Origin of the sequence: Mycobacterium sp. ACS4331, assembly GCF_001667265.1 — a bacterium.
In the GTDB taxonomy this organism is placed as follows: domain Bacteria; phylum Actinomycetota; class Actinomycetes; order Mycobacteriales; family Mycobacteriaceae; genus Mycobacterium.
Map to the genome: position 1 here is coordinate 1 of NZ_LZHW01000001.1, position 57,671 is coordinate 57,671.

Below are 57,671 nucleotides of genomic sequence, written 5' to 3' on the forward strand. Positions count from 1 at the left end.
GCTGTGAATCGCCCCGATCCGCCCCGGCCCGCCCGCATCGCAACCCTCCTCTCGCCCAGTTGTCGGGATTGGTCGTTGTCGCGGGCGATTCACAGCCCTCAGCGACATCTCGGCGACCAGCAGCAGGAGCCCGCTTCGACGCCGGATTCGACCGCCGGTTCGCGACAGCTAGGCTGTTCAGGTTGTTATCCCCGCAGACAGGAGAGCCTTTCCCGTGGCGTCCATCATCGACACCGTCGCGAACCTGGCGAAGCGCCGTGGCCTGGTGTACCAGTCCGGCGAGATCTACGGCGGTACCAAGTCGGCGTGGGACTACGGGCCACTGGGTGTTGAGCTCAAGGAGAACATCAAGCGCCAGTGGTGGAAGTCGGTGGTCACGGGTCGTGACGATGTGGTCGGCCTCGACAGCGCGATCATCCTGCCGCGCCAGGTGTGGGTCGCCTCCGGGCACGTCGACGTCTTCAACGATCCGCTGGTGGAGTGCCTGAACTGCCACAAGCGGCATCGGCAGGACCACATGCAGGAGGCATTCTTCGAGAAGGGCGGCGAGAAGAAGGGCTACGCCAACCCCGACTCGGTGCCGATGGAGGAGATCGTCTGCCCCGACTGCGGCACCAAGGGGCAGTGGACCGAGCCGCGCGATTTCAACATGATGCTCAAGACTTACCTCGGCCCGATCGAGACCGAGGAGGGGCTGCATTACCTGCGGCCCGAGACCGCGCAGGGCATCTTCGTCAACTTCGCCAACGTGGTCACCACGTCGCGCAAGAAGCCGCCGTTCGGCATCGGTCAGATCGGCAAGAGCTTCCGCAACGAGATCACGCCGGGCAACTTCATCTTTCGCACCCGTGAGTTCGAGCAGATGGAGATGGAGTTCTTCGTCGAGCCCTCGACCGCCGCCGAGTGGCACAAGTACTGGATCGACACGCGCCTGCAGTGGTACGTCGACCTCGGCATCAACCGCGACAACCTGCGGCTCTACGACCATCCCAAGGAGAAGCTGTCGCATTACTCCGACGGCACGGTCGACATCGAGTACAAGTTCGGTTTCCAGGGCAACCCGTGGGGTGAGCTGGAGGGCATCGCGAACCGCACGAACTTCGACTTGACCACGCACTCAAAGCATTCCGGCGTTGACCTGTCGTTCTACGATCAGGCCAACGACACCCGCTACGTGCCGTACGTGATCGAGCCGGCAGCGGGTCTGACCCGTTCGCTGATGGCGTTTCTGGTCGATGCCTACACCGAGGACGAGGCCCCCAACGCCAAGGGCGGGGTGGACAAGCGCACGGTGCTGCGGCTGGATCCGCGACTGGCGCCGGTCAAGGCCGCGGTGCTGCCGCTGTCGCGGCACGCCGACCTGTCGCCCAAGGCGCGCGACCTGGCGGCCGAGCTGCGGCAGTCGTGGAACATCGAGTTCGACGACGCCGGCGCGATCGGCCGTCGTTATCGCCGTCAGGACGAGATCGGCACCCCGTTCTGCGTGACGCTGGACTTCGACTCGCTCGAGGATCAGGCCGTCACCATCCGTGAGCGTGACTCCATGTCACAGGAACGTGTGGCGATCTCCGAGGTGTCGAACTACCTCGCGGTGCGCCTGAAGGGCGCCTAGCTTCCCCTCCGGCAGGTCCCCGCGAGCGGCCGTGTTTGTACGGCAACACGCCGTATTTGGCGTACAAGAGCGCACGCTCGCCGAACCCAAAACGGACGTTCGCGCTTCATCCCCAGGGGTGGATACCGCCTTCGGCCAGTTCGCTGCACCATGCGGTGGTGGACGAACTCGAGTCACTCATGGCTGGGCAGGGTGTCGCGACGTCGGCGCAACTGCTTGAGTTGTTGAGCCGACGGACACTGCAGGTGTTGCTGCGCACCGGCCTCCTGGTGAAGGTTTGGCCGGGTGTCTATTGTCTTGGCGAACCCGACCTGCAGACGCGCCTTCGCGGCCTGGATCTGCGGGCCGGCGAGCCCGTCGCGATGTGCCTGAGCACCGCGGCTGTGGCGTTCGGCTTCGACTTTGAGGGTGACCCCACGGTGCATGTCCTCAACCCACTGGGGCACCATCTGCGCAACAGCAGGGGGTTAGTGGTGCATCGGCGTGAGGGTGCTCCGCTGACGACGCTCGACGGCAGGCCGACCACCACGGCCGCGTGGACGGCGGTGGAACTGGCCCGTGCGCAGAAGCGGCCACGGGCCCTGGCGTACCTGGATGCGGCGCTGCGCAGCGGCACGGTCACCGTGTTCGACCTCATCCACGCCGCAGAGGCGCAGCACGGCCGCCGCGGCATAGTCAATGTGCGAGAACTGATTCCACTTGCCCGGCCCGAAGCGGAGTCCCCGATGGAGAGCGAGGCACGGCTGGCGATGCACGACGGCGGCCTGCCCGAGCCTGAACTCCAGTACGAGGTCGTCGATGCACAGGGACGGGTGTGGCGCCTGGACTTCGCCTGGCCCGATGCCCGCGTCGGCGTCGAGTACGACGGGTTCGACTGGCACAGCACGCCCGAGCAGCTACGCAAGGATCGGGAGAAGCGAGCCGCACTACTCGACTTGGGCTGGGTGGTGCTGTCGATCACCGCCGACGACGTCCGGCGCACACCGTGGGAGATGAACAGCCGCATCGAGGAGCTGCTGATGCGCCGCGCGGCGTGAGCGTCCGGTTTGGGTCCGGTGAGCGTGCGCTCTTGTACGCGAAATACGGCGTGTCACCGTACAAACGCCCCACAAGCGGGGACCCCAGGGCGCTCAGCGAGAAACTTCAGAAGCGGCCGCCGCCTCCGCCGTAACTGCGGGTCGACGACCGCGACGATCCGCCGTATGTGGTCGGCCGCCCGGGGCTGCGGCCGCCGCCCCAACTGCCACCCCAGCTTCCGCCCCAGCCGCCGCCGTACCCGCCGCGTCCACTGAACCCGCCGCGCAGCACGTTGCCGATGATGATCCCGCCGATCACCGAGCCCAGATCCGATCCGCCGCTGCCGCCGTACTGCGACGAGTAGGCGTGCTGCGTCGACCGGACATCCTCGTTGGCCAGCGTCTGCGCCTGCGCGGCGAGCGCGGCCGCACCGTTGGCGTGCGCGATCGCCTCGGCGGGGTTGGAGTCCCGCTTGGCCTGCGCCGCCTCGAGCTGACGGGTGGCCTCGGCCAGACGGGTGCGCGCCTCGGGGCCGACGCTGCCGCGGCGGGTGTCGATGAAGTCCGACACCGAGCGCACCCGCGACTGCGCCGTGAACAGCGCCTGCTCCAGAAGCTTGGCCTGTTTCTCGGCCTCCTGGCGCTGCGCATCGACGAGGTCGAGGATCTGGTCGAGGTCCGCGTCGGCCTTGGTCAACCGGGTGAAGGTGCCCAGCGGGTCATTGGCACCGTTGGTCTTGGCGTCCTCGACGGCTTTGATGGCGGCGTCCCGGGCGCGGGCCAACTCGTCGCGTTGGGCGCCTTGGGCCAGCGGCAGTTGCGTTGCCGCGGCATCGATTCCGCGCTGAATGTCGGCGATCTCGTCGGGCAGGGCCGCGATCGCCCGGTTGATGTCGGTGGACGCCGTCTCGATCGCATCCAGCAGGGTCTGGGCCTGTCCCAGCGCGCCCTCGGCCGCGCGGATGGCGTCGACCAGGGGGTTCTGGTTGGGTGCGGGCCGGCTGATCAGGTTGCGGCCGTCGGTGATGCTGCGGTCGGCGAAGGTCAGCCGGCTGCGGGCGGCGTCGATGTTGCCGGCCACCGAGGTCAGCGCGGCCTCGGCGAACTGCTGCCGCAGCGCGGCCAGGCGCTGCGCGGCCGGTTCGACGCGTGCGCTCAGCGCCACCATCTGCTGGGTCAGCGCATCCAGCCGGGTCGGGGCGTTGATCAGCAGGTCACGCAGCTTCTGAAACGCCGCGCTCTGCTCCTCGAGCGCGCGGTCGGCCTTGGCCGCGGCGACGATCACGCGCGTCAGCAGGTCGCGGCGCTGCAGGGGCGTCTCGGGCACCTCGTCGTCGAGCGTCTGGCGGACGTTGAAGGCCTGCTGCAGCGTCGTTTTCGCGTTCGCGACGGCCTCGCTGAACGGCGCGGTGGCGGTGGTGCCGAACTCCTCGACGGCGAGTTCGAGTTCACTCTGGCTGGTGCGCACGGCGTTGTCGACGTCGACGACGATGGTCCGGCTGAGTTCGTCGAGCGCGTCCAAGGGCACCGCGGCCAGCGCATTCGGGTCGGTGGGGTCGACGCGGTGGGCGGCCGCGACCTGCGCCGCGTGCCGCTTGGACCGCTGGCGGCGCACCCACAGCCACAGGATCAGCACCAGCAGTGCCATCACGCCGAGGGCCGCCAGCACCGGAGCCCAGGAGATCTTGAAGGTGCCCCCGGTGTCGGCGTTGAGCCCGTCGGCGGCCGCGATCGCCGCGCCTGCCCAGTCGCCGTTGCGCAGCGCCGGTTCGATGTCGAGGCGACGGATGTCGTCACTGCGCGTCGAGGTGCCGCCGCTGATCGTCGAGGGCACCTGGAAGGCCAGCGCACGATCCTCGGTGGCGATCGCCAGCAGTGCGTCGTCGTCACCGAAGTCGCTGGCCTTCATGGTGTTCTGCGCCCAGTTCAACCAGCCCAGCCCGTCGAAGGACTTGACGTAGACCACCCAGAGTTGGACGTGCCGGTCGTTGTAGAGGCGATCCAGCGCGTTCTGCACCTCGGCCTCCTCCTTCGGCGACAGCACGCCGGAGCGGTCGGTGACCTGGCTGGGGAGCCGGAACGGCGGTTCGGCGACGGCGGCGGGTGCCGTGAGCAACCCGGCCAGTACGACGACCAGCAGGATGTGCAGGAGGCGGGGCAGGCGCATGGTGCCAATCTAGTGTGACCGGCGCGGGCGACGGCGGGAAAGACCCGCGGTGCTGGCAGACTGTGCCGTGGTGAGCATGAATCAGCAGGACCGGTACAGCGATTTCGACCGTGAGCGTCAGGTCGTCGAGGCGCCGAAGTCCGCCGCGCTGCCCGGCAGTGAAAGCGAGCATCGCAGCGACTTCGCCCGCGACCGCGCCCGCGTGCTGCACTGCGCCGCCCTGCGCCGGCTGGCCGACAAGACTCAGGTGGTCGGCCCGCGTGAGAGCCTGACGCCGCGCACGCGGTTGACCCATTCCCTGGAGGTCGCCCAGATCGGTCGCGGGATGGCGATCGGCCTGGGTTGTGACCCGGATCTGGTGGACCTGGCCGGCCTGGCCCACGACATCGGGCATCCGCCCTACGGGCACAACGGCGAACGCGCGCTCAACGAGCTCGCCGCCTCGGCCGGCGGGTTCGAGGGCAACGCCCAGAACTTCCGAATCCTCACTCGGCTCGAGCCCAAAGTGCTTGACGGGCAGGGTGGTTCGGCTGGCCTGAACCTGACCCGGGCTGCGCTGGACGCCGTCACCAAGTACCCGTGGGCGCGCTCGGAGAACCCGCGCAAGTTCGGCTTCTACACCGGATTCTCCGGCGACGACGCGACGGCGGCGGAGTGGATGCGGATCGGGGCGCCGGCGCACCGGCGCTGCCTGGAGGCCCAGATCATGGACTGGTCCGACGACGTCGCCTACTCGGTGCACGACGTCGAGGACGGCGTCATCTCCGGCCGCATCGACCTGAGGTCGCTCGCCGACGCCGACACCGCCGCGGCGCTGGCCGCGCTCGGCAAGGACCACTTCGGCGCCGACCCCGACGAACTGCTGGCGGCCGCCGACCGGTTGTCGCGCCTTCCGGTGGTCGAGGCCGTCGGCGAGTACGACGGGACACTCGGCGCGTCGGTGGCGCTGAAGCGGTTGACCAGCGAACTGGTCGGCCGGTTCGCCACCGCGGCCATCACCTGGACCCGGGAGTCGTTCGGCGACGCCTCGCTGGTCCGGTTCGGTGCGGACCTGGCGGTCCCCGACGCTGTCGCCGCCGAGGTCGCGGTGCTCAAGATCCTGGCGCTGCAGTTCATCATGTCCGACCCCGAGCACCTGCTGATCCAGGCCGAGCAGCGCGAGGGGATCAAGGCCGTCGCGGTGCTGCTGATGGAGGGGGCACCGGAGTCGCTGGACCCGTTGTTCGTCCCGGCCTTCAACGCGGCCGACGACGACGGTGAGCGCCTTCGGGTGATCGTGGACCAGATCGCGTCGTTCACCGAGAGCAGGCTGGAGAGCCTCTTCCCGGCGGCCAGCGTCGTGGTGCCCGGTCAGCTGACGGTCGATTTCCCCTAGACCCCTACACTGATCCGATGGCCGGGCGCATCGCAGATCGCGACATTGCGGCCATTCGTGAACGCACCCGCATCGAGGACGTCGTCGGCGACTACGTGCAGTTGCGCCGCGCCGGTGCCGACTCCCTGAAGGGGCTGTGCCCGTTCCACGACGAGAAGTCACCGTCGTTCCACGTCCGGCCCAACCACGGCCACTTCCACTGCTTCGGCTGCGGCGAGGGCGGCGACGTCTACGCCTTCATCCAGAAGATCGAGCACGTCACGTTCGTCGAGGCGGTGGAACTGCTCGCCGACCGCATCGGCCACACCATCACCTACTCCGGTGCGTCGGCCACCAACGTGCAGCGCGACCGGGGCAGTCGAAGCCGGCTGGTCGCGGCCAACGCCGCGGCTGCGGAGTTCTACGCCGCGGCGCTGGAGTCCGACGAGGCCGCCCCCGCGCGGGCCTACCTCACCGAACGCAACTTCGACGCGGCCGCGGCCCGGCACTTCGGCTGCGGGTTCGCGCCCTCGGGCTGGGACACCCTCACCAAGCACCTGCTGCGCAAGGGTTTCGAGTTCAAGGAGCTTGAGGCCGCCGGGCTGAGCCGTGAGGGCAAGCGCGGCCCGATGGACCGGTTCCACCGACGCCTGTTGTGGCCCATCCGCGGTTCCAGCGGCGAGGTCATCGGGTTCGGTGCACGCCGCATCTTCGACGACGACACCATGACGGCCAAGTACGTCAACACTCCGGAAACGCTGCTGTACAAGAAGTCTCAGGTGTTGTTCGGCATCGACCTGGCCAAGCGTGACATCGCCAAGGCGCACCAGGCCGTCGTCGTCGAGGGCTACACCGATGTCATGGCCATGCATCTGGCGGGCGTCACCACCGCGGTGGCGTCGTGCGGCACGGCCTTCGGTGACGACCACCTGTCGATGCTGCGCCGGCTCATGATGGACGACAAGTTCTTCCGCGGCGAGCTCATCTACGTCTTCGACGGTGACGCCGCGGGGCGTGCGGCTGCGCTGAAAGCCTTTGAGGGCGAACAGAATCTGGCCGGGCAGTCGTTCGTCGCGGTGGCCGCCGACGGGATGGATCCGTGCGATCTTCGGCTGCGCTCGGGCGACGCCGCGCTGCGTGATCTGGTCGCGCGTCGCACCCCGCTGTTCGAGTTCGCGATCCGCACCGCGCTCGCCGAGTTCGATCTGGACAACGCCGAGGGCCGGGTGTCGGCACTGCGCCGCTGCGTGCCCATGGTCGCCCAGATCAAGGACCCCACCCTGCGCGACGAGTACGCGCGTCAGCTCGCGGGCTGGGTCGGCTGGGACGACGTCGCCCAGGTGATCAGGAGAGTGCGCGACCACGCCAAGGGCGGCGCCCGCCCGACGGGGCGCGACACTCGCAGACAGGCCGCACCCGCGCCGCAGGCCCAGGCGCCCAGGCCCGATCCGCGCGACCCGACGCTGTGGCCGCAGCGTGAGGCCCTCAAGACGGCACTGCAGTACCCCGCGCTGGCCGGCCCGGTCTTCGACTCACTGACCGTCGAGAGCTTCACCCATCCCGGGTATGCGGCCGTGCGGGTGGCCATCGAGGCCGCCGGCGGCACCGGCCGGGGAGTCAGCGGCGCCGAGTGGCTCGATCAGGTCAGCCAGCACGCCGCGTCGCCCGCGGTGGCCGCGCTGGTCAGCGAGTTGAGTGTGGAGAGCATCCGCATCGAGGACGACGAGAAGCTGCCGCGCTACATCTCCGGCGTGCTGGCCCGCCTGCAGGAGGTGTGGATCGGCAGGCAGATCGCCGAGGTGAAGTCGAAGCTGCAGCGCATGTCGCCGGTGGAGCAGGGCGACGAGTACCACGCGCTGTTCGGAGACCTGGTGGCGATGGAGGCGTATCGGCGCAGCCTGCTCGAGCAGGCGTCAGGGGACGACATGACGGCCTGAGGCCGTTAGTCTGAGCATGCTGACGTCGAGGCGGAGGACAGGGATATGGCACGCAAGAGGCAGCTGATCGTGGGGTTGGCGGTCGCGGCAGCAGCGGTGGGGGCGCCGATCGGGATCGCGTTCAGCACACCTGATGCTTCTGTGACCCAGGCTCAGCCGGGGTGTACGGCCTGGTTCGGCAGCAAGGCCGACGGCAAGTGTATCGCGTGGTCGATGGGCAGCGGCCGCGACACGTCGCTCAACGGCATCCCTGTCACCATCAACGGGCCCACCGGTGACCCGGGCACGGACAACAGCAGCACGATCATGGGTGGCCGCGGCAGCGGGCTGAACTGATGATCGCAGCCAAGCTCTGCGCCGCGGTGGCGCTGCCGGTCGTCGCGCTGCTGGGCGCGCCCGCCGTGTCGGCGGAGCCGCCCGGCAACTGCCTGAGCTGGATCGGTGCCCGCGGCACCGGTCAGTGCATCAGCGAGGGGACCGGTGGCATTCCTTCGGTCGGCTTCAACGGCAGCGGCATCGAGACCAGTTCGCTGTTCCCGGGGCAGTCGATCAACATTCCGCTGGGCTGACTCAGCGCTGTGCCGCTGGGCTGACTCAGCGCCGCGTCTCGGGCTCGATCACCGCGGTCTGACTGTCGATCTCGGTCAGCTTCACCAACTCCGGGTCGGGGGAGACCCGTTCGGCGATCTTGCGCCGTCCCGCGTCGATGGCCGTCTTGGTCGCCGGATGCGCCGTGACGGCCTTGTAGGTCCCGACGAGCTGTTCGTAGCGTTTCCGTCCGGCCTTGGCGCCCAGGACGTAGCCGATGCCGAGCACGGCCAGGACACGAAACACAATCAACCCTCCAGAGCACGCGGATGGACGCCTCCATCCTGCCTCATATCGCGCCGCGGCGGTGATCGGGCACCGGTCCGATCCACGCCGTCCTCCGCGGGCCGCAGTGTCGCGGCACGCCTCTCACCTGCGGATTGTTGTCCACGGGGTTCGGTGCGCTAAAGTCTTGCTTCGGTTCTTCCCCTGTAGCTCAATTGGCAGAGCTCCCGACTGTTAATCGGGCGGTTGATGGTTCGAGTCCATCCGGGGGAGCTTCAATCACACGGCGTCATTCACACGACGCCAGCCTCGGCTCACGGGCATAGAAATGCCCGCCCCAGAGCGGCAAACCCCTCTCGCCGGCGAGTAGGTCGGCGCTGTCGCTCCGAGGCGGGCACATGGCTCACTGCGTCAGGTTCTCCGGGTGCAACATCTCGGCGTACCGCAACTGTTCCGGAATGCCGAATCCGTCGACCAGCAGCTCCGCGTGGGGGCGGAGTCGCTTGCAACGGTCGTTGATGGCACGAGTTACGGCCTTCGCGCGTTCAGTCGACAGGTAGCGATGTTCGATCCACCACGCCTTGTCCTCCTCGATCACGCTCAACGCGTACAGATCGCACACCATGTTGAGGACCTCACGCGCCTCGGCGTCCTCGCACGCATCGATCCCGGCCACGAAAGCCTCCAGGATCACGCGGTCGATGTGCGCGCTCGCGGCGTGCAGCACGTGGTCCTGCACTGAGTTGAACGCCTCGAACGCGCTCATCTCCTTGGCCTTGCCCTGCAGCCGGCGAGCGACGGAGGCCAGCATGTACTCTTCGCGGTCCTCGAACATCTTGACCTGGGTGCCGCGGTTGAACAGGCTGCCCTCCTCCTCGTTGTCCTGCCGGGTGTCGAGGATGGTCTGCATGATGGTCTCGGCCGCGGTGCGTTTCATGACGCGCTCGCCGGCGAAGTTGGCGGCGAACCGGACCCATTCCACGGGGCTCATGCCCTTGATGTCGTCGGCGTAGGCCGTCAGCAGTTCCTTGGCCACCAACTGCGTCAGCACATGGTTGTCGCCCTCGAACGTGGTGAACACGTCGGTGTCGGCCTTCAGGGCGATCAGCCGGTTCTCGGCGAGGTATCCCGCACCGCCGCAGGCCTCTCGGGCCTCCTGGATGGCGCGCGTCGCGTGCCAGGTGTTGGCCGCCTTGAGACCGGCCGCGCGCGACTCCAGTTCGCGCTGCTCCTCGGGATCGGGATCCTCGGCGGTCTGCAGATCATGGCAGCGGGCCACCAGTTCGTTCTGCGCGAACTGCAGCGCATAGGACTTGGCGATCAGCGGCAGCAGTCGGCGCTGATGCACCAGGTAGTCCATGATGACCACCTCGTCCTCGCCGTCCGGGGCGCTGAACTGCCTGCGCTGCAACGCATACCGGGTCGCGATGTCCAGTGCCACGCGGGCCGCCGCCGCCGCGCTGCCGCCCACGGTGACCCGCCCGCGGATCAGGGTGCCCAGCATCGTGAAGAACCGGCGGTTGGGGTTCTCGATGGGTGAGGAGTACGTGCCGTCGGGGGCGACGTCGGCGTACTTGTTGAGCAGGTTCTCCCGCGGCACGCGGACGTGGTCGAACATGATGCGGCCGTTGTCCACACCGGGCAGACCGCCCTTGTACTGACAGTCCGACGTCGTGATCCCGGGCAGGTCGTTGCCGTCCTCGTCGCGGATCGGGACGACGAAGCAGTGCACGCCGTGCTTCTCGCCGTCGGGGGTGATCAGCTGGGCGAAGACCGCGGCCACTCGGGCGGTCTCGGCCGCGCCGCCGATGTAGTCCTTGCGCGACGACGGGGTGGGGGAGTCGATGACGAACTCCTCGGTGGCCGGATCGTAGGTCGCGGTGGTCTCCAGCGACTGCACGTCGCTGCCGTGGCCCGTCTCGGTCATGGCGAAGCAGCCCAGCAGGTCGAGGTCGATGATGCGCCGCACGTACGCCCGGTGGTGACGCTCGGTGCCCAGGTTCTCGATCGCGCCGCCGAACAGGCCCCATTGCACGCCGGCCTTGACCATCAGTGACAGGTCGCTCATGGCCAGCATCTCGATCCGCGTGACGGCCGCACCGACGTCGCCGTTGCCCCCGTGCTCCTTCTTGAACCCGTCCTCGGCGGAGCCGTGGGCTGCCATGATCCGCAGCTGCTCGCCGACCTTGGTGCGGGCGATCACGGTGTTCGGCGTGTAATGCGGCTTGAAGATCTCATTGCTCAACTCGGTCCGCATGGCGTTCTTGACGTCGCGCCAACGCCCGTCGAGGGCGTTCCTCAGATGCTCCGCAGTGGTGGTCATTACTCGACGGTAGCCCTGAAGGGTCCCCCACAAACGTGACTCTGGCAACGTAGGTCAGCCTCAGCCGGGTGAGCCCACACCGATGCCGTTCAATGACACCCATGCACGCGCCTGAACTGCCGCACGACTTCGATCACTCGCATTCGGATGTCAGCGGCGGCTGGCTGCGCGCGGCGACGTTCGGGGCCATGGACGGTCTGGTCAGCAACACCGCGCTCATCGCGGGGGTGGCCGCCGGTGCCAGTTCGGAGGCCGTGGTGATCTCCGGTGTCGCCGGACTGCTGGCGGGCGCGTTCTCGATGGCGCTCGGCGAGTACACCTCGGTCACGACGGCCAACGAACAGATCGATTCCGAGGTCAGAGTCGAGCGGCGCGCCTTCCGGACGCATCCGAACGCGGAACGGGCCGAGCTGATCGGCATGTTCCAGAGGATCGGGCTGAGCGAGGACACCGCGACCCGGGCCACCGACGAACTGCACGGCGATGAGAATCGGGCCATCAATTTCCACCTCGTCCAGGAACTCGGCGTGGACCCGACCGAGAAGCCGTCGCCCCTGGTGGCCGCCGGATCGTCGTTCCTGATGTTCGCGATCGGCGCGATCATCCCGCTGATCCCGTACCTGCTCGGCTTCGAGACCTTGGCCGCGGGCCTGATCTGCGGTGGGGTGGGCCTGATGATCGCCGGCGGGCTGGCGGCCTTCATCACCAAGCAGGCGGTGTGGTTCGGCTCGCTGCGGCAGCTGGTGTTCGGGGTGATCGCGATCGGCGCCACCTATCTGGTGGGCTCACTGCTCGGGACCGCCATCTCTTAGCGGGCCTGTGCCTCCTCCGGCCTGTGTCTCAGTGGCCCGCCGACTTCCCGCGCCGAGAGTTGCCTTATTGCACGGATTTCGCGCGAAAACGCGAAATAAGTCGACTCTCGGCGACGACGCGGCGCAGCCAGACACCGCGCGGGCCGAGTCGACTCCGCGTTCGACGGGCGCGGCCTTCATCAGACGTACGGCAGGCTCTTCGCGGCGCCTACGTTGTGTCCAGCAGCCGACGCAGCACCTCAATGGACGCCGCCAGCACCTCACGGTCAGCGGGATCCAACTGCTCGAGCATGGGATTGACGACGGCGGCCCGGTCGGCGCGTACGCGCTGCAGCGTTGCCCTGCCCTTGTCGGTGATCCGGATCAGCACGGCCCTGGCGTCGGACGGGTCGGCGGTGCGAGTCACCAGGCCGGCGTCTTCGAGCCGACGCACCTGGGTGGTCATCGTGGGCTGCGAGCAGTTGTCCAATGCGGCCAGGTCCGAAATCCGGGCCTCGCCGCGGTCTTCGACCATCGACAGCAGGCGGGCCTGAGCCCATGGCAGCGGAAGTCGAGTCCGCTGCGTCGCCATGCGGTTAAATCGAGCGACGACGGAGAGCAGGTCCACCCCGAGTTCGGTCGTGGTCGAAGACATGAGACCTACATTACATAGATAGGCTATGTAGATCAAGCGACGGCGCCCGTCGACCGCCCTGGCAGAATCGTGAGATGACTTCGACCCGGCCCGACGCACCACCCGCTCGGGCCCGGTCGTTGCGTCCCGCCGAGATCGCCCAGGCCGCCGTCATGGCCGCGCTCACCGCAGCATGCGCCGTGATCGCGGTCGTGCTCCCGTTCGCCCAGGGGATTTCGCTGCTCGGCTCGGTGCCGATGGGCCTGCTCGCCTATCGCTACCGGCTGCGGGTGTTGATCGCGGCCGCCTTCGCGGGCGCTGTCATCGCGTTCCTCGTCGCCGGACTCGGCGGATTCATGACGGTGCTCAACAGCGCCTACATCGGCGGACTGACGGGCGTCGTCAAACGCCGAGGCCGAGGGGCTCCGACCGTGCTGGTCTCCTCGGCCGTCGCCGGACTGGTCTTCGGCGTCTTCGCGGTCGGAGCGCTGACCATGCTGACCCGGCTGCGCTCGCTGCTGTTCGACACCATCGAGGCCAACGCCAAGGGCACCGCACGGTTCCTCGAGGGCACCGCCGACTTCATCGGCAAGGCCAACTGGTGGCCCCTCCAGCGCGTCGCGGACGCCGTCCGCTGGCCCGCCGAACCCCTGCGTGACCTCATCGCCGGTGCACTGACTTACTGGCCGCTGCTCATCATGGCGTACTCGGTGATGATCATCATGGTCGTCTCGATGATCGGCTACTGGGTGCTCTCACGTGTGCTGGAGCGCCTGCGCGGCATCCCCGATGTGCACAAACTCGACACCCCGCCCGACGGCGGCGCCGGGCCGCTGCCGGTGCGTCTGCGTGACGTGTCGTTCCGCTATCCGAAGGCCGAGCATGACGCCCTGGCACCGCTGAGTCTCGACATCAACCTCGGCGAGCACGTCGCGGTGACGGGCGCCAACGGCTCGGGCAAGACCACGCTGATGCTCGTGCTGGCCGGCCGCGAGCCGACAGGCGGCACGGTCGTCCGGCCCGGGGCCGTGGCCCTCGGCGAGGCCGGCGGTACGTCGGTGGTGCTGCAGCACCCCGAAAGTCAGGTGCTGGGAACGCGGGTCGCCGACGACGTGGTGTGGGGGCTCCCACCGGGACGGCACGTCGACGTCGACGCGCTGCTGTCCGAAGTGGGCCTGGCCGGCATGGGCGAGCGCGACACCGGCGGGTTGTCCGGCGGCGAGCTGCAGCGCCTGGCCATCGCCGGCGCGCTGGCCCGCGACCCCGCGCTGCTGATCGCCGACGAGGTGACGTCGATGGTCGACCAGGCCGGCCGGGACGCGCTGCTCACCCTGATCTCGGGGCTGCCGAAGCGGCACCCGATGAGCGTCGTGCAGATCACCCACTACGCCGGCGAGGCTGAGGCGGCCGACCGGGTCGTGAGCCTGTCGGAGTCCTTGGACAACACCGCGATGGTCGACGTCGCCGACGGGGCGCGGCCCGCGGGCCCGGTCGCGCAGAGCGGTCCCGGCGCCCCGATCATCGAGGTCGTCGACGTCGGCCACGAGTACAGCTCCGGCACACCGTGGGCCAAGTCCGCGCTGCGCGATGTCAGCTTCACGGTGCACGAGGGCGACGGCCTGCTGATCCACGGCGGCAACGGATCGGGCAAGTCGACCCTGGCCTGGATCATGGCCGGCCTCATCACCCCGTCGGAGGGGCGCTGTCTGGTCGACGGCAGACCCGCCGCCGACCAGCGCGGTGAGGTGGCGGTCGCCTTCCAGGCCGCCCGCCTGCAGCTGCTGCGTCCCCGCGTGGATCTGGAAGTGGCGTCGGCAGCGGGCTTTTCGCCCGACGACTCGGCCCGCGTCACCGCCGCCCTGGCCGCGGTGGGTCTCGACGCGGCGATCGCCCGCCGGCGTATCGACCAGCTGTCCGGCGGACAGATGCGCCGGGTGGTGCTGGCCGGACTGCTGGCGCGCAAACCGCGCGTGCTGATCCTCGACGAACCGCTGGCCGGCGTCGACGCCGCCAATCAGCGCAACCTGCTGCGGCTGCTGGAGGACCTGCGCCGCGACACCGGGCTGACGGTCGTGGTGATCTCGCACGACTTCGTCGGCCTGGAGGGGCTGTGCCCTCGGATCCTGCATCTGCGCGACGGTGCGGTGGAACCCACGCCCGCCCCGGCGAAGGAGATGAGCTGATGACCGCGCCGACCAGACGCACACGTCGCCCGGTGGTGCTCATGCGGCCAGTGCCCGGGCCGTCGCCCGTCCACGATCTGTGGGCCGGGACGAAGCTGATCGCGGTGTTCGTGTTCTCGGTGCTGCTCACGTTCTTCCCGGGCTGGATTCCGGTCCTGCTGCTCGGCGTGCTGGTGCTGGTGGTCGCACGCCTGGCCCGCGTGACCCGCGGTGCGCTGCCGACCATCCCGTTGTGGCTGTGGGCCCTCATGGCGTTCGGCGCCTTCACCGCGGCGCTCGGCGGAGGCGGGCCCGCCGTGAGCGTGGGCTCGGTGGAATTCGGCCTCGGCGGACTTCTGAACTTCACCCGGATCAACCTGCTGGCCGTGGTTCTGCTGGGGCTGTGCATGCTGGTGTCGTGGACCACCAACGTCGCCGATGTCGCACCCGCGATCGCCACACTGGGCCGGCCGTTCAAGGTGTTCCGCGTCCCGGTCGACGACTGGGCCGTCGCAACGGCATTGGTGCTGCGCTCGTTCCCGATGCTGATCGACGAGTTCCGGGTGCTGTACGCGGCGCGCAAGCTGCGGCCCAGGCCGCAGCTGAGCACCCGCCGGATGCGGCTCCGGCGGTGGGGTTTCGAACTGGTGGACCTGCTGGCCGCCGCGATCACCACCGCACTGCGCCGCGGCGACGAGATGGGCGATGCGATCACCGCGCGCGGCGGCACCGGGCAGATCTCGGCCGCGCCGTCACGCCCGGCGCTGCGCGATTGGGTGGCGCTGGCCGTCGTATTCGGCCTCTGCGCAGTGTGCGTGCTCTCCGAACTGTTCCTGCTGCCGACCGTTCCGACGAGCTGACTCAGCGCTGCGCCGCATTCGGATCCGTGAGCACCGCGTGCCAATTGTCCAGCCCCACACGGCGTGTCTGCGCCTGGGCATCGGTCCGTGAAACCGCCGATAAGCTCGGACCGTGATCACCCTCGACCGACTCGTCAACGTGCTCGGCGGCTACGGCGTGGTGTCGCGCCTGGGTGCGGTACCCCGTTCCACCGAACTGCGCAGCGTGGTGATCCCCGAACCCGGTGTGATCGGCGACGTGCTGCTCGCGATCGGCGCCGCGACCGTCGACGAGGCTGTGTCCTGGGCGGCCGAGGCCGGTGCGTCGGCGGTGCTGGTCCGCGCCGACGACCACCCGGATCCGGCGGACGCCGGCGTCGCGGTGTTGCACGTCGATGCCGCGGTGCCGTGGAGTGAGATGGCCGGCGTGGTCTACGGCCTCGTGCTGGAGGGCCGTGAGACCGAGTCCGGGCGGGGGCCCACGGACCTGTTCGCACTGGCCGACAGCCTCGCCGACGCCATCGGCGGTCCGGTGGTGATCGAGGACCGGCGCAGCCAGGTCCTGGCGTACTCCCGCATGCAGGCCGACGCCGACCCGGCCCGCGCACAGACGATTCTGGCCCGCCAGGCGCCGCCGGGACTGCGGGCGCTGTTCGACAAACTGGGGGTCACGGCGAAGCTGACGACATCCGACGACCCGTTCTTCATCAAACCCGATCCGGCACACGGCCTGTCGGGACGCATGGTGGTCGCAGCCCGGGTCGGCCGGGAACCGCTCGGGTCGGTGTGGGTGACGTGTCCGCGGGCGCTGCGGGGCGCGGCGGCGCGGGCGCTCTCCGACGGCGCGCGCACCGTCGCGCTGCATCTGCTGCGGTCACGCGCCAGCGCGGACCTGGAACGCCAGGTCGAGTCCGAATCGGTGATCCGCCTGCTCGACGGCACCGCCGACGCGGCCATCGTCGCGAGCCGGATGGGCCTGCCGCCCGGGCCCCTGCGGGTGATCGCGGTGCGGCCCCGGGCCGACGGGGAGTCGCACACCGCGCTGCTGGTGGCCTTCGAACAGGCCACGGCTGGGTTCGGCTGGTCGCGGCCGGGGCGCAGCGCGGTCGCGGACACCACGGTGTACACCGTGCTGCCGACCGAGTCCGCCGAGCACAGCAGGGCGTGGGTGGCGGCCCTGACCGCGGCGCTGCCGGAGTCGGCGACGGTGTGGGCGGGGATCAGCGGGCCAGCCGTCGTCGACGAATTGTCCACCGCGCGAAGCGAAGCTGACGAGTGCCTGGCCCTGCACGAGGCCCGCGGGGGTGTGGTGCCGGCCTATGACGAGTCGTGGGACGACATCCTGCTGCAGAGGCTGCGGGCCGCTGCCGGGTCCGGTCGGGGACCGTCCCGGGGTCCGGTGGCCGAGCTGCAGCGCCACGACGAGGTGAACCGCACACCGTTCGTTGCGACGCTGCGGGCCTGGCTCGAGGCTCAGGGCGATTCCGTGGCCGCGGCGGCACGACTGGGCGTGCATGAGAACACCGTGCGCAACCGGCTGCGGACCATCACCCGAGTCACCCGCGTCGACCTCGGTGACCCGCAGAAACGTCTGGCGATGATGATCGAACTCGCCGCTGTGGAGAACCCACAATCTCCCACCTCTTGACTGTTGCTTTAGCACACCGGAGTGCTGTCATCGGCAGCGATGATGGTCACAAGAAGGAGGTGTGCGGTGACGAATCGCATGGACGGCGGACCACGGTCGGTGGTCGTCGTGGGTGCAGGCCTTGTCGGCCTGTCCACCGCGTGGTTCCTGCAGGAACGGGGGGTCGACGTGACCGTCGTCGACCGCGACGGCGTGGCCGCCGGTGCATCGTGGGGTAACGCGGGGTGGATCTCACCGGCGCTGACGATCCCGCTGAACCAGCCTGCGGTGCTGCGCTACGGCTTGGCTTCGTTGTTGAATCCCTCTGCACCGCTGCGCATCTCGCCGAAGCCGGATATCGGTCGGGCGCGGTTCCTGGCGCGGTTCGCCAGGAACTGCCGGCACGCGAAGGCGCGCGAGGTGGTGCGGGCCAACCTGCCGATGAACGAGGAGTGTTTCGAGGCCTTCGATGTGCTCACGGGCAACGGTGTCGACGTGCCCCGCACCGAGACCGCGATCACCGCACTGTTCCGAGACGGGCGCGACGCCGATGTGCTGCGTCATGAGATCGCCGATCTGCGCGCCGAGGGCCAGCAGGTCGACGTCACCGAACTCACCGGAGATGAACTGCGGGAACAGGTTCCGTTGGCCGGCACCGCCGCCACCGTGGGGCTGGCCGTGGAGAACCAGCGCTTCGTCGATCCGGGCCGGTTCGTCACGGCCCTGGGGGACGCGGTCATGGCCCGGGGCGCGGCCCTGCACAGGTTCAAGGTCAACGACATCATCCCGCACCAGGGCGGAGTGATGGTGCGCGGCATCGGTGGCGCTGTGCTGACCGCCGACGCGGCCGTCGTCGCGACCGGCGCATGGCTTCCCGCCCTCACGGCGCGGTGGCGCCGCACCTGGGTCGAGGCCGGCCGCGGGTACTCGTTCACGGTGCCCACCGACCGTCCCGTGCTCGGCCCGGTCTACCTGCCGACCGTGCGGGTCGCGTGCACGCCCTACCAGGGCGGACTGCGGGTCGCCGGGACCATGGAGTTCCGGGACGCCGACGATCCGGTGGTGCCCGCCCGGGTGCGTGCCATCGCGTCCTCGGCCGCGACGATGCTCGACGGCGTCCGCTGGGACGAGATGCGTGACGTCTGGGTCGGACCCCGCCCGGTGACCGCCGACGGACTGCCCTACATCGGCGAACTCGGCGACCACGTGTACGTCGCGGGCGGCCACGGCATGTGGGGGTTCGCGCACGGACCCATCACCGGCCGACTCCTCGCCGAGCAGATCACCACCGGAAAGCAACCCGAGGCGCTGGCGCCTTTCGACCCCCATCGCTCGGGACGCTGAGCGTCCATCCCAGGTCGTCAGGGGCGGAGCGGTTCCTTCGAGCCCGCCCCTGACGACGATTCTTTTTCACCGACCAGGAGATGACAATGACTGTTGCACAACGTATGTGGCTCACCCCGGTGGCTCGGCAGCGGCTCGAGGAGGAACTCGAGACACTCAAGAAGTGGACCACCGAGACCGCAGACGGCGATGACAGCAACGCCGTGGCGGTGCGTCGCGCGCAGCAGGGCCGCATCCAGGAGATCCACGAGCTGCTGGTCAACGCCGTCGTGGGGGAGGACCCGCCCAATGACGGTGTCGCCGAGCCCGGCATGGTGCTCACGGTGCACTTCGGTGACCCCGAGGACACCGAGACCTTCCTGCTGGGTGTGCGCGGGGCGGACTACGGCGACATCGAGGTGTACTCGATGAGCTCCCCGCTGGGCGCGGCGATCGACGGCGCCCGCGTCGGGGAGACCCGGCGCTACGACCTGCCCAACGGCGCCACGCAGGAGGTCACGCTGGTGCGTGCGGTGCCCTACGGCCTGCACGAGCACTGACCTCGCGCGGGGCCCCTTCCCGCGAGCCCCCTTCCCTTCCCGCGAGCCCCTTCCCTTCCCGCGAGCGTGCGTGTCTGTACGTTGACACGCCGCAATTCGCGTACAAAGTGGGGCTCTCGCGGAACAGGGGACGGGCGCTCGGGGAAGCCCGGACCGCCCGCGTGCGCCCGGGGTCGCCCGCGAGCGCCCTTCTTCCCTCTGGCGAGCGTGCGGATTGGTACAGCAGACCCCGGCGTTTTGCGTACAGACACGCCCGCTCGCGGGTGAACCCCTGCTCGCTCGCGGGTGAACCCCTGCTCGCTCGCGGGTGAACCCCAGCCCACCCGGGAGGGCACCCCACGCCGCGAGCGGGCAGGGGGTTTGCCGCTACGGTGATCCCTGTGACGCCACGCCATGAAGTCGATCCAGATTTCCTCGCCCTCCCGCGCCACGACCTGGCCGAAGCCGCATTGAGCGCAGCCCAGGCCGCCGGCGCGAGCTATGCCGACCTGCGCATCCACCGGATCTCCACCGAGGTCGTGCACATGCGCGACGGCGAGTTGGAGAACGCCGGGGTCGCGCGTGAGATCGGCGTGGCCGTGCGGGTGATCGTGGACGGCACCTGGGGTTTCGCCTCCAACGCCGAACTGTCGCCGGAGGTGGCCGCCGCCACCGCGCGCCGGGCCGTCGCGGTGGCCCGGGCCCTGGCGCCGCTGAACACCGAGCGCATCGAGTTGGCGCCCGAGCCCGCGTATACCGACGTCACCTGGGTCTCGAGCTACCGGATCGACCCCTTCGACGTGCCCACCGCGGACAAGATCGCCAAGCTGTCGGAGTACTCGGGCCGGTTGCTGGCGTCCGACGGGGTCGACCACGTCTCGGCCGCGTTGAACTGCGTCAAGGAACAGACGTTCTACGCCGACACCTTCGGCTCCCGGATCACCCAGCAGCGGGTGCGGCTGCAGCCCGTGCTGGACGCGGTCGCCGTCGACGCCGCCTCCGGCACGTTCGAGTCGATGCGCACGCTCGCACCGCCCACCGGGCGCGGCTGGGAGGTCGTGGCGTCGGACGACGTGTGGGACTGGAGCACCGAACTCGCCCAGATCCCCGACCTGCTGGCCGAGAAGGTCAAGGCCCCCAGCGTCGTCGCGGGGCCGACGGACCTCGTGATCGATCCGACCAACCTGTGGCTGACCATCCACGAATCCATCGGGCACGCCACCGAATACGACCGCGCGATCGGTTACGAGGCCGCCTACGCCGGAACGTCGTTCGCGACCCCGGACAAGTTGGGCAGCATGCGCTACGGGTCCCCGGTCATGACGGTCACGGCCGACCGCACCGTCGAACACGGCCTGGCCACCGTCGGTTACGACGACGAGGGCGTGGCCGCCCAGAGCTGGGATCTGGTGCGCGACGGCGTGTTCGTCGGCTATCAGCTGGACCGGGTGTTCGCGCCGCGGCTGGGCCTCTCTCGGTCCAACGGCTGCTCCTACGCCGACTCGCCGCACCACGTGCCGATCCAGCGGATGGCCAACGTGAGCCTGCAGCCGGCCGCTGAGGACATCTCCACCGAGGACCTGATCTCCCGCGTGGCCGACGGGATCTACATCGTCGGTGACAAGTCGTGGTCAATCGACATGCAGCGCTACAACTTCCAGTTCACCGGGCAGCGATTCTTCCGCATCAGGGACGGCCGGATCGACGGTCAGCTCCGCGACGTCGCCTATCAGGCCACCACCACCGACTTCTGGAATTCGATGGAGGCCGTGGGCGGCCCGTCGACGTGGCGGCTCGGCGGTGCCTTCAACTGCGGGAAGGCCCAGCCCGGCCAGGTCGCCGCGGTCAGCCACGGCTGCCCGTCGGCGCTGTTCCGCGGAGTCAACGTGCTCAACACGCGAGAGGAGGGCGGCCGATGATCCCGGCTCAGCAGGCCATCGACCTGGTGCTGGCCGAGGCCACGCGCGCCGGCGGCGCGGACGAGACCATCGTGATCGTGTCCGACACGGCCGAGGCCTCCCTGCGCTGGGCCAACAATTCCATGACCACCAACGGAGAGTCGGTGCAGCGCAACACCACCGTGATCTCCATCGTGCGCTCGGGCGACACCGCGCGGGTCGGATCGCTGCACTCCACCGAGGTGGATCCCGCGGCCATCCCGGCACTGGTGCGGGCCTCGCAGCAGGCGGCGCGCTCGGCGCCCGAGGCCCGCGACGTCTTCCCGCTGCTGACCGGCAGCGGTGCAGCCGCCGACTGGGACGCCGCGGCCGCGACGACGGGGGCCGAGGCGTTCGGTGGCGTGGCCACCGCGCTGAATCGGGGCTTCCAGGGCGCCGACACCCTCTACGGCTTCGCCCATCACATCGTCGACACCACCTACCTGGCGACCTCGACGGGAATCCGGCGGCGGTTCACCCAGCCCACGGGCTCGGTCGAGATCAACGCCAAGCGCGACGCCGCCAGCGCCTGGGCCGGCACGACGACACCGTGGTTCACCGACGTGCCGGTCGATGCGATGCTCGCCGAGCTGTCGATGCGACTGGACTGGTCACAGCGCACCGTGGACCTGCCCGCGGGCCGCTACGAGACGATCATGCCGCCCTCGACCGTGGCCGACATGATGATCTACCTGGGCTGGACGATGGAGGGTCGCGGCGCACAGGAGGGGCGGACGGCGTTGTCGGCGCCCGGTGGCGGCACTCGCGTCGGTGAGCGACTGGGCGAGCTGGGCCTGACGATGTACTCCGATCCGAATGCGCCGGGCCTGGAGTGTTCGCCGTTCGTGGCGGCCGGCAGTTCCTCGGAGACCGTGTCGGTGTTCGACAACGGTATGGACGTCGATCGGGTGGACTGGATTCGCGACGGCGTGATCAACGCGCTGGCCTACCCGCGCGCGGCCGCGGCCGAGTTCGGCGTGCCCGTGGCGGTGCCGAGCTCCAATCTCGTGATGACCGGCGGCACAAGCGAATTGGCGGACCTCGTGGCGTCCACCGAGCGCGGTCTGCTGTTGACCACGCTGTGGTACATCCGCGAGGTTGACCCGACAACGCTGCTGCTGACCGGGTTGACCCGTGACGGTGTGTATCTCGTCGAGGACGGCGAGGTGACCGCCGCGGTCAACAACTTCCGGTTCAACGAGTCTCCGCTGGATCTGCTCCGCCGCGCCACCGAGGCTGGCCGCAGTGAGATCACGCTGCCCCGGGAGTGGGGTGACTGGGCCAAGCGCGCGCAGATGCCGTCGTTGCGGATTCCGGACTTCCACATGTCGTCGGTGAGCCAGGCGCAGTGACTCCGCCCCTCTGCACCCCCCGCGTGCAGGGGGCCTCGGTACGGTGAACCCCGTCGCGGGCCGTCAGAAATCCAGGTCCGCGTAGACCTCCTTGAGCACGGACGGCAGCAGCGCGTTCGCGGTGGTCTGCCCGTCCGGTGACAGCGTGAGGTTGGTCCAGATCACCAGCGTCACATCGTTGTCGGGGTCGTGGCCCATGAAGGAGTTGAAGCCCGGCATCTCGCCGCCGTGGTAGTACATCGCCGCGTTCGGGCCGAAGCGTTGGTGGGAGATGCCGTAGCCGTACCGCTTCCCGTCGGGATCGTGGGGGTCCTCCGGTTGCAGGCTGTCCAGCCACTGGCGTTGATGGTCGGGGTCGAGCACGCCGCCCGTCACCAGAGCACGCATCCAGGTGGCCAGGTCGTTGGCCGTGGAGATCGCGCCACCGGCCGCGGTGGCGTACGACGGATTCTGGTGGGTGTAGTCGATCGGCTCGAGTCTCCCGGATTCCGCGGCCGCGGCCATCGCGGCCGGGTAGTCCTCATCGACCATGGCGTACAACGTCTTTCCGTACATGTACCCGTGGGAGTACGGCGTCGGAAGCGCGGTATCGTCGGCCGCCGGCAGGCTGGTGTGGGACAGCTCCACAGGTTCGAACAGACGGGATTCGAACTGCCGCGCCAGCGGACGTCGTCCCGCCCGCTCGGCCGCCAGACCCAGCAGCGCGTAGTTGGTGTTGCAGTACTCGTATTCGGTGTCGGGGCGGGCGTTCGGGGGATGGGCGAACGCGATGTCCAGCGCCTGCTGCGGGGTCCAGGCCTTCTCGGGGTCGGCGTCCAGGCGCGCCGACATCTTCGGGTCGTTGGTGTAGCAGTAGAGCCCGCTGCGCATCTTCAGCAGATCCGACAGCGTGATGGACGCACCGTTCGGCACGTTCGGAACGTAGTCGGAGATTGGATCGTCCAGCCGCAGCGCGCCGTCCTGCGCCAGCAGCATGGTCAGCGCGGCGGTCATGGTCTTGGTGTTCGACGCGATGCGGAAGTGCGTGTCCGGACTCGGCGGTGAATCGAGGTCCAGCTGCGTCGTCCCGACGGCCGCGGTGTACGTGCCGTGCGGGGTGCGCAGCAGCACCAGCGCTCCCGGGACGTGCAGCCCGTCGGCCGCCTTCGCGACGGCCTGCTGAAACTCTGCGGCGTCGAGACGGTTCAGGGCCTCGGGTGCGCGCGCCGTGCATCCGGCTGCCGTGACTCCGGACAACGCCACCGCGCACGCCAGCAGCATGCACCGCACGATCTTCATCACCGCATCCTGCCAGCATTTCGACAAAATCCCGCCAAACTCCGCGCGAGTTGGTTTCTGCTGGATGAAAACCCTTGCTCACTCCGGTTGGAGGATGTATCGCCCGCGAAAGATGCGACGGGCCAGGAGATCCACGAGGTGGGTGAGTCCCCATGTTCAACATCGACAACGCCAGATTCCTTTCGGCGGCCGCTGGTGGCCTGGCCGTGGTGGGACTGGGATTGGCCGCCCCGGCCCTGGCCGACAGTGTGCGCTCCGATGCCGACTCGCTCTCGACCGTCATCGGTGTGAACGCCCCGACCTACGAGTTCGAGGACTTCGGTGTTTTGCACAACCGCGGACCGCGGGCCGGCATCCAGGGACCGGGCTTCGAACCCGTGCGTCCGACCATCGGACGGACCGCCGAAGGTCGCTGAAACCTCACACATAGAAGTGGTCGGCGTAGACCAGCCGCCTGGTGGTGCTCACCCCCGTCTCACCCGGAGCCGGATCGGCGGACAGATTCTCGAACTCTTCGACCTGCACGCGGAGGTCGTCGGAACCGGGTGGGGTACCCAGGATCTGCGGTGGCACCAGATCGAGCTCGGCGGTCCACGTCGCGGTGAAGGACGTCTCGTCGACGCCCGACAGCAGGCAGGGGACCGGCACCCCCGAGACCCAGTCGATGTCGGAGCCCGACACCAGGTTGCGGGTCTGAACCGTCGCGATGACCTCATGCGACTTCGGCAGCAGCTGCATCAGGGCGTCGTGCCCGGGGGTCGGGGGCGGGACGTCGATCCGCGGGTCGTTGGTGACCGCGGCCGATCCGGTGACGGTGATGCGGACGGACTGCCCGTCCGGTCGACTCAGCGTGCCGATCCGCTCCGGCGGCAGTTGGACGAAGTCCGTCGTGACGATCTCGGAGAACTCCATGCCGGGCACTGAGTTCGGCTGGTACCTGGCCACTGCCAGACGCAGGAACGGCCATGCGGCACCGCGGGATTCGAGGACGACGTCGACGAACCACATCCCCCGTCCCCGATGGAACTCCGGGGTGTAGGCGTAGGCGTTGACCATTTTGTCCTGGTCCTCGGGGTTGGCCGACGGTGGCGGTGTGACGACCACATGCCGCGTGGGTCGGCCGGGCAGGCTCTCGGGCGCCAGCTGCAACTGCACGGCTCGCTGCTGCCACGCCGAAAGCACCGGCACCTCGTAGGCGTTCGCGAATGCCGGGCTGGCGACGATCGGATCCCGGGCCCACAGGCTGACCTTCTCCGGTCCACCGGAGATCAACGCCGGGTCGCCCGTGGTGATGATCGCGAGCATCTCACCGTCACCGCTGGAGTACCACGGGCGGTCCAGCCAGATGCGGACCCCGCTGCGGCGCACCCGCCGCACGGCGAACGGGTGTTCGGGTTCGGTGGTCTGCTCCCACAGGAACATCGGGATCACATCGTGGACGACGGGAGGCGCCGGCGGCGCCGAGCTCGGGATGTTCACCTCGACCTCGTTGCCTGCCGACAGCGTGTCGTCGGGCCCCGGCAACTCGTCGGCCTCGAAGAATTCCCGGTACCGCGATGAGCCGTGCAGTCGGTAGGTCACCGCACGGGCCTTGGTGTCGGGAAGGATGTGGATCGCGGGCCTGATCGGCACGTCGGTCCTGCGGGTGCCGACTTGTGTCGCGCGCTCACGGTTGGTCAGCAGCGAGTACCGCTCGTGTTCGTCGATGCGGTGGTCGACGACGATCTCGCCGATGGTGCGCGTACCGGGATCGGGTGCGCTGGGATCATCGACGGGTTCGGTCCAGGCGGCCCGCAGTTCGACCCTGTCGGTGCTCGAGCCGTGGACGTCGAGCACGCCGTCGAGCTCGGCCGTGACGATGTAGGGGGCGCGCGGTTCGGCCCGCAGCCGGGAGATGCGCGGCGCGATCGCGGGGCGCGCGGTGGCGTGCACCAGACGAAGCTCCTCGTCCGGGGTCAGCCACCACATCCACCCGTCCAGCGCGGCCTGCTCAAGGATGCGGCGGTCCGACGCCGGCACGCTGGGGTCGTGGACCGGGTGAAACCGCCAGGGCCCCATCTTCTGCAGATGTTCGGCGTCGAGCGTGGTGGCGTACTTGACCGAGACCTGTTCGCCGGGTGGCAGGCCCACGTGAATGACGTTGCCGTCGACGCGGGCGTCCAGGGTCTTCGCGGCGTGCAGCACCAGCCGGTACGGGGTGAGCGACGGCCACGAACCCGCGTAGGGGACGGTGACGGTCTGCAGCACACGCGGACTGGACAGCCGATGGTCGGCGCCGGCGGCGTGGAAGACCAGCGCGACGCCGTGCGCCATGGGGTCGGGCAGGTGGGGCAGCACCAGGTTGTCGACGTCGTGGACGACGTATTGACCTGCCTTGGGCGGGTTCTCGGGATGCTGGATCTGCTCCAGCGTCAGGGGGTCGGTGACATCCGGCATCGACAGCAGTTTGATGCCCGGCTGGGGAATGGTGCGGTCTGGATCGTTGAGGTCCTGAATCTCCTTGTGGTACAGCGTGCCCCGCTCCTTCAAGGCCGTCGCGTAGGCCTTGGCGACCTGTCCGGTCCGCATGAACTCGTCGAGTCGGCCGTCCTGCTCGGCCTCGAGTTCGCTGCCCTTGGGCGGCACGATGTGACGCTCACACAGTCCGGGCCCCGAGTCCATGCCGGTTCGGATCACCAAGCGCTGCACCGACTCTCCGGTGGTGTATGCGCTCCGCGGGACCAGGGTGGGTGCGGGGATCGGATCCCAGCGCAGGAACAGGCGTGGGACGGTGACGACGTTGGGGTCGCCCGCGTCGGCGAACAGCGTGGCCAGAGCGCCGAGATCGACGTCGTCCCACTGTGGGTGGGGCCGCAGCGACTCGGCCTTCTCGACCACCGAGGCGGTGGCGCGTTCGATGTCGGCGCGGACCCCCGTGCCGTCACTGACCGTGGGCCGCAGCGAGGGCCGCAGTGCGGTGAGTACGCCGCTCTGCTCGCGAGCGGAGGCCTCGGCGCGCAGACTGTCGAGGTGGGCCGCCGCCATGTCGATCAACGGCTGGTCCGCCAAGGCCGGCGGAACGGAGTCCAGCGGCACGCTGTTGCCCGCGAGGTCGACCCCGGCGATGCGGAAGGAGTACCTGCGCCCGTACCGCAGCGCGGGCAGGCTTCCCGCCTTGACCCGCGAACGCACCCACAGCCCGGGGCTCTCGGTTGATTCGGCGGTGTCGGTGAGGCGTTCCCGGCCCGGTTCGTCCTGTGTCGCGTCGTTGTGGATGACCAGCTTGCCCGGCCGCGGCGCCGACAGGCTCCAGCCGTCCCACCCGGCCAGCACCTCATGGACGTAATAGGGATAGTTCGGGTTGCCCGGAACGCGGGACAGCGGTGGGTTCTGCAGCAGGCCCGGATCCTCGACGTCGGTGAGGATCGGGGTCGTCGTGAAGGAGGCCGTCACCAGGCGCTCGTGCAGGCTGTGCCAGCGCTTGGTGGTGTCGTCCCACACCTCGAGTCGGGTTCCGCGCAGCAGGCCCTCGAAATGGAACTGCTGTCGGGTCTGGCCCGTCCCGGGCTGCTCGATCACGGGGGTCAGGGCCTCACTCTTGGCGATCTGCTGCTGCAGGCGATCAGATCGCTGCAGTTCGGCGATCGCGAATCCGGTGCCGCGCAGGCCGGCCGGTGCGAACGACCCGGGATCGCCGTTGAGCTCGACCGCCAGGGCACGGACTGTGCTGCGGCACAACTGCTCCACACCGAGGCCGCCGGCGTCGGGATCGAGGTCCATCACGCGGAAGCGCTGGGCGTCGCCCACCAGCATGCGCCCCGACTTCCACCGACTGCTGTCCTTGGCGACGGCGAGCAGGCGGTCGCCCTCGGCGATGCACAACGTCTCCGGCGACAGATACTTCACGATGTCGGTCACGCCGGGAAACTCGATCTCGCACCAGATCCGGGTCGTCCGCCGCAGCACATCGAGGTCATCGACCTTGACGTCGACGACGATGCCAAGCGTGCGGGCCAGCGCGGGCACGTTGCAGGCCGACGCGACGCGTTCATGGAAATCGGGGACGGGGTGCGGGGTGCGTGCAATCCGGGCCTGGGCCTGGGCCTGGGCCTGGGCGTCGTCGGGATCGGGGTCGGGATCGGGCTGTGCCTGCTCTTCGGGTCGGTGGAAATAGCGCTGGGCCCGGTGCAGATCGACCAGCATGGCCAGGGTCGCGTCCTCGCCGATCTGATCGGGGTGCTCGACGTAGAAGTCGAGCAGCGCGGTGATGTCGGCATCGACGGCATTCGCATCGTCGCGGCCGAGCAGCATCTCGATCGGGGATCGCCACGGCGCCTCTGGGATCTGGGCCGCCTCGAGGGCGGGACCGATGGGCACATCGGGTCGCGGTTTGACCGGGTGGACAGCGCGGCGGGCGGCGTCGGCCCGCTCAGTGCCCAGGCGTTCGCGGCGGTTCCGACGGCTTCGGTCGTAGTGCTCGAGCTCCGATATCGCCGCGCCGGCGGCCTCGGCGCCCCTGAACACCCGCAGCACATCGGCGGCCAGGGGGTTGCCGATCACTCGTGGCCGATCGATCGGTGACGACAACGCGGCGGCGTTGTGCACGTCGAGAGCGTGGTCGGGCATGCGGTGGGCGGGGAAGCTGTTCCAGGTGGCGGTCGCGGGTTTGGGTTCGGGATAGGCGGCCACGTGGGTGTCGGGGGGAAATGCAGTCTGCCAATGGGATTGACTGGCCCTGCCCACCAGGGGAGTGCACGGGATGGTGGTGCCGCCGGCTTCCGCGGAGCGCAGTGTGATGGTGGCGTTCTGGAGTGTCTTGACCCAGTTCACCATCGCGGGGTAATCGTTCAGCGTGCCGCCGTCGCCGAGTCGGTGTGAGATGAACAGCGAGACGTGATGGTCGTCGTGCGGGTTGGTCGAGTACGGCAGGACCGTCGCCATCAGACGGGTGGTGGCCATGCTCAGGCTCCTATCGCGAATGCGGAGTAGTAGGTGTCCCAGAGGTTCTGCCCGCCTTCATCGGGCGGCATGATGTCCTTCAGCGTGGGGTCGCCGCGTGACCCGGCGAGTTTTCGTTCACACGTGATCTCCACCGAGGCCGAGAAGAGCGCGACCTCGATCTCGACGGTCAGGCTCGCGCGGCCGATCAGCTTGCCCGTGCCGAAGTCGTAGCGCAGTGACAGCTCCAACGTGATTGACGCCGAGGCGATGCCGAGCACCTCGACTTCGCCGCGGATCCGGAAGTAGCCGGTCAGCTGCCCCTTCTTGTCCTCAAGGCGCAGGTACACCCCGATCATCACCGACACCGATCCGGATGCCACACCGAGGTCGACGCTCAGTGACGCGCCGGCCTCCAGTCCCATCTCGAGCAGCACCAGGCCCATGGGCGACAACCGGATTCCCACCCAGCCGCCTCCGCCGATCGCCAGGACCGTCAGCCGGAACGGTGCCTCCTTGGTGCAGAAGAAGAACCCGACCGTGACGGCTTCGCCGAGGAACGGGATGCGGCAGTCCGCACCGAGTGCGATGTTCTCCAACGAGAACACCCCGATCGCGATGCTGGGCAGGGCGAGGCTGAAACCCGCGGTGGCGCCCTCCCCGGTGATGTCGACGAACGGGGGATCGGAGAACCCGTCCAGCGGGATGGCCTGCCGTAACCGCTCGACGAACTCGAGGACGCCGACGAACTTCAGATTGTCGAACTGCACGTCGACTTCGGGCTTGGCACCCGTGACGGTGCGGAAGGCGATGTGGCGGAAGGTCACCGCCATCAGAGCATCGGTCCCCGGCGGAAGCTGCAGTTTGAAGTTGGGCAGTTTGGCGTCGATGATCGACTGCGGCGCACCGTCGGGTCCCGTGCCCAGTTCCACCGAGATCGGCAACCGCGGGTCGGGGTCCTGGGGTACGAAGAATCTCTGGGTGTCGGGTTTGTCGGCCGGCCAACCTGTGATCTTGGCGTTCCACACGTACTTGACGGTGTGGTTCTCGGTGACCAGCTTGGGTGCGTCGTCGAGGCCGGCCTTGAGCAGGATGGTCTTGAGGTCGAACAACCCGAACAGCTTGGGCAGCGCGCTGCCCAGGAATTTGCCGGGGTCGAAGGTGCCTGTGGTGATGTCGTCGCCGCCGGATTCGCCCCGGTCGCCGACCGCGCCGAGTCGGCGGGACAGTGCTTGGACCGACACGCTCGGTTCGACGAAGCCGCCGCCCCGGTCGGCGGCGCCGGCGAAGTCGAGCTTGGTCTCCTGCAGGAGCCTCAGATACAGCTGAGCCGGGTCACCGGCTGGAAACCCCTTCTCGACATACGGTTTGCGGTACTGCACCAGTGACGGTCCGCCGCCGCGGTTCAACGCGGCCAGCGCGGGGATCTCGATCGAGGCCCGCTTGAGCTCGGGGGTGCTGGTCTTGACTTCCGCGTTGCCGGTGAACTCGATCCACTGCGTCCGCGAGGTGGTGTCCCCGGATGTCGTGCTGGGCGCGAAGGCGATCTCGGCGCCGCCGGCGTCGATCGGATGGTGCTTCTTGACCACCTCCTCGATCCACGTGTCGAGGGCTTTGGTGTGCACGGGCGGTTGCACCGGATCGGCATTCGGATCGGGGATCGGAACGGCCACCAGGGGTGTCACCAAGGTGACGGCCCGACCCTCGTGGTCGATTCCGGTGATCTTCCATTGGTAGGCCGCGGACTTCACAGTCGGAACGAAGGGCGCCGGTGGCGGGTCCGCGGGGGTGTCGATGTCCGTCGAGACGACGGGGTCGATGGTGACACTCGTGAACGGGAAGGCGTTGAGCACCGGGTGGTCCTGGACCCCGGGTTGGCCCGTCACCCGGATGCCGGTGTAGTCGCGGGTGTGTTCGCGCAGCACGATGAAGAAGCGCTGAAACAGGTTCGCCGCCGGATTGCCGTCCGCCAGCCTGATCTTGCGTTCGGTGATCTTGATCAGGGTCGCGCGGTGGCCGAACGGGAACAGGTAGATCGGGCGTTCCACGCGGACGTATTGGTCGCGGCCCATCACGGCCTGGTGCATGTATGCCGACGGGTTGGCCGCCCAGCGTCCCACCCAGTCGATCCAGGCCCCGAGTGCGCTGAGGTAGAGCCGCTTGACATTGAGCGGGTCGGGTTCTGTTCGCCGGGGGTCGGCGGTCACCCGGACGATGTCCGCGCGGTCGGTATTCTTCAGCGATCCGGTGAAGCCTGGCGTGTCGAGTTGTTCGGGATCGCGGTGCCACACCGCGCGCACGGTGCGCAGCGTGGCGTCCTTCTCGTCGACGTCGACGAACTCACCGTTCTCGTCGACCGTGCGGACCCCGAGTCGGGTGTGCCACAACCCAACCCGGGCCGGATCCGTCGGTGCGGCCTCGGCTTCGGAGGCGTGGGTGAAACCGCCGTACTTGTGATTCGGGGAGACGATCAGCCGGTACGGCGCCTCGACCGCGGTCTGGTCGGCGGCCGGCGCGGTCGGGGCGCCCTGGGCGTCTCCGGGCCGTGGGTCGGTCGCGGTGACGCGGGGGATCGCCAACGTGGGCACCCGCAGCCCCAGGGCGGTCAGGGCTTCGAGGACACCGGCGACCGTGTAGGGGATCTCGGTGCCTTCGGGAAGCTCGAACACCACCCGAGAATCGTTGGCGGCCCGCGCCTTCGCGACTTGCGGAGGGTTGGTGGGCGGAGAGGCCTGGGTGGCCTCCTCGAAGATGTTCTGCACTCCGAAGCGCACGATCAGGTGCGCGTCGTCCTCGGCGGCGATCAGTCGTGATCCGGCTGGCGGCGGTTCGATGCCGGGGATGGTCAGCTTCTGGCCCGGCGTGATCGCATGCGGATTGCTCAGATGATTGGCCGCGGCGATCAGGCGGTACCTGTTCGGGTCTCCGTAGAACCGTTGGGCGATGTCCCACAGCGTGTCTCCGGACTTCACCACGTAGGTCTGCGGCGGCGGCGCCGGTGCCGGCTTCGGCGGCAGGACCAGGATGTCGCCGGGATGTATGACGTAGGGGTCCGCGAGATGGTTGGCGGCCGCGATCAGCGTGTACAGGAACGGATTTCCATAATGAGCTTCGGCGATGTCCCACAGCGTCTCCCCGCGCACGACGGTGTGCTCGACCGTGGGGGCCGCGGGGGTCCCGCCGACGAGTTGGCAGCCGATCGCGGTGCATGCCAGGTCCAGCAGATCGGCGGGGCGCAGCAGACGGAACTCGTGGGGCAGGGAGACGTCGTCGCGGATCGCCATGTGCACCGACCCGTCCGGCGCGATCCACCACACCTCGGTGGTCGACTTGGTCCTGGCCAGCCCGGTGAGGCCGCCGAAGATCGACGCGCTGCCCGGGCCGGCGACAGGGGCTGGATAGCGCTGCCATCCCGTGCCCGCGCGCCACGTCGCGCCGTCGACCGCGCCGTCGGGGCGCACCCACAGCGCGTCCATGGTGCCGGCACCGCGTCTGACGACGGTGATGCCGCTGGCGGTGGAGGCGCTGCCGTTCACCGCCACCGGTTCGGGCTCCAATGTCCACTGGCCGCCGTCGACCCAGTGCGCCCAGCGCACCGCGCCCTGCGGCGAGATCCACAGCACATCCATGCTGTTCTCCGTGCGTGACACGGCGTCGAGGCAATGGGATTGGGCCGCACTGCCATTGGGGGCTACCGGGGCGCCGTACCTCCGCCAGCCCTTGCCGTCGTCGTACCAGAAGGCACCCTCGACCGAGCCCTGTGGACCGACCCACCAGATCTCCATGTTTTCGGGAGATCGTGAGACTGCCGCGACACCACCCTGTTTGGCGGCCGCACCGAACCCGGTCACCGGGTAGCGATGCCATGTCGAATCGGCCTGGTACCAGTAGGCGCCCTGCACCGAACCGTCGAGGCCGACCCACCAGATCTCCATGCTCTCGGGAATCCGGGACACCGCGGCGATGCCGCTGGAGGTGGACGCGGCACCCGGTCCCGCGACGGGGTCGTGATAGGCGCGCCAGTTCTCACCGTCGTCGTACCAGTACGCCCCCTCCACGGAGCCGAGGGGGCTGATCCACCACAACTCCATGCTGTCGGCGATGCGGGAGAGGGCGGCGATGCCACTCGAGGATGCGTTGCTCACCCTGCTCGGGACCCCGTAGGGGCGCCAGCCCTGGCCGTCGTCGTACCAGAAGGCGCCCCGGATCGCGGGATTCGGCGCGAACCACCAGGCTTCCATGTTGGTGGCGAACCGCGAGACGGCGGTGATGTCGCTGGCGGTGTCGGCGGCCGACGGTCCCTGGACTTGGTGGTGGACCCAAAGCGGCATGATCGGCCTCCCCCTGCAGTGATGCGCGAAGCGTCCCCGTGCTCCGGGCGGACTCAGGCTGGCACGGCGCCGACGTGGCGGGCGCGAGTAACCGACTACTCGTACCCGCGTGCGTCGTGGGCCCGTGGGTGCGCCGCGCCGCCTGGGTGAACTTGGCGGCCGGGGATTCGAGCCAACCGGATATGCGAGTACCCGACTACGTGCGCCCGCGGAGGCCGCCGGTGACACGCTCGTCACCGAATGGAAACACGCATGAAAGGTGGGGGGCGATGTTCAGGGACTTCGGCATCAAACCTGTCGTTGCCGGCGCTCTGGCGCTGGCTGGCCTCGGACTGGCCGCGCCGGCGCTGGTGGACAGCGTCGGCTCGGACACAGGGTCCGAGTCGACGGTGATCGGTGTGAGCGCACCGACGTACGAGTTCGACGACTTTGGGGAACTGCACAACCGCGGCCCCCGCGCCGGCGTCAACGGGCCGGGTTTTGCCCCTGAGCGTCCGATCGTCGGACCGGCTTCCGACGGGCGTTGAGGCGCCGTCCTGTGCGGGGCACTCCGGGGAGCTGGGGTGCCCCTTTCAATTGCCCGGCTCTGAGCGATTTCCGGTATCACCACGAGGCGGCTGGGCCGCCCCGCATTTCGGCGCCACCCCAGAATTCGCTCGAAGCCGGGCAATTGAGTGGCACACCCCGGACGTGTCGGGCAGCCGCCGTCCCACGTTCGGGGGAGTCAGCGCCCGCGCAGCACGTCCAACACCGCGTCGACGTCGGCGTCCGTGGTCGCCCATGAGCACACGAACCGGTACACCGGTGCCAGCGCATCGGGTTGGTGAATCGCGAACCGCGCGCGGACGGCGGCCAGGGCCTGCGGATCGAGCTTGACGAACACCTCGTTGGCCTCCGTCGCGGTGGCCAAGGACAGCCCCAGCTCGGCCAGTCCCGCACTGAGCCGGGCGGCCATCGCGTTCGCATGCGCGGCACTGCGCAGCCACACTCCGTCGGACAGCATCGCCGCGAACTGCGCCGACACATAGCGGTGCTTGCTCGCCAGATGCCCGATCTGCTTCTGCACGAAAGCGATTCCCTCGAACCGCTCGGGCCTGCGGACCAGCAGCGCGTCACCGAACAGCATGCCGTTCTTGGTGCCGCCGACCGTGACGATGTCGGCGTCCCCGATCGCTTCGGCCGGTGAGACGCCCAACGCCGCAATCGCATTGGCGATCCGGGCACCGTCGACGTGCACCAGCAGATCCAGTGCGTGCGCGTGGTCGATGAACGCCGACAGCTGCGTGGCCGGCCAGACCCGGCCGTTCTCGGTGGACTGCGTGACGGTGACGATGCGCGGCTGGGAATGGTGCACCTCGCCCCGGCGTGCGACGCGGGCGTCGAGTTCGGTGGCGGCGATGATGCCGTCGTCGCTGGGCAGCCTGGTCAACTGCGCGCCGGACAGCCGCACCGGTCCACCGGCCTCGTCGAGCAGGGAGTGCGCGACGTCGCTGCACAGGATCTCCTGCCACGGCCTGACGGCGGCGGTCAGCGCGATGACGTTGGCAGCGGTGCCGGTGAACGCGAACAGCACCTCGGCGTCCGGGGATGCGAAAACGTCGCGCAGCACGTCCGCGGCGTGCGAGGTGATCGGGTCGTTGCCGTACGAAGCGGCGTACCCGTCGTTGGCCGTCGCGAGCGCCTCGAGTGCGCGCGGATGTGCGGGCGCAGCGTTGTCCGAGGCGAACGCGGAGGAGGGACCCACGCTCGCCATCATGTCACCGCCCGGTTCCTGGCGCGTGGGTCAGCGGACCGCCGCGAGCTCTGCCGAGGCAGAAGCGGTGCTGCTGTCGCGGTGGCGGGTGCAGGTGAGCAGCACCGCGGCGGCCAGCACCGCGGCGGTGAACATCACGATGCTCATGGGCAGGGCGCTGGCGTCACCGGCCAGGCCGACCAGGGGAGTGGTGGCCGCACCGAAGGTGTACTGCAGGAAACCGAGCACGGCCGAACCGGTGCCGGCGGTCTCGCGAACCTGCTCGATCGCCAGGGTGGTCGCGTTGGCGAAGGTGAAGCCGACGGTGCCCATGAAGCAGGCCATCAACGCGATCGTCAGCCACGGGATGACCTGTCCGACGGTGACATTGAGCAGCTGCACGGCGGTGACCACCACCATGGTGCTCACGCCGCCGATCAGCAGCCTGCGCGGCGCGATGGACTTGACCAGCCGGGCCGAGAGCGTGCCGGAGGCCGCGATCGCCAGCGCGCACGCCCCGAAGGTCAGCGAGTACGCCCGAGGCGAAAAGCCCAGGATGTTCTGCAGGATGAACGGCGAGGCCGAGATGTAGGCGAACATCGCCGACGCCGTCAGGCCCAGAGTCAGTGTGTAGCCGAGGTAGCGGCGATTGCCCAGCACGCCGCGCATGCCGTCGGCCAGTGATCGCAGGCCGCCCGGGCGGCGGTGCTCGACGGGCAGTGACTCGTGGGCGAAGAACGCCGCACCGGCCAGCATCAGCAGGTTCATCGCGGCCAGCGCGGCGAAGACCGCCCGCCACCCCCAGCCCGCGACGATGACACCGCCGAGGACCGGCGCGGTGATCGGGGCGAGCACACCGATGACCATCATGACCGCGAACAGCCTGGCCGCGGCCGCGCCCTTGGCCCGGTCGGCGATGATCGCGCGGGCGATGACGACACCCGCGGCGCCGGTGAAGCCCTGCACGAAGCGCAGGGCGATCAGGACCTCGATCGACGGGGCGAAGATGCACAGCACGCTGGTGATCAGGCATGCCACCGTGCCGATCAGCAGTGGCCTGCGGCGGCCGAACTGATCCGAGAGCGGGCCGATCACCAGTTGGCCCACGGCAAGGCCGATCAGGAATGCCGTCAGCGTCAGCTGGATCATCGGCGCCGTGGTGTGGAACTCGGCGGCCATGTCGGGGAAGGCCGACAGGTACATGTCGATCGAAAAGGGGGTGACCGCCGTGAGGAGGGCGAGCACGGCGATGAGCATCGCCGACGGGGGTGGGGGAGTCATTCATTCCTTGCGCGACTGAGAACTATGTATAAAAATATAGTTATTGTGAAATATGTATGTCAAGATCGCGGATATGCTCGCGTGATGGACGTCACCGCGAGTGAAACCCGGGAGCTGGCCCTGGCGTTGCACGACCTGTCCTGGCGCATCGCCCGGGTCGGCCCGGGTCAGATCGGGCTCGAGCCACTGCCGGCCTCGGAGATCGCGGTGCTGCGCGCGGTGCTCGACGAACCGGGGCGCGGCGTGTCCGACGTGGCCGCCTCGGTCCGGATGCAGCCCAGCAACGTCAGTGCCGCGGTGCGCTCGCTGGTCACCCGCGGTCTGGTGGAGAAGCGGCCCGACACCCACGACAAGCGCGTCGCGCTGCTGCATCCCACCGCGACCTCGCTGCGAAACCGCGCGGCCATCGAGTCCGAGCTGACCGCCTCGCTGGCCCAGGCGTTGGCCGCGCTGCCCCACGACGAGGTCAGCGCGCTGCTGCGGGCCGTCCCGGCGATGCGCCAGCTGGCTGCCGCGGTCGTGGAGCGCGTGCGTTAGACCGACGGCAGTTCGGCCCCGGTGGCCAGTTCGGCGTAGGACCGCATCAGCCGAAGCGCGGTCGTGCGGTCCAGGGCGGGGTCGCGCGCGACGATGCGATACCCGAAGTAGTCCTCCATCGACATCAGCGTCATGGCCACGTCGCGGGCCGGGGCGGCCAGCGTGAACGCCCCGGCGTCGGCGCCGCCAGCCAGGATCTGGGTGTAGAGGTCGACCTGCCGGTGGTAGATGTGCTGCACGTCGGGCCGGTTGTCGAGTTCGAAGCCGGCGGCCAACACGGCCCGCCAGATGGCCCGCCACTCGGCGTCCTCGGGCCCCGTCGGCAGGCCGGTCGCGATGGTCAGCGCCAGTTGGGTCCGGGGGTCGTCGGTGCGCTCCACGACCTCGAGGCGGTCGTCGTAGAAGCGGGTGTCGGAGCGCTGCGCAAGCTCGGAGAGCAGCTGATCCATGTCTTTGAAGTAATAGCGCACGGCGTTGGGGGTCAGGCCCAACTCGTCGGCGACATCGCTGAGGCGCAACTCGGCCAGGTCGTGTGTTTCGATCAAAGTGATTGCCGCATCGAGGATCTCGGTGCGTCGCTGGGCTCTGCGTACGGGCCGCGCCATCGGGGTGTCACGCCTCCTCGCCGTCCCGTCGAACTGTGGTGAGGGTACTGGATTTCAATCTTCCTCTTGCGCACCCGGTTCCTGGGGGTCATTATTTGCCAACTATGAAAAAAACTCCAGTCCCGGACGGGTCCGTGCGAGCGCGGGACCTGGGCGTCGTCATCGGGGAACACCCCACCGGCGCGCACAACGCCATCACCGACGTGCCGGGCGTCCGCGTCGGCCACACGACGCTGCACCAGGACGGTCCGCCCGTCGTGCACACCGGCGTGACGGTCGTGGTCCCGCATGACGACATCTGGACCGAACCGGTGTTCGCCGGTGCCCACCGCCTCAACGGCAGCGGGGAGATGACGGGCCTGGAGTGGATCCGCGAGTCCGGCGAGCTCACCTCGGCGATCGGCATCACCAACACCCACAGCGTCGGGGTGGTGCGCGACGCGCTGGTGGCCGCGCAGGTCGGCGCGCGCGGCGACGGCCTGTACTGGTCGCTGCCCGTCGTGGGGGAGACCTATGACGGAGTGCTCAACGACATCAACGGCTTTCACGTCAGGCCCGAGCATGCGAGCGCGGCCCTGGCCGCGGCCTCGTCCGGGCCCGTCGAGGAGGGCAGCGTCGGCGGCGGCAGCGGAATGATCTGCCACGGCTTCAAGGGCGGCATCGGTACGTCGTCACGGGTCACCGAGACCGCGGCCGGCACCTACACCGTGGGCGTGCTGGTGCAGGCGAATCACGGTCGGCGCGAACGCCTTGCGGTCAACGGCCAGCCCGTCGGCCAGCGGATCGGCGCCGACGTCGTGCCGCTGCCCGAGGCCCCGGCACAGTACGAACCGGGGTCCGGATCGATCATCGTCATCGTCGCGACCGACGCGCCGCTGCTGCCGCACCAGTGCACGAGGTTGGCGCAGCGCGCCGCGCTGGGTGTGGCCCGCGTCGGCGGCACCGGCGAGCAGTACAGCGGAGATCTGATGCTGGCCTTCTCCACCGGCAACCGCGGCATCCCGCCGTACTCGTGGGATGAGGACGCCGGAACCGCGCGTCCCGAGGTGGACGTGCGGATGGTCGCGCCCCAGCTCATGACCCGACTGTTCGACCTGACGATCGAGGCCACCGAGGAGGCGATCGTCAACGCCCTCGTGGCGGCCACCACGGTGACCGGGCCCACCGGCATCACCGCCCACGCGCTCGACCATGACCTGCTCCGCCAAGCCCTGACCCGCCAGGAGGACCGATGACCACTCCGCAGACAGAGTCTCGCCTGCACGGACGGCTCGGCGCCGTCGCGATCGTGTTCATGGTGGTGGCCGCCGCCGCCCCGTTGACCGTGATCGGCGGAAACATGCCGCTGGCCATGGGATTGGGCAACGGTGCGGGCGCTCCCGTCGGCTTCGTGATCGCCGCGCTGGTGCTGCTGCTGTTCAGCATCGGGTTCGTGACCATGACGCCGCACGTCCCCGAGGCCGGTGCGTTCTTCTCCTATGTGACCGTCGGACTGGGCCAGCGGATGGGCCGAGGCGTGGCGGTGGTCGCCCTGATCGCCTACACCGCAATCCAAGTCGGCATCTACGGCTACATCGGCTGGGCGATCGACGACACCGTGCGGTTCTACGGCGGTCCGCAATTGCCCTGGCCGCTCTACTCTTTCGCGGTGCTGGCCATCGTGGCGTTGCTCGGCTACCGGCACATCGAGCTGTCGGCCAAGGTGCTGGGCGTGGCACTGGCGCTGGAGATCGGCATCGTGGTGCTGCTCGACCTGGTGATCTTCACCGACCCCGGACCCGCCGGAGTGACGTTCGACTCGTTCACCCCCGCGGTGTTCACCAACGGCACCCTCGGCATCGCGGTGCTGTTCGCGCTGACCGGGTTCATCGGCTTCGAGGCCACCGCGGTGTTCCGCGACGAGGCCCGCGATCCCGAGCGCACCATCCCGCGCGCGACGTACGCCGCGGTGCTCATCATCGGCGGCTTCTATGCGCTGACCGCCTGGGCGTTCGTGGTGGCGATCGGCCCCGACCAGGTGGCCGCCGTCGCGCAGCAGACCCTCGACGGGGAGGGCAACATGCTGCTGGACACCACCGCGGACACGCTCGGCCGGGTGGGCCGCGACGTGGTCAACGTGCTGCTGCTGACCTCGCTGTTCGCCTGCGTGCTGTCGTTCCACAACGTCATCGCGCGGTACCAGTTCGTGCTGTCCGGCAAGGGTCTGCTGCCCGCCCGGTTGGGCACCGTGCACTCGCGGCACGCGTCGCCGGCGTTCTCGTCGGTGGTGCAGACCGTGACGGCGTTCGTCATCGTCGCGGTGTTCGCGGTGCTCCAGATCGACCCGCTGGTCGGCGTTTTCGGCTCGATGGCCGGGGTGGCGACGGTCGGGATGGTGCTGCTGATGCTGACCACGTCGGTCGCAGTGTTGGTCTTCTTCGTGCGCAACCCCGATGCGGATCGACGGCTGTGGCAGACGCGGCTGGCGCCGGCGCTGGCGTGCCTGGGGCTGCTCGGCAGCCTGTGGCTGGTGCTGTCGAACTTCACGCTGGTGACCGGCGGTTCGGTGGCCGTCAGCACGGTGCTGGCCGCCGTGCCGTTCCTCGGCCTGCTGATCGGGGCGCTGGCGTGGAAGCAGCGGTCCGGGGTGTCCGAGGGTTCGGAGGTCTCCTGAGTACCTCTCCTCTGGGGCGCGTCATCACATGATGACGCGCGAGGGGATTGCACACCAGCCGCTCCTGCCCCAGAATTCCCGCCATGCCTGAACCTCACGAAACAGACACCACTGCCGGCCTGGCCCCGCTGGGCCCCAAGATCGAAAAGCTCGTCGCGGACCTCGGGGTGAAGTCCCTGCTGGTGATGCGGTCGGAGTCCGACTCGATGGTGGTGGCCGCGACCGCGGGCGAGGCCACCAAGCACTACACCGTCGGCGCGGCCGGCAAGAAGGCCCTCGGCGCCGAGGGCAGCGTGCCGCTGTACTGCGAGAAGGTGGTGGACGCCGACGCCGACCTCTTCGTGCGGGACTCGCGCGAGGACGCGGTGTTCGCGGGCAACGAGGACGAGGTCGAGTTCGGCCTGCACAACTACCTGGGCCTGCCCGTGCACGACTCCTCGGGTGCGGTCGTCGGCACGGTCTGCGTGCTCGACGACTCCGCACGCGACTACAGCGACGCCGAGATCGCCGCGCTCAAGGAACTGCGCGGCGAGGTCGAGGGCATCGTGGCCGGGGACGACCAGGCGCTGGGCTGACCTTGTGTGCCGCCCCGGCGCGCCTCGTGGGAACATGGTGCCGCGTTGATCGCGCCGGGGGCGGTAGCTCAGTCGGTTAGAGCCGCGGACTCATAATCCGTAGGTCGCGGGTTCGAGCCCCGCCCGCCCCACCACAGGCTGTTTTTCAAGATCAATTCTTGGAAGCCATCTGTTCATTCACCGTCTATGACGGTCGGTGCAGGTCGTGCAGCATGCCGCCACGCCTCGCGTACGGCGGCGAGCGCTTCGGCCGCTGTGACGGTGAGGCGGGTCTGTCCGGCCAGCTGCGCATTCCACTCCGCGTCCGTCGGGGCTCGGTCGAACATGCGCTGCGACGGCGCCTTGTTGGTCGGTCCGTATCGCCGAAACAGTGCGGCGGCGTCTGCGTCGATGGCGCCGACTCGGCTCAGGGCCCAGATGTCCCATAGGTCGCGGGCTGCGTGGCGGTCCGTCCATGTCGCCGTCTTCGACGCTGCGAACGCGGGGAGCGTGGGCACAAGTAGTTCAGCAGCGGGTGCATCCGCATAGCGCTGAAACAGCTCGCGGCGCTCCGTAGGCCAGACGACCCGGTCGCGTGCTGACAGCAATTGGAGGCGAACCGGGCGTCCGTCCGAGGGTCGCAACAACACCGGCAGGGTGTCTGCGGTAGCGCTGAGGGCGGGTTCGACGGTCAGCCGGCCGTGGGTGCGCGCGACGGCGCGGGGGAGCGCGGCGTCGAGCGCGGTGGCAACCTCTTTGCGGCTCCCGATGGCGATGAGATCGATGTCCTCACTCAGCCGTCCGTCGGGGAGGTGGGTGCGGGCGAGGGCGGTCCCGCCGATGAAGTGGATTCGGTCACCGAACTCACGGCTGAGGAACGCGAGGAGGTGGGAAATGAGATGGTCGCGCTCAACTTGTGCGGCCGATACGCCGAACTGGGTTGCGACCGAGTCACGTTCGTCAGGATCCATGATCAACCCCCGCCCAGTCTTCCGCCCGGCGCAGGGAGGCGAGGCGGCGCTGTTCGGTGGCGAGGCGACGGAGGCGTTTCTTGTCGCTGCGTGAGTAAAGCGCGGTGACAGCGTCAGGAACGTCGGATTCGTTATCGCCGAGGGTTGGGCGGTGGGCGAGGTCGAGGACTGTCTGTTCGGGCGTGGTCACCAACGCCGGCCCCAGTTCGGTGGGGATGCGTTCGGCGTCGAGACTGCGGGTGTCGCGCTGGACGAACCGCACGACGGCGGGCCGATCGGTCAGTGCGATGGGATGGTGTCGGCGTGGCACTGCCACGATGGCGGTTGCCACGGCGCGCGGAAGGACTCCGTGCAGACGTGCGGCACTGAGCCCCATGACGACGATGTCGTCATGGCCGTAGATCGTCGTGGCAATTCCCGCGGCGGCGGCCTCCAGGTCCGGGATCCAGCGGTGCCCCACCATGTTCTGAGGAACGACGACGTAGTAGCCGTCGGTGAGGCGGTGGAGCAGCCCGTGATCGGCCAGTCGGACCAGCTGGGCCCTGGGATGGGCATACACGGCGCCGGCATCGCGTGGCCGAATCGTCCGCAGCGGAGCCTGTACCAAGGCGGCAGGAATGGGCGTGCTGCGAGTTTCGGCCATGTTGACTCCTCAAGTACGCATTTCGTACTCTTGTAGAGTACGTAATGCGTACTCGTGCGTGCAATGGCAATCTGCGCTGGTCTCGCCATCCCGCACGGCGCGAACGAGTAGATCGACACCGCACATTCTGATCAGCCGAACGAGTTCCGCCGGTTCCCGGCAGCGATGCAGTCGACGGTGGACCAATGCGATCACTGTGCGTGGTGCATGCCCCGGAGTTTCATCTCACCCACGTGCTGATGGAGTTCGACGCGCGTGCGACCTGAGCAGTTGCGTCACTGCGTTCGCCGGTGAGAGTTCACATCGCGGTGCGGCTGTCCCGCCCCATCTCCTCCGGTGACCGGTCGAAGGCCCGCACCATCGCCTGGATCGTGTACGACGCCGCGAGGCGACCGCCTCGGGTGTACACGCGTCCGTCACCCTGCACAAGGCCACGACCCGACCAGAATGCCCGGTTCGAATACAGCAGCCAGTCGGAGACGTCGACGTCGTCGTGAAAGGCGACGGTCGCCTTCATGATCCCCGTCGAGAGGGTGCGATGGGCATCGGCTTCCCCAAAACCCCGGTGTGGCAGCATTCCCGCGGCGATCGTCCAGTGCGTGGTGGACTGCGCCAGGAGCGCCTGGTGCAGATACGCTTCGCCGGGGGCGTCGCGGAATCTCACCCACGCGTCGATGCGCGGCGGGGCCACCCGGTCGGGATCGGGATCGTACGCACCGTCCACCACGCGGATCTCGCGTCCCGTCATGCCGAAACCTGCGAACGACACGGCCCCCTCAGGGCCGGGAACATCAGGCATCGGTGCCGTGTCGCGTATGGCGTCCGGTCCGCCGGTGTCAGCCAGCAGCAGTCCGGCGCTGCGCAGCACACCGTGCTGGCTGATACGGACTTCAGCGGTCGAGAAAGTTCGCCCGTGACGCAGCACCTCGACGTCGACCTCGACCGGTGCGGTGAACGACGCCGCCTTCATGAAGGTCATCGACACGGATGTAACGCGCTGTGTCGGCAGCGTTTTGGAGACGGCGACGACTGCCTCGGCGACCAGTTGCCCGCCTTCGACGACGTCGCGACGAGTCGGGCCGTGCGCTGGTCCGATGAACCTGTCGCCGTCCGAGGGTTGGACGTCGACAAGACGAAGGAGCTCGGCCGCGTCACCCCAGAGCGGGAACGTCGTGGGGACGGTCGTCCCGTCCGGCCAACGCTCGACCACCCTGACGTCAAGCGCCCTGCTGTAGAACGACACGTGGCCGGCGATCGGAGCGACCTCCGCAAGCGGGGTCCGGTACGTCCACGCCACATCGTCCTTCGTCGGCTCGACACCGGTCAGACTCCAATACGTCGCCTCTCCCTTGAAGGGGCAGATCGTCGTGGTGTCGGAGGCGGTGAACAGGTCCCAACGAACGGACTCCTCGGGGAAGTACAGGCGATCGACGTGGTCCGTTTCGGTGACGACGAGGCACCTGTCGCTCTCGGCCACCAGCACCTCGCCGGCCCACACCTGACCGGTGAATGGGCAAGGCGTGATGTCGATGCGGTAGTCCGGGTGAGATGGCCACGCCGACTCGACTTGGGTTCCCACCTTTTTCATTGTGTGCCGAGCGTGATCGACGTGATCGCGAGGTTGACGTCATCGACTGTCTCGCCGGTGGACGCCGCGACGCGTCCACCGGGCAGTGTCCGCTCTTCGTGCCAGGTGTCCGTCATGGTCTCCCGATCTCCGCGACTTCTCAGCGCAGGACGCGTTGACATCTCGAAGGGACAGTAACCCACAGGTTGTTCAGTTGACTAGACCGGTGCGGAGCGGGCGGTAACCCCGTCGGAGGATTCCCCCCAAGCCGGGATCCGGTTACCGGTCAGAGCGTTTCGCTGAAGCACTCGGCGATGAGATCAAGCAGAAGACGACCCGGTCCCACCGTCCGCAGGCCAACGACAGGATCGGGCGATTCAGCCCCGCACCGGCATCAAGAGCAGGGCACCGATCGGCCGCCCACGCGTCACACCCTGCCCGTGGAAGAACGACCAGCGCACTGTAGTGCTGTTGAACAGTGTCTGTATTAGTGTCCAGTGCGGAGGAGGATGTGGATGACAACGACGGATCTGCGCTGGGACCCCTTCGACCGCGGCCTGCACACCGACCCGTACTCGGTGTGGAAACGGATGCGTGACGAAGCGCCTGTCTACTACAACCCGGAACACGACTTCTACGCGCTCAGCCGGTTCGACGACGTGATGTCGGCGTCGCTGGACACCGAATCCTTCTCGTCGAATCACGGCATCATCCTCGACACGATCAGCCAAGAAGCTCTGCCCGCGCCCCAGCCGATGATCATGATGGATCCGCCGGAGCACACCTGCCTGCGGAAGATGGTCAACCGCACGTTCTTTCGCAGCCGGATTGCCCAGCTGGAGGACCACATCCGCGGACTGTCCAAGGGCTATCTGGATCGCCACGTCGGCACCGGCGGATTCGACTACGTACGGGACTTCGCCGCCAAGCTGCCGGTGATGGTGATCAGCTCGCTCCTCGGCCTCCCCGAGGAGGACCACGACAACCTGCGGGAGTGGTCGGATGCGCAACTGCATCGCGAGGAGGGCAGCACGGAGCTCAGCGCCGCGGGAATGGAGGCCTCGGCGAGTCTCTTCGGCTATTACCAACAGCAGATCGAACTGCGCCGCCAACACAGTACGGCCGACATCGTCAGCGATCTGATGAGCTCCGATGTCGTCTTGCCGGACGGTCAGACACGCCGGCTCGATGACGGCGAACTGCTGATGTTCATCGCAATGATCAACGTTGCGGGCAACGAGACGGTCGCCCGGCTTCTCGGCTGGGCGGCACTGACCCTGGCGCGCAATCCGGAGCAGCGCGCGAAACTGGTGGCGGAGCCCGGATTGATCGGCGGCGCGGTGGAGGAACTGCTGCGATACGACGCGCCGTCCCCCGTCCAGGGGCGTTTCGCCCTGCGCGACACCACCTACCACGGCACGGTGATTCCGGCCGGCGCGAAGGTGGTCCTGCTGACCGGCGCGGCGGGCCGCGACGAGCGTCAGTACGACGATCCGGACGTCTTCGACGTGACGCGAACCGGAATCCGCCACGTCAGCTTCGGACACGGCTCGCACTTCTGTCTGGGTGCTGCGCTGGCCAGGCTGGAGGCCCGGGTCGCGCTGGAGGAGACGTTGAAGCGCTTCCCTCAGTGGGGCGTCGATGAGGCCGACGTCGAGTACGTCCACACCAGCTCTGTGCGCGGCCCGGCCAGCGTCCCCATCGCGTTGTAGACGAGTGCCAGGCTGAGGAGCCGAATCACCTACAGACCACGCGTCCGCAACCAGTCCTGAATCCGTTCGGCGACGTCCCGCCGGCCCGGCTCGAGCATCCTGTCGCGCCCCATGTCGGGAAAGAACTGGGCCTGGGTTGTGGGCTCGGTCGACGCCTGAGGGTTTCCTGGGCTGTTGCTTGGAAGTGCCTGCCTGGGTGTCGCGCTGGAAACACCCTGGCAATCGCTGGATTCGGTGAACCAGGTCGCAGCCACAGTCGTCTACGCCAGTAAGCAATTCGCGGGTCACCCAGTGACCCGAGGGGCCGCTGACCTGCGGTAGGAGTCGCCGCCACGCGGCGGCGCTGAATTGCCTCCGAAATCTCACCCATCCAAACGGGGCGCGCCTCCGAATGACTACCGATGCACGAGTTGGGGGGCGTCCCCTGCGTCGACGTGAAGGGCAGGAAGCATGACGAACGACTCATCAGGCCACCGCCGATGACGGCAGCCGAGTCACGCCCGCATTCTGCGGACCGCCGCGTGGTCGACCACATCGTCGAGCACCTGGCGGCCGCTGGGGTGGGTCACGTCTTCGGTGTGGACGGGGCGAACATCGAGGACCTCTACGACGCGGCCCACTTCTGTCCGGACCTCACCGCCGTGCTGGCCAAACACGAGTTCTCGGCGGCGACCATGGCCGACGGGTACAGCCGCGCCACCGCGGCGCTGGGCGTGGTCGCCGCGACCTCGGGTGGAGGTGCCCTGAACCTGGTCGCCGGGCTGGGGGAGTCATATGCGAGCCGGGTCCCGGTGCTGGCCCTGGTCGGGCAGTCACCGACCACCCTGGACGGGCTCGGCGCGTTCCAGGACACCAGCGGCCGCAACGGGGCGCTCGATGCCGAGGCCCTGTTCTCGGCGGTCTCGGTGTACTGCGGGCGGATCGTGGATCCGGAGCAGATCCTGACCGCGCTGCCCGAGGCGGTCGCCGCGGCCCGTGCCGGTGGTCCGGCGGTGCTGTTGCTGCCCAAGGACATTCAGCAGGCGACCATCCGCACCAGCGGAGCGGCGGCACTCAATGGCCACCGGCACGGTGCCGACGATCCTCAGCCGGTCCTCCGTGCTCTGGAGGACGCGGCGGGGCCGGTCACGATCATCGCCGGTGAACAGGTCGCGCGCGACGACGCCCGCGACGAGCTGGAGCGGCTCCGCGCGGCGCTGGGCGCCCGGGTCGCGACGGTGCCCGACGCGAAAGACGTCAGCTGCTCGGCTGCCCTCGGCGTGACCGGGGTGATGGGCCATCCCGGGGTCGCCGACGCGGTCCGCGCCGGTGCGGTGTGCCTTCTGGTGGGCACCCGCCTGCCCGTCACCGCCCGCGCCGGTCTGGACGCGGCGCTGCGAGAGACCCGCACCCTGTCGATCGGGTCCTCCGTTCCGTATCCGCCGGCGGTTCACGTGCATTCCGACGATCTTCGAACCTCACTGGCCGAGCTGACTGTTCGGCTCACGAAACGTCCACGGTGGGCAGGCGCGCCCGTCGACTCGAGCCCCCCCATAGAGTTGACGCCGCCCACCCACCGTGGCCCCGGTATCCGGTATCGCGACGCGATCGCCGCACTCGACGCGGTGCTGCCCGACGACGCCGACATCGTGGTCGACGCCGGAAACTCCGGCGCGGCGGCGATCCACCACCTGTCGGCCCGGCCGACGGGCCGGTTCCTGGTGGCGCTCGGCATGGGCGGTATGGGCTACAGCTTCGGCGCCGGCATCGGGGTGGCGTTCGCGCGGCGGAACCGGACTGTGATCGTGGCCGGCGACGGGTCGTTCTTCATGCACGGCCTCGAGCTGCACACCGCCATCCAGCACCGGCTGCCCGTCACGCTGGTGCTGTTCAACAACAACGCCCACGCGATGTGCGTGACCCGCGAAAAGCTCTACTACGACGGCATATACAGCTACAACCGCTTCACGCCCAGCAGCCTCGGCGCCGGCCTGGCCGCGATGTTCCCCGGCCTGCCCGCGGTCGACGTCACCGACCCCGACGCGCTGGCGCCGGCGCTGTGGGCCGCGCTGGACGCCGACGGCCCGTCCGTGGTGAGCATCGACTGCGTCGCCGACGAGATGCCGCCGTTTGCACCATTTCTCGAGAACAACCGTGTTCCAAACCACCACCAGGAGGAGACCGATGTCATTGCCCGCACTTGAGGATATCGCCGCCCACCGGCTCGACCGAGAGGAGGTGACAGGCCCGATCGAGGGCGTGATCCGCATCGAAACGTCGCCGCGGGAGGCGGCCACACCGATCATCATGGAGATGATGCGGTCGGTGTATCCGCATGACGAGGTGTTCGGCCCGTACTGCACCGTCAACGAGTACATCGACTGTCCGCCCGACGAGCTCTACGACTACCTGGCCGACACCCGCAGCCTGGAGGAGTGGACCTACAGTCTGCGCGGGTTCACCCCGACCGAGGAGGACGGGCTGTGGCTGGCCTACGACAGGCTGGGCTCGGAGACCGAAATCTACACCCGCACAGTGGCTCAGCCCGAGGCGCGCACCGTCGACTACCACTGCGCCTGGGATCAGGGCAGGCACCTGTGGATGATCTACCTGATGCGTGTCGTCGACGCGCAGGTGGTGCTCGACAAGCCCGGTTCGGTGGTGCTGTGGACCAACTGCCACCACCCGTTCTACGACCACAACCCGTATCCGGAGACGGCGCCGCCGCAACGGCCGGTGTGGGTGGGTGACTTCTGGGACATGTTCGGTGCCGGCCACCGGCTGGAACTGCTGAATCTGAAGGCGATCGCCGAATACCGCCACCGCAACGGGCTGCCCGTCAAGCCCGACTGGATGAGATGAGAACTCCTATGACCGTCAGCCTGATCGATGTGTCCACCTACCTGCCCGGCGATCCGGTGCCCGCGGAGCATTACGCGCAGTACGCCGAATCCGATGAGCTGCGGGACAATCTGATGTTCCGGGCCCCGAAGTTCCGTCATCACGTCGCGCCGGACGAGACGGCCACCGACATGGTGGAGCGGGCCGCCGCCGGTCTGCTGGACCGCCATGGACCCGACGCCCTCGCCGACGTCGACGTGCTGATCACCCACACCCAGATGCCCGACATGCCGTTCTACGGCGGCGGCGGCGCGGTGGCCCATCGGTTGGGCATGAACCCCAGCTGGGTGATCGACCTGCACAACGGGGGCTGCGCGGCCTTCGTGTTGGGCCTGAAGACGGCGGCCGCCCTGCTTGAGGGTGGCCAGGGCCGCTCCGCGTTGATCGCGGTGGCGCAGAATGCCGCCGGGCAGATCTTCGACCAGCCCACAGTGCGCCGCAAGGCCCAGGCGGCGGTTCCGGGGGATGGCGCCGCGGTCGGTCTGGTGACCCTGTCGGACCAGTCGCCGATCCTGGACACCGAGTGCCGCACCTACGGCGAGTATGCGGGTGAGATGACCATCGCGGTGGACCCGCCGCGCAAGTGGTGGCAGCCCGGCACCGGCGAGGGGTACATCGGCTTCACCGAGAGCAAGATCACCAAGGTGCTGGCCCGCGGCAACCGCCAGGTGCCTGAGGTCGCCTACGCGGTCTGTGATCGAATCGGGGTGAAGCCCAGGGACATAGACCTTTTGGTGACCAATCAGCCGAACCGGGCGTTCCTGCGCAACTGGCGCGAGGCGCTGGAACTGCCCAAGGAGAGGCACCGCGACACGTTCGACGACTGCGGCAACCTGTTCGCCGCCGGCATTCCGGTCAACCTGGACCGTGCGATCACCGAGGGCCAGGTCAAGAAGGGCGACGTGGTGATGATGGCGGCCTTCGCCCACGCCGGGGACTTCGCCGGTGCCGCCGCGGTGAGGTGGGGCGGCCGATGACCGCCGCGCTGTCCTCGGGCCACTCGCCGCATGGTCTGCCGATGCGACTTCCCGACGCGGAGGATCCGCTGGCGCTGTCGCTCAACGAGAACCCGTTCGCTCCGCTGCCCTCGGTTCGGGCCGCCATGGTTCGGGCCGTCGACTCGGTCAACCGCTATCCCGAATTCCTGCCCGAACGGTTCCGCCGGCTGATCGCCGGCCACCTCGGACTCGAGGAGGAGCAGATCATCGTCGGCGCCGGAGCCACCGGCGTCGTCATGCAGGTGCTCCAGTCGGTCACCCGGCCCGGCGACCGGATCGTCATGGCGGCACCGACATTCGACGGCTATCCGATCTTCGCGCAGATGGCCCGACTGCGCGCTGTCGCGGTGCCGCTGGACGAGCGGGGACACCACGACCTCGACGCCATGGCCGATGCGGCCGCGGACGCGCACGTCGTGGTGGTCTGCCGGCCGCACAACCCCACCGGCACGGTGACACCCACCGAGGATCTGCTGCGCTTCCTGCAGCGCATCGGTTCCGGCACCACGGTGCTGCTCGACGAGGCGTACATCGAGTTCGTGTCGGCCCGGCACCGCATCAACCCCCAGTTCCTGGTCCGGCGTTTCCCGAATGTCGTTGTGGTGCGGACGTTCTCAAAGGCCTACGGGCTGGCCGGCATCCGCACCGGTTACGGCATCTGCTCACCGGCGATGGGCCGGTCACTGTGGTCCATGCAGCTGCCGTTCGGGGCCACCGTCGCGAGCCTGGCCGCGGTCTCGGCGTCGTTCGAGGCCGAAGCCCAGCTGCGCCGCCGGATCTGCCGGATCACCGCGGAGCGCGACCGGCTGCGCGCGCGGCTGTCGGGCATCGGTGTCTGGAGCGCGGACACCCACGCCAATTTCGTCTACCTGCCCGCCGACGGGCAGCGCTGGCCCGAAGTGTTCGACGGGACGGGCCCGCGGGTGCGCACCTACCCGGACGGCAGCGCGCGGATCACCGTCGGCAACCGGCGATCCACCGAGGCGGTCCTGGCGAGCATCGCCGCGAAGCGACCGTCGGGTCCGGCATGACGGCCACACTGGAGCGGCCGTCGAGCCCACGCTTCCGGCTTCTGCACAAGATCGGCGCGTGGTACGACGCGGAGGCGTACTTTCGCCGACGGGCCAAGAGCGGCAGGGCATTCACGATGCCCATCCCGGGTTTCGGTGATGTCCTGTTCGCGGCCAAGCCCGCCCACATCCGCGAGTTCCTCAAGATCCCGGTGTCCTCGTTCACACCGCCCATGCCCAACCCGGTCGAGCCGGTCGTCGGTGACGGCTCGATCATTCTGCTCGACGGGGTCCGGCATAAGCAGGAGCGGGCCCGCTTCCTGCCCGCCCTGCACCATGACCGCATTCGGCGGTATTCGGGGCTGATGGTTGAGGCTGCGTTGGACGAGGTCGCGACGTGGCGACCCGGCATGATGATCGACACCCGCGACGCGGCGCAGTCGATCACGCTGCAGATCATCGTCCAGGCGGTGTTCGGCATTGAGGACCGTCAGCTGCGCGACCGCTACGTCACGGTCGTCAAGGCGATGATGCGCGACTATGTCGCCCCGTTCATGTTCTTCCCCGCGCTTCGCCGCGCCCCGTTCGGGCTGGGACCGTGGCGGCGTTTCTCGGCCCGCCGGGTGGAGCTGGATGCCATGCTGGCGGAACAGATTTCGCATCGCAGGCGGGTCGGCTCGGCGGGTCGCGACGACGTGCTGAGCGTGTTGATGACCGACGACGACGGGGCCGGGCGCAGCGACGACGACGTGCGCCAGCAGCTGCGCACCCTGCTGGTCTCCGGTCACGAGACGTCAGCGACCACACTGGCGTGGGCGCTGTATCACGTGCACGCCGACGAGAAGGTCCGCAGGAAGCTGCTCGACGAACTCGCCGACAGGCCCAGTGCGGAGGAGCTGCCGAAGCTGCCGTACCTGAGCGCGGTGATCGCCGAAACGCTGCGGGTGCATCCGACGGTGTCGATCGTCGTCAGGCAGCTGACCTGCCCGGTGACCACATGGCAGACCGAACGGTCGCCGGGGGACGTGATCGGGGTGGCGCTGCCCGCGCTGCACGCCGACCCGCACGTCTGGCCGGACCCGGGCACCTTCGACCCGGAGCGGTTCCTGGCCCGCCGCCCGTCGCCGACGGAGTACTCCCCGTTCGGGTACGGGCACCGGCGCTGCCCGGGATCGTCGTTCGCGGCCCTCGAGTTGGCCATCGCGTTGGGAACCATCCTGACCAACGTCGAGCTGCGGATTCCCGCGGATCGGCGGCGGGCCAGGCTGCCCCGATCCATCCCGCGCGGGGTGGCCGCCGTCCCCAGCCGTCCGATCACGCTTGAAGTCGTCCGCACACTCCAGGAAGGTTCGTAAGTGATGAAGTTCAAGGAGCGGGTTCCGCTGCTGCGATGGTCGTTCTGGAGGATGGCCGCCTCTCAGGGCCGTCTCGCGTCCGTCGGGCAGGTTGGTGATGGTCGAGAGGCCGCCGTGGTCGAGTACGTCCTGCGCAATGCCCGCCGGGGCGACATCCAGAGCGTGCTCGACACGATCGACCGGTTCGCCTACACCGAGTCGTTTCTGATCAACGTCGGTGACGAGAAGGGCAGGCTGCTCGACACCGCGGTGCGGCGCGCGAACCCGGCCCTGGCGCTGGAATTGGGCACCTACTGCGGCTACGGCGCCCTGCGCATCGCCGCGGCCGCGCCGCAGGCCCGGGTGTACTCGATCGAGATGGCCGCGGCGAATGCCGCCAACGCCCGGCGGATCTGGGAGCATGCCGGCGTGACGGATCGGGTCACGTGCGTGGTGGGCACCATCGGTGACGGCGGGACGACGCTCGATGCGCTGGCCGCCGAGCACGGCTTCGGCGCCGGCTGCCTCGACTTCCTGTTCCTCGACCACGACAAGAACGCTTACCTCGGTGACCTGCACAGCATCACCTCGCGGGGGTGGCTGCACCCGGGGACGATCGTCGTCGCCGACAATGTGAGGATTCCGGGGTCACCGGAGTACCGTGCCTACATGCGCCAGCAACAGGGCCGCACCTGGCAGACCGTCGAGCACAAGACCCATGGGGAGTACGGATCGGTGATCCCCGATCTTGTGCTCGAGTCGGAGTACCGCGGCGAATAGATGGCAGGCCTTCCCGACACAGCCACGCTGGAGCGGGCGTTGGACACGGCCGCGCGGGCGCCGTCCGCGCAGAACTCCCAGCCGTGGCTTTGGCGAGTCAGCCCCGAGGGCGTGCACCTGTATGCGAACCGCGGTCGCCAGCTCGGCGACACCGACGCCGACCGGCGTGACGTCCTGCTCAGCTGCGGTGCGGTGCTGGATCACTGCGTGGTCGCGTTGGCGGCCCACGGCTGGCAGACGCGGCTGCACCGGTTCCCGGACTCCGCCGACCGCGACCATCTGGCCCTGATCGAGGTGATCGAGGCCCCGGCCACCGAACCCAGCACGGAGCTGGCCGGCGCCATTCCGCTGCGGCGTGCCGACCGCCGCGCGTACCGGGCGGACCCGATCCCGCCCGGCACGCTGGAACTGCTCGCCGTGCGGGCGGCCCGGCGCGAGGTCACTCTCGGTGTGGTGCCCGTCGCCAGGTGGGCGCGCCGGAGCGACGACGACGGCGTGGTGCTGCGTTATGGCGGGGACGTCGCGGAGGCCGCCGCCGACGCCGATGGGGTGCTGCTGGTGCTGGGCACCGAGGCCGACGACGACGTGTCGCGGCTGCGGGCGGGGGAGACCCTGAGCCGACTTCTGTTGTCCGCCACCGCATTGGGGTTGGCCAACTGTCCGCTGACCGATCCGCTGAAGCAGACCCGGGACAGGCTGGCGCTCGCGGCGGAGGTGTTCGACGGTGACGCGTACCCGCAGGCATTGATGCGGTTGGGGCACGCGCCCGCCGATCCGCTGCCGGTGGTCGAGCGGTTGTCGGTGGCCGAGACGACCACCTGGGACAGCGGCGTCCGGTGACGCCGCCGTGCGCCCAGAAGAGCCTGGCGTACGCGGAACCCCAGGTCGGCTGTAGCGCAGACTCTTCTCGGCGCGCCCGTCGGAATTGACACCTGGATCACCGCACCGACAAGATTCAGTCCATGCGCACGCACGGGTGGGGCGGAGCCACGCCCGCCAGTGACGAGGAGGCCATCGAGCGCATCCTCGACGCCGCCAGCGCGGCCATCGACGATCGGGGCGCCGCGATGCGCGTCGCCGATGTCGCGCGTGCCCTCGAGGTGTCCCGCCAGACCGTCTACAACTACTTTCCGGGGAACTCGCTGCTGGAGGCCGTGGCCAACCGGTCGGGCGTGCGGTTCATCGATCGCCTCGGCGCGCACCTGAGGGGCATCACCGATCCCGTCGACGCGCTCGTGGAGAGTTTCGCGTTCACCCTGGAGTGGCTGCCCAACGACAAGCCCGTGCAGTTGATGCTCGCCAACGACTTCGGTCGGACCTCGACCGAGGTCACTTCGGATATGGCCAAGCAGTTCGGGCACGGCATCCTCTCCGGCCTCGACGTCGACTGGGCCGCGCTGGGCATGGATGACGCCGCGATCGATGACCTGGTCGAGTACATGCTGCGCCTGCTGCAGTCATTCATGATCGATCCGGGCCGCCCGCCCCGCTCCGGCGAGGCGCTGCGCGGCTATGTGCGCCGCTGGCTGGGTCCGGTCGTCACGGCCGAGATCGCCCGCCATCGACCGTGATCGGGACATCGTGCTCCCAGGGTTGCCGGTCGACGACGTCGGCGACCCGGAATGTGCCGGACTCGATCAGCCCGGTGGCGGCGTCGACGATCCGGTAGCGCTGCCACTGCCGATGGATCGGCTGCCCGTCGAGGATCAGGACGCGCAACTCCTCGGGTTCGAAGGCGCAGCGGCGCTGCAGCGCGGTGATGAGCTGCTCGTTGTGCAGATGCCCGTCGCCGAAACTCCAGCCCACCGCATAGCCGGCGACGGTCTCGCCGTCGATCACCGAGTAGTCGGCGTCGCGTCCGGGCGGGATGACGTGGCCCCACAGCGTCATCAGTGCGCGACCGTGGGCGAACATCGCCCGGAACGCGTGGCCCAGCGCCAGCGCCACCTTTGCGGTCTCGGGGCCGGACAGCTTCTCGATCTGCTTGTGCTGCACCAGACCCAGTCCGATGCGGTGCTCGGCCATCTTCGCGCTGGCGGCCTCGGTGAAGAACCACTGCGAGGTGTCCCAGTTGCCCGCGTAGTACCGCATGCCCGGCAGGAACGACACCTTCCTCGGCGCCACGTTGCCGATCACGATCGTCGTCGCGATCACCGCCATCAGGGCCACGATGGGCCACGGGGCCGTGACCGACGTCCACCCGATCGCGGCCTTGTCGACGAACAGCGTCAGCACCGCGAAGATCATGAAGACGTTCCACTCCAGCGGCACACCGAGCGGGATCGCCGTGAGGATCACCAGGTGGAACACCACCATGACGAACGCCGCCGCGTAGGTGAGCACGCCGCCGTCGGAGAAGAACAGCACCAGCGGCACCCCGAACTCGACCGCGGTGCCGAAATGCGCCAGGAACCGCGGGATTCGGCCGGGCCGCAGGTCATCGGGGAAGCGGCGGAAGAACATCCGCTTCATCCATCGCGCCCGCACCAGCGGGTTGTTCGCCATCATGGTCGCGACCACGAAGGGGAAGTGCCGGTTCAGCTTTGAGGTCGCGGCCCCGATCCAGATGGCCAGCATCACCAGCTTGGCGGCGACGATCATGTTCGCGCCGGCGAACAGGAACGTCACCGTCAACGCCCCGTACACCTCGCCGCGGGTCGCCAGGAAGATGACCTTGTCGCGCAGTCCGAGCACCGCCAGGATCGCGAGCACCGCGACGATCTTCTCCACCGGGATCAACCCGACCGACGTGCCCAGCTGCTCAACCGGCCCGGCGCCGTCGGACAGCAGCGCGATGAGCGTGGCGGCCAGCAGGCCCGCGTAGAGCAGCACGTCGAGCACCGAGCGGCGGTCACCGGCGGTGAACGGGATCCGGGACGGCCACGGCGCCAGCCGGATGGTCCCGGGCCGCAGCCAGTACAGCGGCGAGCCCATCGGCGGCGCGACTTTGCCGGTCAGCGGACCGAACCCGCAGCCCAGGCCCAGCACCTCGAACAGCAGCGACCACAGCACGACCTTCTGGAACACGATCGGTTCGCTCCACCACGACCCGATGTCGCCCCACCCGTCGATGCCTGCGGTGGACAACGCAAAACAGGCACCGCCCAGGACGTAGAGGCCTATCTTGACGGTGTAGAGCAGATAGAAGACGTCGGGATTCCCCATGCCGTGTTCGGCGATGTGCCGTGCCATCGGTTTGATGCGTTCCGAGCGACTCAGCGCGGGCCACTGCGCGGGGTCCACCTGGGGCATGTTGGGTTCGGGGAATCCCACGTCGGCAAAGTAACACAATGGGTGGACGGAAACACTAAACTGTCAACTCACCCGCCGATCTGAGGAGAAGACGCAGCCATGACTTTCGACACGGTGATCCGGGGCGGCCGTCTCTTCGACGGCACGGGAGGCCCATCGGCCCTGCGCAACCTCGGTATCCGGGACGGCCGCATCGCCGCGGTGACCTCGGACCCGATCGAGGGGACCGAGGTCGTCGACGCCGCCGGCTGCTGGGTCATCCCGGGCATCATCGACATCCACACCCACTACGACGCCGAGGTGCTGCCCGCGCCCGCGCTCACCGAGTCGCTGCGCCACGGCGTCACCTCGATCGTCATGGGGTCCTGTTCGCTGTCGACGGTGCACGTCAACGCCTCCGAGGCCGCCGACCTGTTCGGCCGGGTCGAGGCCATCCCGCATGAGCACGTCGTGCGCATCCTCGGTGAGTACAAGACGTGGACCAACGCCGAGGAGTACGTCGAGGCCCTCGAGACGCTGCCGCTGGGCCCCAACGTGACGGCCTTCATCGGCCACTCCGACATGCGCGTTGCGGTCATGGGCCTGGACCGCGCCACCCGCAAGGACGTCCGGCCGACGAAAGCCGAACAGGCCCGGATGGAGGAGATGCTGAACGAGGCCCTCGACGCGGGCTTCATCGGGTTGTCCTCGCAGCAACTGCTTTTCGACAAGCTCGACGGCGACGTCTGCCGGTCGCGCACCCTGCCGTCGACCTACGCCAAGGCCCGCGAACTGCGCCGGCTCAAGTCGATTCTGCGCAGACGGGACCGCGCGCTGCAGTCGGGGCCCGACATCACGCACCCGCACAACATCGCCTCGCAGGCGTTCCAGTCGGTCGGGATCGGCCGCCCGCGGCTCAAGACCAGCCTGCTGGCCGCCGCCGACATGAAGTCCGCGCCCGGCGGCATGTGGCTCACGGTGGCGCTGGCCGCGATCGCCAACCGTCTCGGCGGGGACTTCCGCTTCCAGCACCTCCCGGTGCCGTTCGAGGTGTACGCCGACGGCATCGACCTGGTGATCTTCGAGGAGTTCGGATCCGGTGCCGCCGCACTGCATCTCAAGACCGAGTTCGAGCGCAACGCGCTGCTCGCCGACGAGACCTACCGCCGCGAGTTCCGCAAGGACTACGACAGCCGGTTCGGGGCCCGGGCCTGGCACCGCGACTTCTTCGACGCCGAGATCGTGGCCTGCCCCGATGAGAGCCTGCTGGGCAAGAGCTTCGGGGAGGTCGGGGTCGAGCGCGGTGGGCTGCATCCGGTCGACGCGTTCCTCGACCTCGTCCTCGAACACGGTGAGCGGCTGCGGTGGCGCACCACGATCTCGAATCACCGGCCGAAGGCGCTTCGGCAGCTCGCGGTGAAGAACGGCATCCAGATGGGGTTCTCCGACGCCGGTGCCCACCTGCGCAACATGGCGTTCTACAACAGCGGCCTGCGGCTGCTGCGCCACGTCCGCGACACCGGGTTCATGAGCGTCGAACGCGCCGTGCACCGCCTCACCGGCGAGCTCGCCGACTGGTACCACCTCGATGCCGGGCACCTGCGGATGGGCGACTGGGCCGACGTCGTGGTGCTCGACCCGCAGCGGCTGGATTCGACACTCACCGCCTACCACGAGGCGCCCGTCGAGGCGTTCGGCGGACTCAAACGCATGGTCAACCGCAACGACGAGACCGTGAAAACCGTTCTGGTGGCGGGTAACACGGTGTTCCGCGACGGCGTCCCCACCGACCTCGTCGGCAGGCAGCGCACCGGAAGCTTCCTGCGCGCCGACGGCCGTCCCCGCAACGCGCCGACGCAGCTGGCCTCCGGGCATGCGAGTCTGACGGTATGACTGAGCCACAGCGGGTGACCCTGGACCTGCCGCACCTGCGTTTCGAGGCACTGGCCTGGGGGCCGGAGGATGGCCGGCTGATGCTGTGCCTGCACGGCTACCCGGACACCGCGTGGACCTGGCGCCACCTGGGCCCGCACTTCGCCGCGCAGGGCTTCCGGGTGGTCGCACCGTTCATGCGCGGCTACGCACCCACCGAACTCGCGCGCGACGGCGACTACGGGATCGGTGCGCTGATGTTCGACGCGATGGAACTGCATGCGGCACTCGGCGGCGGGGACGACGCGGTCCTCGTCGGACACGACTGGGGCGGGCTGGCGTCCGCGGGGATCACGGCC

The 57,671-nt window shown here is 68.8% G+C and carries 45 protein-coding genes and 2 tRNA genes (1 of these 47 running past the window's edge); 33 read left to right on the forward strand and 14 right to left on the reverse strand.

Annotated elements, in window-relative coordinates:
* Nucleotides 1–187: 187 nt before the first annotated feature.
* Together A5727_RS00005 and A5727_RS00010 are read left to right on the forward strand one after the other, a co-directional pair.
* On the forward strand, nucleotides 188–1,612 hold the full coding sequence (locus A5727_RS00005; protein ID WP_197507534.1) for a glycine--tRNA ligase: 1,425 nt from the start codon (nucleotides 188–190) through the stop codon (nucleotides 1,610–1,612).
* Nucleotides 1,613–1,767: 155 nt separating this feature from the next.
* Nucleotides 1,768–2,649, forward strand: a complete 882-nt coding sequence (locus tag A5727_RS00010; protein ID WP_502687640.1) for an endonuclease domain-containing protein — start codon at nucleotides 1,768–1,770, stop codon at nucleotides 2,647–2,649.
* Nucleotides 2,650–2,755: 106 nt separating this feature from the next.
* Here the strand turns inward: A5727_RS00010 and A5727_RS00015 are convergent, their stop codons facing one another.
* Nucleotides 2,756–4,795, reverse strand: a complete 2,040-nt coding sequence (locus A5727_RS00015; protein WP_068242448.1) for a TPM domain-containing protein — start codon at nucleotides 4,793–4,795, stop codon at nucleotides 2,756–2,758.
* 76 nt (nucleotides 4,796–4,871) lie between these two features.
* Here A5727_RS00015 and A5727_RS00020 point away from each other — a divergent pair, with 76 nt between their 5' ends.
* Genes A5727_RS00020 through A5727_RS00035 form a run of 4 tightly spaced genes read left to right on the forward strand, consistent with a single transcriptional unit; the run spans nucleotide 4,872 to nucleotide 8,655 of the window.
* Nucleotides 4,872–6,170 (forward strand): deoxyguanosinetriphosphate triphosphohydrolase, encoded by a 1,299-nt coding sequence (locus A5727_RS00020; RefSeq protein ID WP_082949502.1) that lies wholly within the window; start codon nucleotides 4,872–4,874, stop codon nucleotides 6,168–6,170.
* A gap of 17 nt (nucleotides 6,171–6,187) precedes the next feature.
* Nucleotides 6,188–8,086: a DNA primase gene (gene dnaG / locus A5727_RS00025; protein ID WP_068242450.1), complete on the forward strand. Its 1,899-nt coding sequence runs from the start codon at nucleotides 6,188–6,190 to the stop codon at nucleotides 8,084–8,086.
* Nucleotides 8,087–8,131: 45 nt separating this feature from the next.
* On the forward strand, nucleotides 8,132–8,422 hold the full coding sequence (locus A5727_RS00030; RefSeq protein WP_068242453.1) for a DUF7155 family protein: 291 nt from the start codon (nucleotides 8,132–8,134) through the stop codon (nucleotides 8,420–8,422).
* The gene (locus tag A5727_RS00035; RefSeq protein ID WP_068242456.1) at nucleotides 8,422–8,655 is read left to right on the forward strand and encodes a DUF7155 family protein; all 234 of its coding nucleotides are present in this window, start codon (nucleotides 8,422–8,424) and stop codon (nucleotides 8,653–8,655) included. Before A5727_RS00030 ends, A5727_RS00035 begins: the two co-directional genes overlap by 1 nt.
* A gap of 25 nt (nucleotides 8,656–8,680) precedes the next feature.
* On the opposite strand, the gene A5727_RS00040 is transcribed toward A5727_RS00035, so the two are convergent.
* Nucleotides 8,681–8,920, reverse strand: coding sequence for a hypothetical protein (locus A5727_RS00040; protein WP_068242459.1), 240 nt, complete (start codon nucleotides 8,918–8,920; stop codon nucleotides 8,681–8,683).
* 179 nt (nucleotides 8,921–9,099) lie between these two features.
* Between A5727_RS00040 and A5727_RS00045 the strand changes: the two genes are divergently transcribed.
* A tRNA-Asn gene (locus A5727_RS00045) sits at nucleotides 9,100–9,172 on the forward strand.
* A 130-nt stretch (nucleotides 9,173–9,302) separates the two neighbouring features.
* On the opposite strand, the gene A5727_RS00050 is transcribed toward A5727_RS00045, so the two are convergent.
* Entirely contained in the window at nucleotides 9,303–11,222 is a 1,920-nt protein-coding gene (locus A5727_RS00050) for an acyl-CoA dehydrogenase family protein (RefSeq protein WP_068242462.1), read from the reverse strand.
* A gap of 101 nt (nucleotides 11,223–11,323) precedes the next feature.
* Between A5727_RS00050 and A5727_RS00055 the strand changes: the two genes are divergently transcribed.
* Nucleotides 11,324–12,034, forward strand: coding sequence for a VIT1/CCC1 transporter family protein (locus tag A5727_RS00055; RefSeq protein ID WP_082949500.1), 711 nt, complete (start codon nucleotides 11,324–11,326; stop codon nucleotides 12,032–12,034).
* A 208-nt stretch (nucleotides 12,035–12,242) separates the two neighbouring features.
* Here A5727_RS00055 and A5727_RS00060 read toward each other — a convergent pair whose 3' ends face one another.
* Nucleotides 12,243–12,668, reverse strand: coding sequence for a MarR family winged helix-turn-helix transcriptional regulator (locus A5727_RS00060; RefSeq protein WP_068242468.1), 426 nt, complete (start codon nucleotides 12,666–12,668; stop codon nucleotides 12,243–12,245).
* A 74-nt stretch (nucleotides 12,669–12,742) separates the two neighbouring features.
* Between A5727_RS00060 and A5727_RS00065 the strand changes: the two genes are divergently transcribed.
* From A5727_RS00065 to A5727_RS00095, 7 genes are all read left to right on the forward strand, one after another.
* The gene (locus A5727_RS00065; RefSeq protein ID WP_068242471.1) at nucleotides 12,743–14,830 is read left to right on the forward strand and encodes an ABC transporter ATP-binding protein; all 2,088 of its coding nucleotides are present in this window, start codon (nucleotides 12,743–12,745) and stop codon (nucleotides 14,828–14,830) included.
* Nucleotides 14,830–15,669, forward strand: a complete 840-nt coding sequence (locus A5727_RS00070) for a CbiQ family ECF transporter T component (RefSeq protein WP_068242473.1) — start codon at nucleotides 14,830–14,832, stop codon at nucleotides 15,667–15,669. The genes A5727_RS00065 and A5727_RS00070 overlap by 1 nt, the downstream gene beginning before the upstream one ends.
* A gap of 112 nt (nucleotides 15,670–15,781) precedes the next feature.
* A complete protein-coding gene (locus tag A5727_RS00075; protein WP_068242476.1) occupies nucleotides 15,782–17,296 on the forward strand; it encodes a PucR family transcriptional regulator in 1,515 nt (504 codons plus the stop codon).
* 42 nt (nucleotides 17,297–17,338) lie between these two features.
* Nucleotides 17,339–18,619 (forward strand): NAD(P)/FAD-dependent oxidoreductase, encoded by a 1,281-nt coding sequence (locus A5727_RS00080; RefSeq protein WP_068242575.1) that lies wholly within the window; start codon nucleotides 17,339–17,341, stop codon nucleotides 18,617–18,619.
* 86 nt (nucleotides 18,620–18,705) lie between these two features.
* Entirely contained in the window at nucleotides 18,706–19,158 is a 453-nt protein-coding gene (locus A5727_RS00085) for a GreA/GreB family elongation factor (protein WP_068242479.1), read from the forward strand.
* A gap of 380 nt (nucleotides 19,159–19,538) precedes the next feature.
* Complete coding sequence (locus tag A5727_RS00090; RefSeq protein ID WP_068242482.1) at nucleotides 19,539–21,056, forward strand: TldD/PmbA family protein; 1,518 nt, start codon at nucleotides 19,539–19,541, stop codon at nucleotides 21,054–21,056.
* Entirely contained in the window at nucleotides 21,053–22,426 is a 1,374-nt protein-coding gene (locus tag A5727_RS00095) for a metallopeptidase TldD-related protein (RefSeq protein WP_068242485.1), read from the forward strand. Before A5727_RS00090 ends, A5727_RS00095 begins: the two co-directional genes overlap by 4 nt.
* A gap of 63 nt (nucleotides 22,427–22,489) precedes the next feature.
* On the opposite strand, the gene A5727_RS00100 is transcribed toward A5727_RS00095, so the two are convergent.
* Complete coding sequence (locus A5727_RS00100; RefSeq protein ID WP_068242488.1) at nucleotides 22,490–23,704, reverse strand: serine hydrolase domain-containing protein; 1,215 nt, start codon at nucleotides 23,702–23,704, stop codon at nucleotides 22,490–22,492.
* A 152-nt stretch (nucleotides 23,705–23,856) separates the two neighbouring features.
* Between A5727_RS00100 and A5727_RS00105 the strand changes: the two genes are divergently transcribed.
* A complete protein-coding gene (locus tag A5727_RS00105; protein WP_068242490.1) occupies nucleotides 23,857–24,120 on the forward strand; it encodes a hypothetical protein in 264 nt (87 codons plus the stop codon).
* 4 nt (nucleotides 24,121–24,124) lie between these two features.
* On the opposite strand, the gene A5727_RS00110 is transcribed toward A5727_RS00105, so the two are convergent.
* Nucleotides 24,125–28,642, reverse strand: coding sequence for a hypothetical protein (locus A5727_RS00110; RefSeq protein ID WP_068242493.1), 4,518 nt, complete (start codon nucleotides 28,640–28,642; stop codon nucleotides 24,125–24,127).
* A gap of 2 nt (nucleotides 28,643–28,644) precedes the next feature.
* Entirely contained in the window at nucleotides 28,645–32,952 is a 4,308-nt protein-coding gene (locus A5727_RS00115; RefSeq protein ID WP_068242496.1) for a LysM peptidoglycan-binding domain-containing protein, read from the reverse strand.
* A 269-nt stretch (nucleotides 32,953–33,221) separates the two neighbouring features.
* On the opposite strand from A5727_RS00115, the gene A5727_RS00120 reads away from it, so the two are divergent.
* Nucleotides 33,222–33,479 (forward strand): hypothetical protein, encoded by a 258-nt coding sequence (locus tag A5727_RS00120; RefSeq protein WP_068242499.1) that lies wholly within the window; start codon nucleotides 33,222–33,224, stop codon nucleotides 33,477–33,479.
* 197 nt (nucleotides 33,480–33,676) lie between these two features.
* Here the strand turns inward: A5727_RS00120 and A5727_RS00125 are convergent, their stop codons facing one another.
* Both A5727_RS00125 and A5727_RS00130 read right to left on the reverse strand, forming a co-directional pair.
* Nucleotides 33,677–34,705, reverse strand: a complete 1,029-nt coding sequence (locus A5727_RS00125; RefSeq protein WP_068242502.1) for a threonine aldolase family protein — start codon at nucleotides 34,703–34,705, stop codon at nucleotides 33,677–33,679.
* Between the two features lie 30 nt (nucleotides 34,706–34,735).
* Entirely contained in the window at nucleotides 34,736–35,965 is a 1,230-nt protein-coding gene (locus A5727_RS00130) for a multidrug effflux MFS transporter (RefSeq protein WP_068242504.1), read from the reverse strand.
* An 84-nt stretch (nucleotides 35,966–36,049) separates the two neighbouring features.
* On the opposite strand from A5727_RS00130, the gene A5727_RS00135 reads away from it, so the two are divergent.
* Nucleotides 36,050–36,502, forward strand: a complete 453-nt coding sequence (locus tag A5727_RS00135) for a MarR family winged helix-turn-helix transcriptional regulator (protein ID WP_068242507.1) — start codon at nucleotides 36,050–36,052, stop codon at nucleotides 36,500–36,502.
* On the opposite strand, the gene A5727_RS00140 is transcribed toward A5727_RS00135, so the two are convergent.
* On the reverse strand, nucleotides 36,499–37,107 hold the full coding sequence (locus tag A5727_RS00140; RefSeq protein ID WP_068242510.1) for a TetR/AcrR family transcriptional regulator: 609 nt from the start codon (nucleotides 37,105–37,107) through the stop codon (nucleotides 36,499–36,501). The genes A5727_RS00135 and A5727_RS00140 overlap by 4 nt on opposite strands.
* Nucleotides 37,108–37,241: 134 nt before the next feature.
* On the opposite strand from A5727_RS00140, the gene A5727_RS00145 reads away from it, so the two are divergent.
* The 4 genes from A5727_RS00145 to A5727_RS00160 all read left to right on the forward strand — a co-directional run bounded on the left by A5727_RS00145 (nucleotide 37,242) and on the right by A5727_RS00160 (nucleotide 40,469).
* Nucleotides 37,242–38,342 (forward strand): P1 family peptidase, encoded by a 1,101-nt coding sequence (locus A5727_RS00145; RefSeq protein WP_502687641.1) that lies wholly within the window; start codon nucleotides 37,242–37,244, stop codon nucleotides 38,340–38,342.
* Nucleotides 38,339–39,760, forward strand: a complete 1,422-nt coding sequence (locus A5727_RS00150) for an APC family permease (protein WP_068242517.1) — start codon at nucleotides 38,339–38,341, stop codon at nucleotides 39,758–39,760. The genes A5727_RS00145 and A5727_RS00150 overlap by 4 nt, the downstream gene beginning before the upstream one ends.
* A gap of 83 nt (nucleotides 39,761–39,843) precedes the next feature.
* On the forward strand, nucleotides 39,844–40,335 hold the full coding sequence (locus tag A5727_RS00155; RefSeq protein ID WP_068242520.1) for a GAF domain-containing protein: 492 nt from the start codon (nucleotides 39,844–39,846) through the stop codon (nucleotides 40,333–40,335).
* 57 nt (nucleotides 40,336–40,392) lie between these two features.
* Nucleotides 40,393–40,469 (forward strand) — tRNA-Ile (locus A5727_RS00160).
* Between the two features lie 39 nt (nucleotides 40,470–40,508).
* Here the strand turns inward: A5727_RS00160 and A5727_RS00165 are convergent.
* The 3 genes from A5727_RS00165 to A5727_RS00175 form a co-directional block, all read right to left on the reverse strand.
* Complete coding sequence (locus A5727_RS00165) at nucleotides 40,509–41,285, reverse strand: nucleotidyl transferase AbiEii/AbiGii toxin family protein (RefSeq protein WP_068242523.1); 777 nt, start codon at nucleotides 41,283–41,285, stop codon at nucleotides 40,509–40,511.
* Nucleotides 41,275–41,928, reverse strand: coding sequence for a type IV toxin-antitoxin system AbiEi family antitoxin domain-containing protein (locus A5727_RS00170; protein WP_068242525.1), 654 nt, complete (start codon nucleotides 41,926–41,928; stop codon nucleotides 41,275–41,277). The genes A5727_RS00165 and A5727_RS00170 overlap by 11 nt, the downstream gene beginning before the upstream one ends.
* A 298-nt stretch (nucleotides 41,929–42,226) precedes the next feature.
* Nucleotides 42,227–43,507 (reverse strand): DUF427 domain-containing protein, encoded by a 1,281-nt coding sequence (locus tag A5727_RS00175; protein WP_231991895.1) that lies wholly within the window; start codon nucleotides 43,505–43,507, stop codon nucleotides 42,227–42,229.
* Nucleotides 43,508–44,010: 503 nt separating this feature from the next.
* Here A5727_RS00175 and A5727_RS00180 point away from each other — a divergent pair.
* The 9 genes from A5727_RS00180 to A5727_RS00220 all read left to right on the forward strand — a co-directional run bounded on the left by A5727_RS00180 (nucleotide 44,011) and on the right by A5727_RS00220 (nucleotide 53,780).
* Entirely contained in the window at nucleotides 44,011–45,207 is a 1,197-nt protein-coding gene (locus A5727_RS00180; protein WP_068242578.1) for a cytochrome P450, read from the forward strand.
* Between the two features lie 479 nt (nucleotides 45,208–45,686).
* On the forward strand, nucleotides 45,687–47,390 hold the full coding sequence (locus A5727_RS00185) for a thiamine pyrophosphate-binding protein (RefSeq protein ID WP_068242581.1): 1,704 nt from the start codon (nucleotides 45,687–45,689) through the stop codon (nucleotides 47,388–47,390).
* Nucleotides 47,371–48,048 (forward strand): hypothetical protein, encoded by a 678-nt coding sequence (locus tag A5727_RS00190; RefSeq protein WP_068242531.1) that lies wholly within the window; start codon nucleotides 47,371–47,373, stop codon nucleotides 48,046–48,048. Before A5727_RS00185 ends, A5727_RS00190 begins: the two co-directional genes overlap by 20 nt.
* Nucleotides 48,049–48,056: 8 nt before the next feature.
* On the forward strand, nucleotides 48,057–49,064 hold the full coding sequence (locus A5727_RS00195) for a 3-oxoacyl-ACP synthase III family protein (protein ID WP_068242534.1): 1,008 nt from the start codon (nucleotides 48,057–48,059) through the stop codon (nucleotides 49,062–49,064).
* Nucleotides 49,061–50,116, forward strand: a complete 1,056-nt coding sequence (locus tag A5727_RS00200; protein WP_068242584.1) for a pyridoxal phosphate-dependent aminotransferase — start codon at nucleotides 49,061–49,063, stop codon at nucleotides 50,114–50,116. Before A5727_RS00195 ends, A5727_RS00200 begins: the two co-directional genes overlap by 4 nt.
* Complete coding sequence (locus A5727_RS00205; RefSeq protein WP_068242536.1) at nucleotides 50,113–51,450, forward strand: cytochrome P450; 1,338 nt, start codon at nucleotides 50,113–50,115, stop codon at nucleotides 51,448–51,450. Before A5727_RS00200 ends, A5727_RS00205 begins: the two co-directional genes overlap by 4 nt.
* A 3-nt stretch (nucleotides 51,451–51,453) precedes the next feature.
* Nucleotides 51,454–52,209, forward strand: a complete 756-nt coding sequence (locus A5727_RS00210) for an O-methyltransferase (RefSeq protein WP_068242587.1) — start codon at nucleotides 51,454–51,456, stop codon at nucleotides 52,207–52,209.
* Nucleotides 52,210–53,049 (forward strand): nitroreductase, encoded by an 840-nt coding sequence (locus A5727_RS00215; protein WP_068242539.1) that lies wholly within the window; start codon nucleotides 52,210–52,212, stop codon nucleotides 53,047–53,049.
* Nucleotides 53,050–53,171: 122 nt separating this feature from the next.
* The gene (locus tag A5727_RS00220) at nucleotides 53,172–53,780 is read left to right on the forward strand and encodes a TetR/AcrR family transcriptional regulator (RefSeq protein ID WP_068242542.1); all 609 of its coding nucleotides are present in this window, start codon (nucleotides 53,172–53,174) and stop codon (nucleotides 53,778–53,780) included.
* On the opposite strand, the gene A5727_RS00225 is transcribed toward A5727_RS00220, so the two are convergent.
* Nucleotides 53,749–55,482 carry a DUF3556 domain-containing protein gene (locus A5727_RS00225; protein ID WP_068242589.1) on the reverse strand — a complete coding sequence of 578 codons (1,734 nt, stop codon included), beginning with the start codon at nucleotides 55,480–55,482 and terminating at the stop codon, nucleotides 53,749–53,751. The two genes, A5727_RS00220 and A5727_RS00225, sit on opposite strands and share 32 nt — an antisense overlap.
* A 78-nt stretch (nucleotides 55,483–55,560) precedes the next feature.
* Here A5727_RS00225 and A5727_RS00230 point away from each other — a divergent pair, with 78 nt between their 5' ends.
* Both A5727_RS00230 and A5727_RS00235 read left to right on the forward strand, forming a co-directional pair.
* Nucleotides 55,561–57,333 (forward strand): N-acyl-D-amino-acid deacylase family protein, encoded by a 1,773-nt coding sequence (locus A5727_RS00230; RefSeq protein WP_068242546.1) that lies wholly within the window; start codon nucleotides 55,561–55,563, stop codon nucleotides 57,331–57,333.
* On the forward strand, nucleotides 57,330–57,671 hold the 5' portion of the coding sequence (locus A5727_RS00235; RefSeq protein WP_068242549.1) for an alpha/beta fold hydrolase. It continues 564 nt past the right edge of the window; the window shows 342 of its 906 coding nt (coding positions 1–342); the start codon lies at nucleotides 57,330–57,332; its stop codon lies beyond the right edge, outside the window. The genes A5727_RS00230 and A5727_RS00235 overlap by 4 nt, the downstream gene beginning before the upstream one ends.

Coding starts and splice junctions, on each gene's coding strand:
- A5727_RS00015 (WP_068242448.1), bottom strand. CDS start 4,795: ATGCGCCTGCCCCGCCTCCTGCACATCCTGCTGGTCGTCGTACTGGCC.
- A5727_RS00020 (WP_082949502.1), top strand. CDS start 4,872: ATGAATCAGCAGGACCGGTACAGCGATTTCGACCGTGAGCGTCAGGTC.
- dnaG (WP_068242450.1), top strand. CDS start 6,188: ATGGCCGGGCGCATCGCAGATCGCGACATTGCGGCCATTCGTGAACGC.
- A5727_RS00030 (WP_068242453.1), top strand. CDS start 8,132: ATGGCACGCAAGAGGCAGCTGATCGTGGGGTTGGCGGTCGCGGCAGCA.
- A5727_RS00035 (WP_068242456.1), top strand. CDS start 8,422: ATGATCGCAGCCAAGCTCTGCGCCGCGGTGGCGCTGCCGGTCGTCGCG.
- A5727_RS00050 (WP_068242462.1), bottom strand. CDS start 11,222: ATGACCACCACTGCGGAGCATCTGAGGAACGCCCTCGACGGGCGTTGG.
- A5727_RS00055 (WP_082949500.1), top strand. CDS start 11,324: ATGCACGCGCCTGAACTGCCGCACGACTTCGATCACTCGCATTCGGAT.
- A5727_RS00060 (WP_068242468.1), bottom strand. CDS start 12,668: ATGTCTTCGACCACGACCGAACTCGGGGTGGACCTGCTCTCCGTCGTC.
- A5727_RS00065 (WP_068242471.1), top strand. CDS start 12,743: ATGACTTCGACCCGGCCCGACGCACCACCCGCTCGGGCCCGGTCGTTG.
- A5727_RS00070 (WP_068242473.1), top strand. CDS start 14,830: ATGACCGCGCCGACCAGACGCACACGTCGCCCGGTGGTGCTCATGCGG.
- A5727_RS00080 (WP_068242575.1), top strand. CDS start 17,339: ATGGTCACAAGAAGGAGGTGTGCGGTGACGAATCGCATGGACGGCGGA.
- A5727_RS00085 (WP_068242479.1), top strand. CDS start 18,706: ATGACTGTTGCACAACGTATGTGGCTCACCCCGGTGGCTCGGCAGCGG.
- A5727_RS00095 (WP_068242485.1), top strand. CDS start 21,053: ATGATCCCGGCTCAGCAGGCCATCGACCTGGTGCTGGCCGAGGCCACG.
- A5727_RS00100 (WP_068242488.1), bottom strand. CDS start 23,704: ATGAAGATCGTGCGGTGCATGCTGCTGGCGTGCGCGGTGGCGTTGTCC.
- A5727_RS00105 (WP_068242490.1), top strand. CDS start 23,857: ATGTTCAACATCGACAACGCCAGATTCCTTTCGGCGGCCGCTGGTGGC.
- A5727_RS00110 (WP_068242493.1), bottom strand. CDS start 28,642: ATGGCCACCACCCGTCTGATGGCGACGGTCCTGCCGTACTCGACCAAC.
- A5727_RS00115 (WP_068242496.1), bottom strand. CDS start 32,952: ATGCCGCTTTGGGTCCACCACCAAGTCCAGGGACCGTCGGCCGCCGAC.
- A5727_RS00120 (WP_068242499.1), top strand. CDS start 33,222: ATGTTCAGGGACTTCGGCATCAAACCTGTCGTTGCCGGCGCTCTGGCG.
- A5727_RS00125 (WP_068242502.1), bottom strand. CDS start 34,705: ATGGCGAGCGTGGGTCCCTCCTCCGCGTTCGCCTCGGACAACGCTGCG.
- A5727_RS00130 (WP_068242504.1), bottom strand. CDS start 35,965: ATGACTCCCCCACCCCCGTCGGCGATGCTCATCGCCGTGCTCGCCCTC.
- A5727_RS00135 (WP_068242507.1), top strand. CDS start 36,050: ATGGACGTCACCGCGAGTGAAACCCGGGAGCTGGCCCTGGCGTTGCAC.
- A5727_RS00140 (WP_068242510.1), bottom strand. CDS start 37,107: ATGGCGCGGCCCGTACGCAGAGCCCAGCGACGCACCGAGATCCTCGAT.
- A5727_RS00150 (WP_068242517.1), top strand. CDS start 38,339: ATGACCACTCCGCAGACAGAGTCTCGCCTGCACGGACGGCTCGGCGCC.
- A5727_RS00155 (WP_068242520.1), top strand. CDS start 39,844: ATGCCTGAACCTCACGAAACAGACACCACTGCCGGCCTGGCCCCGCTG.
- A5727_RS00165 (WP_068242523.1), bottom strand. CDS start 41,285: ATGGATCCTGACGAACGTGACTCGGTCGCAACCCAGTTCGGCGTATCG.
- A5727_RS00170 (WP_068242525.1), bottom strand. CDS start 41,928: ATGGCCGAAACTCGCAGCACGCCCATTCCTGCCGCCTTGGTACAGGCT.
- A5727_RS00180 (WP_068242578.1), top strand. CDS start 44,011: ATGACAACGACGGATCTGCGCTGGGACCCCTTCGACCGCGGCCTGCAC.
- A5727_RS00185 (WP_068242581.1), top strand. CDS start 45,687: ATGACGGCAGCCGAGTCACGCCCGCATTCTGCGGACCGCCGCGTGGTC.
- A5727_RS00190 (WP_068242531.1), top strand. CDS start 47,371: ATGTCATTGCCCGCACTTGAGGATATCGCCGCCCACCGGCTCGACCGA.
- A5727_RS00195 (WP_068242534.1), top strand. CDS start 48,057: ATGACCGTCAGCCTGATCGATGTGTCCACCTACCTGCCCGGCGATCCG.
- A5727_RS00200 (WP_068242584.1), top strand. CDS start 49,061: ATGACCGCCGCGCTGTCCTCGGGCCACTCGCCGCATGGTCTGCCGATG.
- A5727_RS00205 (WP_068242536.1), top strand. CDS start 50,113: ATGACGGCCACACTGGAGCGGCCGTCGAGCCCACGCTTCCGGCTTCTG.
- A5727_RS00210 (WP_068242587.1), top strand. CDS start 51,454: ATGAAGTTCAAGGAGCGGGTTCCGCTGCTGCGATGGTCGTTCTGGAGG.
- A5727_RS00215 (WP_068242539.1), top strand. CDS start 52,210: ATGGCAGGCCTTCCCGACACAGCCACGCTGGAGCGGGCGTTGGACACG.
- A5727_RS00220 (WP_068242542.1), top strand. CDS start 53,172: ATGCGCACGCACGGGTGGGGCGGAGCCACGCCCGCCAGTGACGAGGAG.
- A5727_RS00230 (WP_068242546.1), top strand. CDS start 55,561: ATGACTTTCGACACGGTGATCCGGGGCGGCCGTCTCTTCGACGGCACG.